The sequence below is a fragment of the Bdellovibrionales bacterium genome, from assembly GCA_016714165.1.
GTDB lineage: Bacteria > Bdellovibrionota > Bdellovibrionia > Bdellovibrionales > UBA1609 > JADJVA01.
Genome location: JADJNU010000002.1, coordinates 1,095,479 through 1,153,149 on the forward strand (window position 1 = coordinate 1,095,479; position 57,671 = coordinate 1,153,149).

60 protein-coding genes and 1 pseudogene (2 of these 61 running past the window's edge) are annotated in these 57,671 nt (G+C 44.5%); 30 read left to right on the forward strand and 31 right to left on the reverse strand.

Features of this window, described 5'->3' with window-relative positions; translation table 11 throughout:
- The 8 genes from atpG to IPJ71_16600 form a co-directional block, all read right to left on the reverse strand.
- Positions 1-688: the 5' portion of an ATP synthase F1 subunit gamma gene (gene atpG / locus IPJ71_16565; protein ID MBK7845267.1), read on the reverse strand. 194 nt of this gene lie to the left of the window's left edge; only the first 688 of its 882 coding nucleotides appear in the window; it begins with the start codon at positions 686-688; its stop codon lies beyond the left edge, outside the window.
- A gap of 9 nt (positions 689-697) precedes the next feature.
- Positions 698-2,224: a F0F1 ATP synthase subunit alpha gene (locus IPJ71_16570; GenBank protein MBK7845268.1), complete on the reverse strand. Its 1,527-nt coding sequence runs from the start codon at positions 2,222-2,224 to the stop codon at positions 698-700.
- A 2-nt stretch (positions 2,225-2,226) separates the two neighbouring features.
- The gene (gene atpH / locus IPJ71_16575) at positions 2,227-2,775 is read right to left on the reverse strand and encodes an ATP synthase F1 subunit delta (protein MBK7845269.1); all 549 of its coding nucleotides are present in this window, start codon (positions 2,773-2,775) and stop codon (positions 2,227-2,229) included.
- Positions 2,772-3,344: an ATP synthase F0 subunit B gene (locus IPJ71_16580; GenBank protein MBK7845270.1), complete on the reverse strand. Its 573-nt coding sequence runs from the start codon at positions 3,342-3,344 to the stop codon at positions 2,772-2,774. The genes atpH and IPJ71_16580 overlap by 4 nt, the downstream gene beginning before the upstream one ends.
- Positions 3,341-3,787: an ATP synthase F0 subunit B gene (locus IPJ71_16585; protein MBK7845271.1), complete on the reverse strand. Its 447-nt coding sequence runs from the start codon at positions 3,785-3,787 to the stop codon at positions 3,341-3,343. Before IPJ71_16585 ends, IPJ71_16580 begins: the two co-directional genes overlap by 4 nt.
- 103 nt (positions 3,788-3,890) lie before the next feature.
- The gene (locus IPJ71_16590; GenBank protein MBK7845272.1) at positions 3,891-4,241 is read right to left on the reverse strand and encodes a polymer-forming cytoskeletal protein; all 351 of its coding nucleotides are present in this window, start codon (positions 4,239-4,241) and stop codon (positions 3,891-3,893) included.
- A 23-nt stretch (positions 4,242-4,264) separates the two neighbouring features.
- Positions 4,265-5,314: a ParB/RepB/Spo0J family partition protein gene (locus IPJ71_16595; protein MBK7845273.1), complete on the reverse strand. Its 1,050-nt coding sequence runs from the start codon at positions 5,312-5,314 to the stop codon at positions 4,265-4,267.
- Positions 5,307-6,200, reverse strand: a complete 894-nt coding sequence (locus IPJ71_16600) for a ParA family protein (protein ID MBK7845274.1) — start codon at positions 6,198-6,200, stop codon at positions 5,307-5,309. The genes IPJ71_16595 and IPJ71_16600 overlap by 8 nt, the downstream gene beginning before the upstream one ends.
- A gap of 103 nt (positions 6,201-6,303) precedes the next feature.
- Here IPJ71_16600 and IPJ71_16605 point away from each other — a divergent pair, with 103 nt between their 5' ends.
- The gene (locus IPJ71_16605; GenBank protein MBK7845275.1) at positions 6,304-6,807 is read left to right on the forward strand and encodes a hypothetical protein; all 504 of its coding nucleotides are present in this window, start codon (positions 6,304-6,306) and stop codon (positions 6,805-6,807) included.
- A gap of 43 nt (positions 6,808-6,850) precedes the next feature.
- On the opposite strand, the gene rsmG is transcribed toward IPJ71_16605, so the two are convergent.
- The 8 genes from rsmG to rpmH are packed head-to-tail and all read right to left on the reverse strand — an operon-like array spanning position 6,851 to position 13,753.
- Positions 6,851-7,513, reverse strand: a complete 663-nt coding sequence (rsmG, locus tag IPJ71_16610; protein ID MBK7845276.1) for a 16S rRNA (guanine(527)-N(7))-methyltransferase RsmG — start codon at positions 7,511-7,513, stop codon at positions 6,851-6,853.
- On the reverse strand, positions 7,504-9,399 hold the full coding sequence (gene mnmG / locus IPJ71_16615; GenBank protein MBK7845277.1) for a tRNA uridine-5-carboxymethylaminomethyl(34) synthesis enzyme MnmG: 1,896 nt from the start codon (positions 9,397-9,399) through the stop codon (positions 7,504-7,506). The genes rsmG and mnmG overlap by 10 nt, the downstream gene beginning before the upstream one ends.
- A gap of 9 nt (positions 9,400-9,408) precedes the next feature.
- Positions 9,409-10,827, reverse strand: a complete 1,419-nt coding sequence (gene mnmE, locus IPJ71_16620; protein ID MBK7845278.1) for a tRNA uridine-5-carboxymethylaminomethyl(34) synthesis GTPase MnmE — start codon at positions 10,825-10,827, stop codon at positions 9,409-9,411.
- A gap of 15 nt (positions 10,828-10,842) precedes the next feature.
- Positions 10,843-11,397, reverse strand: coding sequence for a hypothetical protein (locus IPJ71_16625; protein MBK7845279.1), 555 nt, complete (start codon positions 11,395-11,397; stop codon positions 10,843-10,845).
- An 18-nt stretch (positions 11,398-11,415) separates the two neighbouring features.
- Positions 11,416-13,017, reverse strand: coding sequence for a membrane protein insertase YidC (yidC, locus tag IPJ71_16630; GenBank protein ID MBK7845280.1), 1,602 nt, complete (start codon positions 13,015-13,017; stop codon positions 11,416-11,418).
- On the reverse strand, positions 13,014-13,304 hold the full coding sequence (gene yidD, locus IPJ71_16635) for a membrane protein insertion efficiency factor YidD (GenBank protein MBK7845281.1): 291 nt from the start codon (positions 13,302-13,304) through the stop codon (positions 13,014-13,016). The genes yidC and yidD overlap by 4 nt, the downstream gene beginning before the upstream one ends.
- Positions 13,237-13,617, reverse strand: a complete 381-nt coding sequence (gene rnpA / locus IPJ71_16640; GenBank protein ID MBK7845282.1) for a ribonuclease P protein component — start codon at positions 13,615-13,617, stop codon at positions 13,237-13,239. The genes yidD and rnpA overlap by 68 nt, the downstream gene beginning before the upstream one ends.
- Positions 13,604-13,753 (reverse strand): 50S ribosomal protein L34, encoded by a 150-nt coding sequence (gene rpmH / locus IPJ71_16645; GenBank protein MBK7845283.1) that lies wholly within the window; start codon positions 13,751-13,753, stop codon positions 13,604-13,606. The genes rnpA and rpmH overlap by 14 nt, the downstream gene beginning before the upstream one ends.
- A gap of 189 nt (positions 13,754-13,942) precedes the next feature.
- On the opposite strand from rpmH, the gene dnaA reads away from it, so the two are divergent.
- The 10 genes from dnaA to IPJ71_16695 all read left to right on the forward strand — a co-directional run bounded on the left by dnaA (position 13,943) and on the right by IPJ71_16695 (position 25,243).
- Positions 13,943-15,376: a chromosomal replication initiator protein DnaA gene (dnaA, locus tag IPJ71_16650; GenBank protein MBK7845284.1), complete on the forward strand. Its 1,434-nt coding sequence runs from the start codon at positions 13,943-13,945 to the stop codon at positions 15,374-15,376.
- A gap of 228 nt (positions 15,377-15,604) precedes the next feature.
- Positions 15,605-16,723 (forward strand): DNA polymerase III subunit beta, encoded by a 1,119-nt coding sequence (dnaN, locus tag IPJ71_16655; protein MBK7845285.1) that lies wholly within the window; start codon positions 15,605-15,607, stop codon positions 16,721-16,723.
- A gap of 17 nt (positions 16,724-16,740) precedes the next feature.
- Complete coding sequence (gene recF / locus IPJ71_16660; GenBank protein MBK7845286.1) at positions 16,741-17,886, forward strand: DNA replication and repair protein RecF; 1,146 nt, start codon at positions 16,741-16,743, stop codon at positions 17,884-17,886.
- Between the two features lie 10 nt (positions 17,887-17,896).
- Positions 17,897-20,347, forward strand: coding sequence for a DNA topoisomerase (ATP-hydrolyzing) subunit B (gyrB, locus tag IPJ71_16665; GenBank protein ID MBK7845287.1), 2,451 nt, complete (start codon positions 17,897-17,899; stop codon positions 20,345-20,347).
- 12 nt (positions 20,348-20,359) lie between these two features.
- Complete coding sequence (gyrA, locus tag IPJ71_16670; protein MBK7845288.1) at positions 20,360-22,810, forward strand: DNA gyrase subunit A; 2,451 nt, start codon at positions 20,360-20,362, stop codon at positions 22,808-22,810.
- Positions 22,791-23,624 carry a tetratricopeptide repeat protein gene (locus IPJ71_16675; GenBank protein MBK7845289.1) on the forward strand — a complete coding sequence of 278 codons (834 nt, stop codon included), beginning with the start codon at positions 22,791-22,793 and terminating at the stop codon, positions 23,622-23,624. Before gyrA ends, IPJ71_16675 begins: the two co-directional genes overlap by 20 nt.
- Positions 23,625-23,633: 9 nt before the next feature.
- Positions 23,634-23,852: an AtpZ/AtpI family protein gene (locus tag IPJ71_16680; protein ID MBK7845290.1), complete on the forward strand. Its 219-nt coding sequence runs from the start codon at positions 23,634-23,636 to the stop codon at positions 23,850-23,852.
- Positions 23,852-24,220, forward strand: coding sequence for a hypothetical protein (locus tag IPJ71_16685; protein MBK7845291.1), 369 nt, complete (start codon positions 23,852-23,854; stop codon positions 24,218-24,220). The genes IPJ71_16680 and IPJ71_16685 overlap by 1 nt, the downstream gene beginning before the upstream one ends.
- Complete coding sequence (gene atpB / locus IPJ71_16690) at positions 24,220-24,912, forward strand: F0F1 ATP synthase subunit A (GenBank protein MBK7845292.1); 693 nt, start codon at positions 24,220-24,222, stop codon at positions 24,910-24,912. The genes IPJ71_16685 and atpB overlap by 1 nt, the downstream gene beginning before the upstream one ends.
- Positions 24,913-24,931: 19 nt before the next feature.
- A complete protein-coding gene (locus tag IPJ71_16695) occupies positions 24,932-25,243 on the forward strand; it encodes an ATP synthase F0 subunit C (protein ID MBK7845293.1) in 312 nt (103 codons plus the stop codon).
- 139 nt (positions 25,244-25,382) lie between these two features.
- Here the strand turns inward: IPJ71_16695 and IPJ71_16700 are convergent, their stop codons facing one another.
- On the reverse strand, positions 25,383-25,805 hold the full coding sequence (locus IPJ71_16700) for a response regulator (protein MBK7845294.1): 423 nt from the start codon (positions 25,803-25,805) through the stop codon (positions 25,383-25,385).
- 378 nt (positions 25,806-26,183) lie between these two features.
- On the opposite strand from IPJ71_16700, the gene IPJ71_16705 reads away from it, so the two are divergent.
- Positions 26,184-28,160, forward strand: a complete 1,977-nt coding sequence (locus IPJ71_16705) for a hypothetical protein (protein ID MBK7845295.1) — start codon at positions 26,184-26,186, stop codon at positions 28,158-28,160.
- Between the two features lie 75 nt (positions 28,161-28,235).
- On the opposite strand, the gene IPJ71_16710 is transcribed toward IPJ71_16705, so the two are convergent.
- From IPJ71_16710 to IPJ71_16745, 8 genes are read right to left on the reverse strand one after another with little or no spacing between them, the layout of a single operon-like run.
- Entirely contained in the window at positions 28,236-29,606 is a 1,371-nt protein-coding gene (locus IPJ71_16710) for a phosphomannomutase/phosphoglucomutase (protein MBK7845296.1), read from the reverse strand.
- Positions 29,607-29,617: 11 nt separating this feature from the next.
- Positions 29,618-30,595 (reverse strand): 4-hydroxythreonine-4-phosphate dehydrogenase PdxA, encoded by a 978-nt coding sequence (locus IPJ71_16715; GenBank protein MBK7845297.1) that lies wholly within the window; start codon positions 30,593-30,595, stop codon positions 29,618-29,620.
- Between the two features lie 8 nt (positions 30,596-30,603).
- On the reverse strand, positions 30,604-31,566 hold the full coding sequence (locus IPJ71_16720) for a peptidylprolyl isomerase (GenBank protein MBK7845298.1): 963 nt from the start codon (positions 31,564-31,566) through the stop codon (positions 30,604-30,606).
- Between the two features lie 2 nt (positions 31,567-31,568).
- Positions 31,569-32,561, reverse strand: coding sequence for a peptidyl-prolyl cis-trans isomerase (locus IPJ71_16725; GenBank protein ID MBK7845299.1), 993 nt, complete (start codon positions 32,559-32,561; stop codon positions 31,569-31,571).
- Positions 32,558-33,376: a peptidylprolyl isomerase gene (locus tag IPJ71_16730; GenBank protein ID MBK7845300.1), complete on the reverse strand. Its 819-nt coding sequence runs from the start codon at positions 33,374-33,376 to the stop codon at positions 32,558-32,560. The genes IPJ71_16725 and IPJ71_16730 overlap by 4 nt, the downstream gene beginning before the upstream one ends.
- Before the next feature lie 51 nt (positions 33,377-33,427).
- Positions 33,428-34,075, reverse strand: a complete 648-nt coding sequence (locus IPJ71_16735) for a lysophospholipid acyltransferase family protein (protein MBK7845301.1) — start codon at positions 34,073-34,075, stop codon at positions 33,428-33,430.
- 7 nt (positions 34,076-34,082) lie between these two features.
- Positions 34,083-35,048 (reverse strand): electron transfer flavoprotein subunit alpha/FixB family protein, encoded by a 966-nt coding sequence (locus IPJ71_16740; protein ID MBK7845302.1) that lies wholly within the window; start codon positions 35,046-35,048, stop codon positions 34,083-34,085.
- Positions 35,049-35,053: 5 nt separating this feature from the next.
- Positions 35,054-35,830, reverse strand: coding sequence for an electron transfer flavoprotein subunit beta/FixA family protein (locus IPJ71_16745; GenBank protein ID MBK7845303.1), 777 nt, complete (start codon positions 35,828-35,830; stop codon positions 35,054-35,056).
- A 176-nt stretch (positions 35,831-36,006) separates the two neighbouring features.
- Between IPJ71_16745 and IPJ71_16750 the strand changes: the two genes are divergently transcribed.
- The 4 genes from IPJ71_16750 to IPJ71_16765 all read left to right on the forward strand — a co-directional run bounded on the left by IPJ71_16750 (position 36,007) and on the right by IPJ71_16765 (position 41,075).
- A complete protein-coding gene (locus IPJ71_16750) occupies positions 36,007-36,678 on the forward strand; it encodes a succinate dehydrogenase cytochrome b subunit (protein ID MBK7845304.1) in 672 nt (223 codons plus the stop codon).
- Positions 36,679-36,680: 2 nt separating this feature from the next.
- Complete coding sequence (locus tag IPJ71_16755; protein ID MBK7845305.1) at positions 36,681-38,609, forward strand: fumarate reductase/succinate dehydrogenase flavoprotein subunit; 1,929 nt, start codon at positions 36,681-36,683, stop codon at positions 38,607-38,609.
- 53 nt (positions 38,610-38,662) lie between these two features.
- The gene (locus tag IPJ71_16760; protein MBK7845306.1) at positions 38,663-39,409 is read left to right on the forward strand and encodes a succinate dehydrogenase/fumarate reductase iron-sulfur subunit; all 747 of its coding nucleotides are present in this window, start codon (positions 38,663-38,665) and stop codon (positions 39,407-39,409) included.
- Positions 39,410-39,806: 397 nt separating this feature from the next.
- A complete protein-coding gene (locus tag IPJ71_16765) occupies positions 39,807-41,075 on the forward strand; it encodes a S8 family serine peptidase (protein ID MBK7845307.1) in 1,269 nt (422 codons plus the stop codon).
- A 46-nt stretch (positions 41,076-41,121) separates the two neighbouring features.
- On the opposite strand, the gene IPJ71_16770 is transcribed toward IPJ71_16765, so the two are convergent.
- Together IPJ71_16770 and IPJ71_16775 are read right to left on the reverse strand one after the other, a co-directional pair.
- On the reverse strand, positions 41,122-42,006 hold the full coding sequence (locus tag IPJ71_16770) for an alpha/beta hydrolase (protein MBK7845308.1): 885 nt from the start codon (positions 42,004-42,006) through the stop codon (positions 41,122-41,124).
- Complete coding sequence (locus IPJ71_16775; GenBank protein MBK7845309.1) at positions 41,990-42,799, reverse strand: FHA domain-containing protein; 810 nt, start codon at positions 42,797-42,799, stop codon at positions 41,990-41,992. Before IPJ71_16775 ends, IPJ71_16770 begins: the two co-directional genes overlap by 17 nt.
- A 203-nt stretch (positions 42,800-43,002) precedes the next feature.
- On the opposite strand from IPJ71_16775, the gene rpsF reads away from it, so the two are divergent.
- The 3 genes from rpsF to IPJ71_16790 all read left to right on the forward strand — a co-directional run bounded on the left by rpsF (position 43,003) and on the right by IPJ71_16790 (position 44,818).
- A complete protein-coding gene (gene rpsF, locus IPJ71_16780) occupies positions 43,003-43,422 on the forward strand; it encodes a 30S ribosomal protein S6 (GenBank protein ID MBK7845310.1) in 420 nt (139 codons plus the stop codon).
- A 64-nt stretch (positions 43,423-43,486) separates the two neighbouring features.
- A complete protein-coding gene (locus tag IPJ71_16785; protein MBK7845311.1) occupies positions 43,487-44,359 on the forward strand; it encodes a DUF2232 domain-containing protein in 873 nt (290 codons plus the stop codon).
- A 15-nt stretch (positions 44,360-44,374) separates the two neighbouring features.
- Complete coding sequence (locus IPJ71_16790; GenBank protein MBK7845312.1) at positions 44,375-44,818, forward strand: 50S ribosomal protein L9; 444 nt, start codon at positions 44,375-44,377, stop codon at positions 44,816-44,818.
- A 37-nt stretch (positions 44,819-44,855) separates the two neighbouring features.
- Here the strand turns inward: IPJ71_16790 and IPJ71_16795 are convergent, their stop codons facing one another.
- From IPJ71_16795 to IPJ71_16810, 4 genes are all read right to left on the reverse strand, one after another.
- Positions 44,856-45,050, reverse strand: a complete 195-nt coding sequence (locus tag IPJ71_16795) for a hypothetical protein (protein ID MBK7845313.1) — start codon at positions 45,048-45,050, stop codon at positions 44,856-44,858.
- Positions 45,051-45,178: 128 nt separating this feature from the next.
- Complete coding sequence (gene dnaB, locus IPJ71_16800) at positions 45,179-46,645, reverse strand: replicative DNA helicase (protein ID MBK7845314.1); 1,467 nt, start codon at positions 46,643-46,645, stop codon at positions 45,179-45,181.
- Positions 46,646-46,818: 173 nt separating this feature from the next.
- A complete protein-coding gene (locus tag IPJ71_16805; GenBank protein ID MBK7845315.1) occupies positions 46,819-47,130 on the reverse strand; it encodes a site-specific DNA inversion stimulation factor in 312 nt (103 codons plus the stop codon).
- A 57-nt stretch (positions 47,131-47,187) separates the two neighbouring features.
- Complete coding sequence (locus IPJ71_16810) at positions 47,188-47,838, reverse strand: radical SAM protein (GenBank protein MBK7845316.1); 651 nt, start codon at positions 47,836-47,838, stop codon at positions 47,188-47,190.
- A 146-nt stretch (positions 47,839-47,984) separates the two neighbouring features.
- On the opposite strand from IPJ71_16810, the gene IPJ71_16815 reads away from it, so the two are divergent.
- The 11 genes and pseudogenes from IPJ71_16815 to IPJ71_16865 all read left to right on the forward strand — a co-directional run.
- A complete protein-coding gene (locus IPJ71_16815) occupies positions 47,985-50,417 on the forward strand; it encodes a DNA translocase FtsK (protein ID MBK7845317.1) in 2,433 nt (810 codons plus the stop codon).
- Between the two features lie 219 nt (positions 50,418-50,636).
- Positions 50,637-51,107 carry a hypothetical protein gene (locus IPJ71_16820; GenBank protein MBK7845318.1) on the forward strand — a complete coding sequence of 157 codons (471 nt, stop codon included), beginning with the start codon at positions 50,637-50,639 and terminating at the stop codon, positions 51,105-51,107.
- Positions 51,104-51,982, forward strand: coding sequence for a tetratricopeptide repeat protein (locus IPJ71_16825; GenBank protein MBK7845319.1), 879 nt, complete (start codon positions 51,104-51,106; stop codon positions 51,980-51,982). The genes IPJ71_16820 and IPJ71_16825 overlap by 4 nt, the downstream gene beginning before the upstream one ends.
- On the forward strand, positions 51,979-52,212 hold the full coding sequence (locus IPJ71_16830; GenBank protein MBK7845320.1) for a hypothetical protein: 234 nt from the start codon (positions 51,979-51,981) through the stop codon (positions 52,210-52,212). Before IPJ71_16825 ends, IPJ71_16830 begins: the two co-directional genes overlap by 4 nt.
- Positions 52,199-53,084, forward strand: a pseudogene (locus IPJ71_16835) (4-hydroxy-tetrahydrodipicolinate synthase). Before IPJ71_16830 ends, IPJ71_16835 begins: the two are co-directional and overlap by 14 nt.
- Positions 53,084-53,527, forward strand: a complete 444-nt coding sequence (locus IPJ71_16840) for a hypothetical protein (protein ID MBK7845321.1) — start codon at positions 53,084-53,086, stop codon at positions 53,525-53,527. The pseudogene IPJ71_16835 and the gene IPJ71_16840 overlap by 1 nt, the downstream one beginning before the upstream one ends.
- Entirely contained in the window at positions 53,524-53,781 is a 258-nt protein-coding gene (locus IPJ71_16845; GenBank protein ID MBK7845322.1) for a hypothetical protein, read from the forward strand. Before IPJ71_16840 ends, IPJ71_16845 begins: the two co-directional genes overlap by 4 nt.
- Positions 53,778-54,311: a 2-amino-4-hydroxy-6-hydroxymethyldihydropteridine diphosphokinase gene (locus IPJ71_16850; protein MBK7845323.1), complete on the forward strand. Its 534-nt coding sequence runs from the start codon at positions 53,778-53,780 to the stop codon at positions 54,309-54,311. Before IPJ71_16845 ends, IPJ71_16850 begins: the two co-directional genes overlap by 4 nt.
- A gap of 52 nt (positions 54,312-54,363) precedes the next feature.
- A complete protein-coding gene (fsa, locus tag IPJ71_16855; GenBank protein MBK7845324.1) occupies positions 54,364-55,005 on the forward strand; it encodes a fructose-6-phosphate aldolase in 642 nt (213 codons plus the stop codon).
- 4 nt (positions 55,006-55,009) lie between these two features.
- Positions 55,010-55,459, forward strand: coding sequence for a hypothetical protein (locus IPJ71_16860; protein MBK7845325.1), 450 nt, complete (start codon positions 55,010-55,012; stop codon positions 55,457-55,459).
- Between the two features lie 110 nt (positions 55,460-55,569).
- Positions 55,570-57,671, forward strand: part of the annotated coding region (locus IPJ71_16865; protein ID MBK7845326.1) for a hypothetical protein (this coding region is incomplete at its 3' end). The annotated region continues 37 nt past the right edge of the window; 2,102 of its 2,139 annotated nt are in view.

Consider the following 57,671-nt stretch of genomic DNA (forward strand, 5'->3'; position numbering starts at 1 on the left):
CAGAAAAATGCTTATGCAACAGATCCTCTATGATATCTTCGGGAGGCGGCTCAAATATAAGATCCTTAGAAAAGCGCGCCCCTTCTTGCTGATCAAAACTCCCCTTGCTGAGATCCACTGGAAGAAGTGTTTCAACCGTGAGATTTTGTGAAATTGCTGACTTAAATTCATTATAGACTAGCCGTATCTCATCATATCCACCTTCAGAGTAACTCTTCAACAAACGCTCCGAAACCTCAGCGGCAAGTCCGTAGGAAATATCGCGGGCCAAGTTGGTTATTGTCTCAATCCCATGAATTTCTCTTCGCCGGAAATATTCAGAACCTCTGCGACCAATAAACAAAAAATCCAAAACCTCGTATTTGCCCTTGTTTTCCTTGTAGAATCTCTCAGCGAACTTGCTCACACTGCCGTTGAAACCGCCACAGAGTCCGCGGTCACTGGTGATAACGACTAACAGCGTCTTTTGCGGGTGAACACTGGGACTCAAGAGAGAGTGATTCACTCTGTGCGTTAAAGCAATATCAGCAATAACTGAAAGAATTTTTCGGGAGTATGGACGCATATTGAGAATATTATTTTGAGCACGCCTCAGCTTTGCCGCAGACACCATTTTCATGGCTCGCGTGATCTGTTGAGTGTTTTTCACACTCGCGATCCTGTTTCTAATATCCTTCAAACTAGCCATGGACTACCTTTATTTCTTTGAGGAGGCTACAAATATGGAGCTGAATTCTTCGAGAGCATCCACGATGGCCGCCTTCACCTCATCTTTAATGGCCTTGTGTTCATCTAAAAGCTGAATAACTCGACCGTGCTTGTGAACCAGAAAATCCATCAGCTCCGATTCGTAGCGCTTCACATCAGATTCTGGAATTTTGTCAATATAGCCGTTTGTCGCCGCATAAATGATCACGACCTGCTGGGAAGCAGCATACGGGCTATACTGCCCTTGTTTTAAAATCTCCACAAGTCTTCGACCACGGGCCAACTGGGCTTGTGTCGCTTTATCTAAATCTGAAGCAAAAGCAGCAAAGGCCTCCAGCTCGCGAAATTGTGCAAGTTCAAGCTTCAATGTTCCTGCCACTTGTTTCATGGCCTTGATTTGGGCTGCTCCACCTACGCGAGAAACGGATTTACCCACTGAAATCGCCGGCCGCATTCCTCTATAGAACAAGTCTGATTCCAGGAAAATCTGGCCATCTGTGATTGAAATGACATTGGTAGGAATATAAGCTGAAATATCCCCAGCCTGCGTTTCAATAATAGGCAAAACCGTTAGTGAACCTGATCCCGCATCCTCGCTCAACTTAGCCGCACGTTCCAAAAGACGCGAATGCAAATAGAACACATCGCCCGGAAAGGCCTCCCTTCCCGGAGGTCGGCGAAGGAGCAACGACATTTGTCGATAGGCTTGGGCTTGTTTGGTCAAATCATCATAAATGATGAGCGCATGCCTTCCAGTATCTCGAAAATACTCCGCCATGGTGCAACCGGCATAGGGTGCTAAAAACTGTAAGGGAGCCTGCTCATTCGCAGTCGCCGCAATAACCGTCGTGTATTCCATTGCCCCGGCTTGTCGGAGCTTTTCAACGACAAGTGCCACTGTCGATTGTTTTTGTCCAATCGCAACATAAAAGCACTGAACGTCCTTGCCCTTCTGATTAATGATTGTGTCAATCGCAATGGCGGTTTTCCCCGTCTGACGATCCCCGATAATCAATTCCCTCTGCCCTCGTCCAATTGGGATCATCGAATCAATGGCCTTAATTCCAGTGGCCATTGGCTCATGCACAGGGTGTCGTTTAATTATGCCTGGTGCCTTCAATTCGACAATCCGATGATGAGAAGATTCAATCGGACCACAACCATCAACAGGCTCACCCAGGGCATTTACCACTCGCCCCAGAAGCCCTTCTCCAACTGGCACCTGTACAACCTTGCCGGTTCGCTTGACAGTATCACCTTCGCGAATCTCCTTGTCTTCACCAAAGATCACAATTCCGACAGAGTCCTTCTCCAGGTTGAGAATCATTCCTGAAATATCACCCGGAAACGTAACCAATTCTCCGGCCATGGCATTATCAAGTCCATATACCCTGGCAACTCCATCTCCAACAGAGAGCACGGTGCCGGATTCTGAAACTTCCACGTTCTTTTTATAGTTTTTTATTTGTTCCTTTAGGACTCGACTAATTTCGTCCGCTCTTATTGAGATTTCCATTTTCAGTGAGCTCTCCTCTTAAGTTCTTCTTTCAATCTTTTTAAATGAGTCGTGAGCGTATCATCAAAAATAAAACTGCCTACTCGCGCAACAAGACCACCTAATAGCTTTGGGTCTTCTTTGTAGGAAAGAATCACCTTTCTCCCAAGATACGAAGCCACTGCATTTTCAATAGCGCTTCGATCTTCTTGCATTAAGGCAGACGCAGAATACACAACCCCACGGGTCACTTCGTTTGCCTTGTCAGTCAATTCCTGAAAAGACTCCGCTATCTCTGGTAGTAAGGCCATTCGACCCTTCTTTGCCAACAAAAAAACAAAAGACTCCACAGGCTCGTAGAGCCCTTTCTCTTTGAGAGAATTTTCCAGAACTTTTCTTTTCTCGTCAGATTTAATGATCGCAGACTTGAAAAATAATTCGATGTCCCTATCGGCGTTACAAAGATGACTCACAAGGCGAATCTGTTCAAGAACCTGAGAAACCTTTTTATGATCAACAGCTATTTCGAAAAGGGCCCGGGCATATCGAGTGGATACTTCAGAGACAGTCATCGCCCCACCACCTTTATTTTAGCGGTAAATTCACTTTGGAGCTGTTTATGTTTGCCAGCATTGACATCTTTGGAAAGAATCGACTCAGCTCCATCAAAGGCCTGAGAAATGATTTCATTACGCAGTTCCGTTTTAGCGCGATCCAACTCGAACTGACTAAACCGGACAGCATCCCTTTCAAGTCTCGCTGCTATTGCCTGTGCATCGTGGATAATATTTCTTTTTAAATCAGAGGCTTCAGCCTTGGCCCTCTGAATGCTATCCGACGTCGTCTGATCCAACTTCGTTAGTCTCTCAACAATTTTTTGCTTATGGTCTTCGGCCTGATTTTTGGCCAATTCAGATCTTGTGACAAGGTCTGCATACATGGCCTTTCGACCGTGAAAGTGGGCCGCAATTTTTTTCCGTCCAAAAATCACAACAAGAACAATCACGGCTGTAAAATTCAAGAATTGTGGATAAAGAGCCGCCCAAGGAATTTCATGCTCACCACCACCATGACCCTCCGAAGAAGCCCAGGCTGCCGAAAATGATAACAATAAATTGAGGAGGGTGATCACTCTGTTCATTTCTCCACCTCAAGGCCTATTAATTTATCCACCACTCCACGCGATATGTCCGGGGTTCCTGACTTCATAAACTCACGAGCTCTCGCAAGCTCTCGCACAATAGAGACTCGATTTCTCTCCATTGTCGATTTGGCTCGCTCTCGCGCCTGACTAACCGTTCGATCGTACTCCTTCATTGCCTCAGATCTTTCACTATCAAAGATACCTTTTGTCTCATAATTCAGAAGCCTTGCCTTCTGTTCAAATTCGACTTCAAGCTCCTTTGTTTCAGCAAGAATTCGCTCGGCAACCTCCGCATTCCCCAGTGTTCTTTTTACCCGCTCCTCATAGGCACGATGATAGGGTTTAAAAACAACATTGACCAAAAATATATATGAGACCAAAAATATAATAAACTGGATCCCCAGTGTGGCATCCACGCCAAGAGCCGAAAGAACATCCATAGCACTGAATTCCCCGTAAAAAAGAATCAATAAACTGCAACAGCGCGATAGCATTTATCAATTCATTGAATGACGGGTCAAGGCAAAAGGAAGTGATAATCGCTTATGTTTTGGGCATATAGGAAGCGCCCTCGAAAACAACCCCCTCATCTATTCTCAAACTCGGCGTTGTGACTGTTCCCTTGAATACAGCAGGGGGATGCATGACGACTCGGCTGCGCGCAAAAATATTGCCCTTTACAATTCCACTGATTATTACCACGTCCGCTTCTATCTGAGCTTCAACTTTTGCCCCTGGATTAATTACCAGAGTGTCGTTAGTAAAAATTTCGCCTTGAAAGGTACCACCGATCCGGACAGTCCCTTCAAAGGAGAGTCGCCCCTCAAAGGATGCGCCATGATCAAGCAAAGCAGTCACCTGACCAATGTGTACGTTGTCTGAGGCCTGTGCCATTGCCGAAAATGATGGAAATCTGTCTACTTCAGCCATGCTGACCTAATCTTTTCTGCAAGATTGTTAAGATCATCATCAGAATAAAAACTGATAGAAATTTTACCTCGTCCAGACGAGTAATCAATGTCGACCTTGGTTCCAAGTAGTTTTTGCATGTCGTCAGCTAAACCACGCGCGGTCCTTTTTGCGATGTTTTCTCCAGACTCAGTTGCTCTCTCAGCCTGATCCAGCTCTTTAAATGCCTTCAGAACCAATTTTTCGGTCGCCCGAACCGAAAGCCTATCATTTTTAACCCTATCGGCAAGACGACGCTGTGAGGCAAAGTCCTCGACAGATAGCAATACCTTAGCCTGGCCAAGAGAAAGTTCTCCTTTTGATACCATGGCGCGTACCTCGGGTGCCAAATTAAGAAGACGCATTGTGTTGGCTATCGTCACTCTTTCTTTGCCAACTTTCTCCGAGAGCTTTTGCTGTGTTAAGTTGTACTTTTTTATCAGGTGGGCGTAAGCCTCGGCTTCTTCCATGGGATTCAAATCTGAGCGCTGAATGTTCTCAATGAGTGCCAGCTCCAGAGCTTCCTGATCATCAATTTCCTTTAAAATCACAGGCACATCATGGAGACCAGCCAGTTGAGCTGCCCGCCACCGACGCTCTCCAGCAACAATTTCGTAACCTCCGTCTTTCATCTTCCTTGCGACGATAGGCTGCAGAATTCCCTTTTCTCTGATTGAATCTGATAATTCCTTCAAGGCTTCCGACGAGAACAACTGGCGTGGTTGATTCTTATTTGGAAATACGTTTTCTATAGCAACTTTCCAAACCCTGGCGGTGTCCGGCACGTTGGCCTGCATGACTGGTAGCATTTGCAGGCCTTCCAAAGTCTGGGCAGCGAACTCCGCATCGACTTTTGATGGATCAGACCGCTGAGCCATCCTGAACGCATCAATGGGATTTGTGGTGACATGATCAGTCAATGGCTCTGAAACTGGCTCTCCAAGCAAACTCCCAAGCCCTCGACCTAAGGCCTGCTTCCTTGCTGGTCTTTTTATCTGATAATTCGATGACTCAGACATTTGCTTCATTCTCCGCGTAATTGGGTGAATCAGTCAGTCCTAATTCAGAAGAAGTAGATCGGTTCTCATCTCTCATAGATGCTTGCACCAAAGATATTTCCGGCTCATTGCCAAATTTACCAAAAACTTTTGCGTCCAGTTCATGAGCCAAATCTAAATATTTCTGAGCTCCAATCGATTTAGGGTCATAATCAAGGATTGATTTCCCATGACTTGGAGCCTCACTCAAACGGACATTTCGCGGTATCACAGCCTTAAATACTTTGTCTCCGAAATGTGTCTGAATTTCCTTTACAACTTGATGACTTAAGTTATTTCGGGTATCAAACATAGTTAATAAAATACCCTCTATTTTCAACTGGGGATTTAGATTCTTTTTTATCAGCCCCGCCGTATTGAGCAACTGGCTCAGCCCCTCCAAGGCATAATATTCACATTGAAGGGGGACGAGGAAAGTGTCTGCTGCGGACAGGGAATTGACTGTCAGAAGTCCCAAAGAGGGGGGACAATCAATGATGATATAATCGAATTGTGGGGAGACCGTGGCTATTGCCTGTTTTAAGCGATATTCCCGCTGAGAAACATCCACCAACTCAATCTCTGCCCCAACCAAATCCGGATTAGCTGACGCAACGCATAATCGAGGATTTTCAGTGGTTTGAATTACTTCTCGTAATTCCTTTTCTCCAATCAGTGCGTGGTAGATGCTGCTCTCTTGATTCTCATATCGCTTAACTCCCAATCCGCTTGAGGCATTTCCTTGCGGATCCATATCAATGAGAAGTACCCTCCGCCCCAAAGATGCCAGCGATGAGGCAATATTCACCGAAGATGTGGTCTTGCCAACGCCCCCTTTTTGATTCGCTATGCAAATCGTTCTTGCCATAATATTATCCCCATTCTTTGCGGTCTCAATTCGAGCCTGAAGGCTAATAAAAACCTAGAATTCGTCCGATTGTTCCACGTGGAACACCAGGAGTCTATAAGAAATGAAGTCTGACACCAACTGCATTCAAACTATCTGCCTTTCATTCATGCCTCTCATATTGATTGGCTGCAAATCGCGCAACCCGAACCCAGAACTCTTGGATCCCATATACAAGGATCTCACCTCTATCTATAAGGAATCTGAAAAATCGGTAAAGGAACTCGAGAAGAATCAACTCGAAAACATGAAAGAATTGGAAATGGCTGGCGCAAATGGAATGGATTTGAAAGTAGCGAGAAAAAAGATACGTGATACGAGCCAAAAGATTAGCCAGGCTACTCAGATGCGTGACTACTCACGTATCCGCATGGAAATGCGCAGAGTTAACGGCAGAAGAGCCTATTTTAATGCCTATAGTAAGGATGAGCAATGGCCTGAGCCCAGCGAGTATCAGAATTATTTGACACATAAGAGGCTGAAGGGGGCTCCCCTGAATTGGTCCTCTCGGGTTCCAAAAAATAATGACCGGTATATCGCCTCAAAACCAGAAAAAATCAAAAAATGAACATCAATCAGTGTTCCACGTGGAACAAATTGACTAAATTCTCTTAAGCCATTTTTTTGGTGGCTACCAAAGACAGTTTTGCATTGCCTAACGGCAGTGAATAGTCAGCCACATGCATAGGTATCCAATAACGACACATCTGGGAGGGGATATCCGTGACTTCCCTGACCCATGCCTCGCCCTTGAAATGAAAATATTTGGCATTCACACGGCAAGATTTTCTCGCCAAGAGGAGTGATTTCTGAATAGATGCGAATCCCCTGGACACGACGGCTTCAACTGAATCCGCTGGCAGGTCCTCAACTCTCGAAAGATGAATAATTGCATTCCTTAGACCAAGCTTCGCAACTACATGCTTCAAAAATTCAACTTTTCGGGCATCTGATTCAACCAAATGAACACGATGACTAGGGGCTAGCGCTGCCAATACAATCCCAGGTAATCCATTCCCAGAACCAAAATCATAAATCTCGCTCCCACTGAAGTCCTTTAATACTAGCCTTGACCCCAGTATAGCATCTGAAAAATGAATCAGGTCAGCATCCAATTCAGTACGAGATGAAATAAGATTTATTGCTCTGTTAAAGGTCAGCAGCTCGGCATGAAAACCACTTAACTGCAGCTGAGTCCTTTCGGAAAGATCTGGAAACCACTCTCTCACGCGCCAATTTCCAGTTCTAGTATGTGATGAGACTTCTATAGCCATTTTTCTCTTTCCCGCCTACGTTCCGCAGCTTTCAAATATACAAGCAGGGCTTGGATTGCCGAGGGATTGACCCCGCTGATTCTACCCGCCTGCCCAAGGGTCCTTGGCTTCACTCTGCTCAGCTTCTCAATTTCCTCCAACGACAACCCACAGACTTGATTATACCGCATGTCGTCAGGAAGTGAAAGTCTTTCCATTTTCTGAGCCTGATCAATCATCTCCTTTTGTCTCAATAAGTATCCGGAGTACTTGATATCGATTTCAACAGCCTCCCACACATTACTATCTGCATCAATCTGAACTCCAAACCGCTCCATATCTAAACAACTAATCTCATTTCTCCGAACTAAATCACTTAAACTAAGAGGCTTTACCAGAACTGGGCTTCCCAAATCTCTCAAAATATTCTGTGTTTCCCAATTGGGAACAACCTGGGTAGAGTCCAACACAGACTTCAGCTTACCGCGCTGAGTCAATAATGATTCCTGATGCTCGCGGTGTCCCTCACGAATAATACCAAAAGCCACACCCTTGTGATGCAATCTTTCAATGACGTTGTCCTCTCTAAGATGCAGCCGAAATTCAGCGCGTGCCGTCATCATCCGGTAAGGTTCACGAGTCCCCTTGGTCACCAAATCATCTATCATGACCCCAATATAGGATTCGCTCCGTTCAAAAATCAGGTTTTCGCATGACTTAGTCTGAAGAGCGGCATTGGCCCCGGCTACAAGTCCCTGGCCAGCAGCCTCTTCATAACCACTTGTTCCATTTATCTGCCCAGCTAAAAATAGCCCATGAATAAGCTTGGTCTCCAACGTGTGCCTAATTTGGGTTGGCTCTATGCAGTCATATTCAACTGCGTAACCTGGCATCAGCATCTCGACATTTTCAAGTCCCACGATTGACCTTAAAAACCGTTCTTGAATGGGGGCGGGTAGGGAGGTGGAGATTCCCTGTAGATATATTGAATTTGTGGACAATCCTTCGGGCTCCAAAAACGTTTGATGACGATTCCTATCCGGAAATCTCACAATTTTATCTTCAATACTAGGGCAATACCGAGGCCCAATTCCCTCAATAATTCCACAATACATCGGTGATTTATCCAGATTGTCCCTGATGATATCGTGAGTTCTTTCATTGGTATAACCGATATGACATTCAATCTGAGGCAATTTTAATTCACTTTTGCTCCGTAAACTAAATGGCACAAACTTATCATCGCCCCTCTGTGCGTTCAGCTTGCTCCAATCTATGCTCTCGCTTTTAAGCCTCGCCGGAGTCCCTGTTTTCAAACGAATCACATCAAACCCAACACCTGCCAACTGATCCGAAATTCCTACGGTAGCTCTATCACCAACCCGCCCTCCCTCTTTCCGTTCCAAGCCAATATACATCACGGCTCTCATAAAGGTGCCCGTTGTCAAAACAACCGACTGAGAGTAAATGGTGGCCCCATCAGCCAACACTATTCCACGACAATATCCATTGTCTAAGATGAGCTCTTTCGCTTCCCCCTCAATCAACTTCAACTCAGGCAGTCTATTCAGTTCATCTTTCATATAATCACAATACAGGTCCTTATCACACTGAGCACGAGACCCGCGCACTGCTGGACCCTTGCGCGAATTGAGCCTTTTAAACTGAATGCAATTCTCGTCTGCAGCAAGACCCATCAGCCCGCCAAGAATGTCTATTTCCTTTACAATATGCCCCTTGCCCAAACCGCCAATAGAAGGATTGCAGCTCATGTAACCAATACGGGAGACATTTGTCGTAACCATTGCGACCCTGCAGCCAAGACGGACGGCAACAGATGCCGCCTCTATACCGGCATGCCCGGCGCCAACAACTATCACATCATAATCGCGCTTTCGAAAGGTCATATCGTTCTCTCACTTGCCCAAGCAAAATTCACTAAACACCCGATCAAGTATTTCATCGTCAAATTGTTTTCCCAGCAACTCATGAAGCCCAAAAAGTGCTTCTCTCAACTCAAAAGCAATAAAATCGGGACTCTCGTTCCTCATCAGCAAATCCAATCCTCTCTCCAAGCTCAAAGCTATTTTCTTGAATAGCTCGTAATGACGAGCCTGTGCCAGCACAACAGAATTTTCACACGACTCAAAAACCGTACACTGGTGAAGGGCGGCCCAAATTTCATCTAAGCCATCATCACTAAAGGAGGAACCAATCACCAATTTCGGTTCAGCACTCCATTCCAGCTGCGCAAGATCTTTTGCTCTCTTCCACCAAAGATGCAAGCGACCTCTCGCTTCGCTTTTCGGAACCAAATCGGACTTGCTTCCGATCACCCACATCCGGCTCGCACCCAAATCGCCAATCAGCTCCACTTCTTTAAAGTCTGGCTCACTGCTCAAATCCACCACCAGCCAAACAAGGTCGGCAGTTTTGAGAAGCTTCTTCGTTCGTTCAATTCCCAACAGTTCAACTTGGTCTGCTGTCTCTCTCAAGCCGGCAGTGTCCACAAGATTCACTCGAATACCATCAAGAAGAAAACTCCCCTCAACTTGGTCTCTAGTGGTTCCTGGAACACTAGTAACTATTGATTTGTCCTCGCCGATCAAAGAATTCAATAAACTCGACTTTCCTACATTTGTTTTGCCAACCAGAGCAATTTGCATGCCCTCCTGCAAAAGACGGCCACAACCGTAGCTTGCCACGGCCTTTTTGGCTCCTTCGAGAATTAATTTCAATCTATCCACAAGAACAACATTCGAAGCTGACTCGATATCCTCATACGCGAAATCAATATTGGCTTCAAGATTTGCTAAAACCCAATGGAGCGAGTTTTCCAATTCCATCGCGTACTCTGAAAGGCTCCCTCGCAACTGACGAAGAGCAAGATTTGCGGCCCTTTTCGAGTTGGCCTCAATGAGACTTAACACTCCCTCGGCCTGAACCAGGTCAATCCTTCCTCCGCAAAAAGCTCGATAGGTGAATTCACCTCGCTCTGCTAACCTACTACCAGCTTCAATTATAGCCTGAAGTATGCTCCCCGTGACAACAGGTCCGCCATGACACGAAATTTCGACAGTCTCTTCGCCTGTAAATGATTTACCCAAAGAAAAATAGGTCGCCAGGACTTCATCGAGCTTCTCGCCAGAAGATTTATCTATTGCCAATCCATAATAGACACGATGAGATTCAGGCCGCTCAGGCAGAAAAGGACAAACGCTTCTGGAAACGCTGAGAGATAAAGGTCCACTCACTCGAATAACCGCAATACCGCCCGTTCCCGGGGGCGTGCAAATCGCACAAATCGTATCGCTGTCTCGCGCCAAGTTAACCATTAATAAAGTGACTGATTATAGCACCGATTCATTTAAAGAACCGACATCACGATCATTCTCCTTCGTGGGATAAATCTTAATTTTCTTAAAATGACCGTCCCCAACCGATCTGCTCTTTACTCTCCCATCTTCGGCAAGATACTGATGCACAAGCTTTCTATCTTTCGGAGGCAGAGCCCTGATATAAACAGACTTGCCCTTAGATACAGCGATATTCTTAAGCTTATCAGCCAAATCCATCAATGCCTGACTAGATTCCTCACGAAAACCATCACTATCTACCAGAACATGAATGTTCTGCTCAGGAATCTGATGTTGCAAAACTCTCTTTACAAACAATTGAATTGCATCCATCAATTGGCCCTCTCTATCTCGAAGGAGATCAACATCTCCGCCCGTGAGCTCAACCTGAATTTCTGTCTCTGAATGACTGGTTACAACAAAAGAAAGATCAAATCCACCACGCTGGATCAATCCGTCCAAAACATCGTTTACAATTTCTACCCCCGCGCTCTTATTTGATTCCTTTTTCTTTCCCCCACCAAATAATCTACTAAAAAATCCAGTCATGATTCACTCCTCTGATTCCTATGATATTGCTAAACTCGGTTTATCTCTCATAAAATATAACTGCTGTAACACTCCAAACAGCGAACTAATAAAAATATACAAAGTTAGTCCACTCGGTAAAGACACCATAAAAAAGGTAAATATAATCGGCATAAACATGAGAACCTTTGCTTGAGCTGGGTCCATTGTACTTGGAGTCATCTTTTGTTGGAGAAACATGGTTATGCCCATCAAGATTGGCAGTATATAAAATGGATCTTTCAAGCTCAAATCGTGAATCCAAAGCGCGAATGGTGCCTGATAAAGCTCAATGCTCTGACCTAAAACCTGATACAGGGCTATAAAAACAGGGAACTGCAAAAACATCGGAAGACAGCCTCCAAGAGGGTTCACCTTATTGGTTTTCATCAAAAGCATCATTTCCTGATTCAAGCGCGCCTGATCCTCCTTATATTTCTCCCTCAAAGATTTAATTTGCGGCTGAATGGCTTGCATATTCTTCATTGACTTGAATGAAACCATCGCAAAAGGCAACACGATCAAACGAACAATGATCGTCAACAAAATAATAGCCAAACCCCAGTTTCCTAAGAGAGAATGAAACCACTTCATCATCTTGAGAATATATTTTGCGATCCAACTAAACATTCCAAAATCGACCAGAGACGCAAGTTCTGTGCTGATCTCATCTAGTTTGTCATACATCTTCGGACCAGCAAATGCCTTGTATTGGATTTTTGAGGCTGTCGTCCTATTGATAAGAGTGTACTGAAGGTGACCAAAAACCGACTCATTAGCAGCGTCCCCATGAGTCTTAAATTCGGGAAAAATCTCTGATTGATCAACGATGGCCTGTCCAAAATACTGGGTCCCAAGTGCTGCCACATGGACTTGAGCTTTTGTTCCATCGACTTTGTCCAAACTGTCCGCGGATATTTTCAATCGATCTTTACCAGATTTAGAATAAGTAAAAAACTCCTGGTGATCGAAACCCGGAAGCACAAACTTACTTCCGGAGCTCTTATGAATCAAATCACCCATCGAAACAGAAATACCGACGAAACTAGGCTTTACATCGGTGACATAAATTTCAGTATCCAAAACATATTGCGATGACTTCACGCGAACAATCTTAACGATGCTCGTCCCGTCAACCCATCCCTCTCCCTTAAATTCGGTCGCACTCGTTTGAGTAATACCAAACTTAGCTGGAGCATTGCTCCCTATTGCAGAGGTAGAAAAAATTGGTTCGAGAGAATCCAGTCCAATGCCAACAAGATCTCCCTTTCGATCTTTGTATTTCTTCAATCTCAAATTTCTGATACCCATACCATGCGAGCTAAAATCGAAAGACCAGTCTTCATCCTCAAAGTGAGTAAGCTTTTCTATGTCTGGCGGCTTCGTTTCTTGAGTAGCCAAATCATTGCCTTCTTGCACGGCTTTGGCTGGATCAAGCATAACCTCATTAGGTTCTGCTGACTGAACATCAGCCTCCTTGTGAATGGAAACTGGATACTTCCTTTTCATGTAGCTTTGCCAAGCAATCCAACAGACACCAACTAAAATTATCGCTAGAATAGTCTTGCTATCAAAAAACGAACCATCAGAATTTCGACTCATTTTATCCTCTCACCTGTCGGAACAGGGTCAAATCCGCAGCCACCAAACGGATGACACCTCAGAATCCGCCGAAAAATCAACCTCACTGATTGCCCCAAACCAAGACATGTCAGCGCTTCAAGAGCATAATTCGAACACGATGGATAAAACCGGCAATTTCCACCCAACCAAACGCTCAAGTGAACTTGATAAAAACCCACCGCCACCATAAATAAAGACCTAACCACTCGCAGGCCTTTCTTTTTCAATTCTCCTGATAGCTCTCGCCAAAAATCCAAAAAACTCATCACGTCTGACATTCTTGAAAAATTCCTTATCCTTTCTACGGAAAATGACACAGATATCGCGGTGGCAGCTTTCGGAGAAGGATTGCTCTCGAAAAAACTCTCTGCACCACCTTCGCAACCGGTTTCTGATCACCGCAATCCCGACGTACTTAGGAATTGTCCAACCATAGCGATTAAAATCGTGGTTATTTGATCTGTACACAACAACAAACCAATCACACGATCTGATCTGCCTACCGCTTCTCGAAATTTCTAGAAAATCAGATCGTTGGCGTAACGTCCTGAGCCGTCCCGAAGGATTACTTACCGCCAATAGACACCGTTAGCGCTCTGCGTCCCTTCGCTCGCCGGCGCGAAAGGACATCTTGTCCATCCTTTGTTGCCATACGGCTACGAAATCCATGAGTCTTTTTTCTGCGCTTACGACTTGGCTGATATGTTCTTTTCATATTTATTCATCTCCCGAATTACGACTATTTTTATACGTCTTATTCAACACTTAGAACAGGGGTGGCATAAAACCACACGGCGGCATTCCCGTCAAGATATTGAACGAACTCCACTAGCGTGCTAGATGGTTCAGTACTTATCCACAGTATCAGGAAAAATATCAACATTTCTCTTATCAAGAGGCATTAGTGGGCAGCGAAAAGGAAATCTGGAGTCAGATCAAATCGAGCCTGATTTCTAAAAACCGCGATAACAAGCCTTTTCAGGCTTGGTTTGAGGAAACTGACCTTCTTGATATCCGTGAAAATGCCGACGGCGTTTCTACTTTCCGCCTTGGGGTTCGTTCCGAGCTCCATCGTGATTGGATATCAGCCTTCTGCTTTGATCGAATTTGTTCTGAAATATCGGCAGTTTATAAACAACCCTACGAAATCGAAATGGTTGTGACCGGAGCACCGATCACATCCCAGCAGCCCACTCCTCAAGACGAAAACCCCGCAACCACAAGCCCCCAAAAAGTTCAGAGTCCCCCTTTACACGAAGCTCCATTCGAGGTCAGGCAGCAAATTCGTCCATCTTCTCCGACCTCAAGAGATAATCTCAATCAGGAGTTTACCTTTTCGACCTTTGTGGTGGGTCGCAACAACGAATTTGCTCATGCTGCTTCCTTTAGTATTTCTGAAAACCCAGGCCAACAGAATTATAATCCATTGTTTATCTGCGGCCCAACGGGGATGGGAAAAACGCACTTACTTAATTCCGTTGGAAACCACATTCGAAATAAATTTCCAAATCTTCGCATATGTTACGTCTCCGCTGAACGCTTTTTGAACGAATGCATTTCGAGCATTCGGCGGCAAGAGATGCCGAATTTTAGAAAACGCTACCGCGAATCCTGTGATGTCCTTTTAATTGACGATATTCAAATTCTCGGACGCGGCGAAGCCGTCCAGGAAGAGTTTTTTCACACACTCAACAATTTTTTTGAAAAGGGGCAACAAGTAATTGTCGCATCGGATAGAATGCCTCGTGATATCAAAGGATTAGAGGATCGTATCCGGACTCGTTTGGAGTGGGGTCTGATTGCAGATATCACTATGCCGGAATTAGAGACCCGCGTTGCTATATTGCGTTATAAGGCCGAAAAGAGAGGGATACGGCTACCCAATGAAGTCACTAACTACATTGCCCGAATATCTAAAAGGTCTATCAGAGAGCTCGAAGGTAATTTAAATCGGATAAAGATGTTCTCAGATCTTCAAGGGCTTGAAATTAGCCTTGAACTTGCAAAAAGGGTATTGGCTGTCAATGATGATACGGCAACTCTTTCAATTGACGATATCCAAAAGCTCGTCTGCGAACACTTTAAAATTCGGCCTAGCGATTTAAAATCTAAAACAAGAACAAAACCTCTCGTTGTCGCTCGGCAGTCCGCCATGTGGCTGGTTAAGAAGCACCTTGACAAGTCCCTTGTAGAGATAGGGCGATCCTTTGGAGGCAAGGACCACACAACTGTGATCAATGCGGTTCGGAGAATCAGTTCTCAACTCCTAAAGGATCCAGATTTAAAGAGAGATATCGAGGACTTAGAGATGCGTATCCACAATGTCACAGGGCTGTGAATTGCGACTGTGTGTAAGTCTGTGGAAAAATCTGTGATTATGTTGGGGGTTTAAAACTATCAACAAAAATTGGGCTTTTTTACCCAGATAGTGTTAGGTACTTATCCACGGGGAAACATAAATGTTCTCAGGGTTTTAGGTCGTAAAATGAGTTATTAACAGCCCTACTATTACTACTGTTATTAATTTATTATAATTAGATAATAGTTAATGAGAGGATTGAGGCATATGAAGTTGCAAATAGAACAATCCGTTTTTTTGACTCTTCTTTCTAGAACGCAAAACATTGTTGAGAAGCGCAACACCATGCCTATCTTGATAAATGTTTTATTGGACGCCGAGGGAAGCAGTTTGAGGATTTATGCAACTGACCTAGAGGTCAGCTTGACGGACCAAGTATCCGCCTTGATAGAGACTCCAGGAAAGGTAGCAGTCAACGCAAAGAGCCTTTTTGATATTTTAAAGGAAATCCCAAGCGGCACTATTGAAATTGAAAAGAGAGATAATAATTGGCTACATATTCGGCAGAACCAAATTGAATCCAACATTGTTGGGATAAGCCCCGATGAATACCCAGTATTCCCAAGTTTTTCCACAGAGTCGTTCATTAAGTTGGATTCGGCAGTTCTTTCTGAAATGATTGAAAAGACGATCTATAGTGTTTCTAACGACGAGACCCGATATCATCTGAACGGGGTCTATTTTCATCCCTATAAAGAAGGTGGCAAGCGAGGGTTTAGAATGGTTGCCACAGATGGTCATAGACTCAGTTTAATTGAGCGAAAATCCGGAGAAGAAGGGGATCGTCTTGGAGAGATAGGAATCATCATTCCGAGAAAAGGCCTCAATGAAATTCGTAAGCTTCTTGATCAGGTAGATAGGCCTATAGAAATGGCAATAGACGGAGCTCAACTGATAGTAAGGAGTGGCACGACCGTTTTGATGATTAGGCTCGTTGAAGGAAAGTATCCGAATTATCAACAGCTTATTCCACGGGATCTCACTCAACAGATGTCGGTCAACAGAACGGCGCTTCTCTCTTCACTTAAAAGGGTGTCGTTGTTCTCAAATCAGAAATCAAAAGGTGTTACATTGAGTTTGAGCAAAAATCGCATGGAGATTTCCTCAAACAGTCCTGAATTGGGGGACGCCAAAGAGACAATTGACGTCGATTACACAGGTAGGGATCTCCGTATCGCCTTCAACGCAAAGTACATTCTCGATGTATTAAATAGCATGCATGAGGAAACGGTTCAGATGCAGTTTAACGATCAGCTATCGCCTGGCTTGGTTCGCCCTATTAACGACGATAGTTACACATGTGTCGTCATGCCAATGCGGATTTAGATAATGATGATAGTGAGATGATCATTAATCGGTTGCGGGCCACGAATTTTCGTAATTATTCTGAACTCGACGTTTCGTTAAATCCAGGCGTGAATATACTTCTTGGCGAAAATGGCCAAGGGAAAACGAATTTTCTCGAAGCAATTTTTGTAACTGCGAAGGGATCCTCTTTTAGGCCGGGGATATCCACAAGCTGGATACGCACAGGCAATAATATTGGGGCTTCTGTTGTCGCCTATATGAAAAAACAAAACAATTTCAGCCATGAGCTTAAACTTTATTTGGAGGCTAACAGGAAAGTATTTTTCGTTGACAACAAGAAAACATCCCGATCAAAGATATTGAGGGATTTCCCTTGTGTTCTTTTTAGTCCAGAAAGTCTTTCTGTCGTAAAAGGCGGACCTGAAGCGAGACGAGAACTGATCGATGATTTTCTGATCTCGCGCACGCCGAGCGCCCTCGATTTCATGGAGGCATTTGGGAGAGTGTTGCGTTCAAGAAATAGGTTGCTCAGGGACGCAAAGAGGGGGCTCCTAACAAATAAATTGGAAATCAATCAAGTTCTGGATTCTCTTGAACCAAAATTTATCGAGACGGCCATTCAATTTACTGAGGCTCGTTTAACTGCGATTCGCGCAATTCAGCCGGACCTCAACGAAATGCTAAAACGATTGTTTCCACTTCCAGGCAATGAGGATATATCGGTGGACTATCTGATCAGTGGTGAATCTGCTCAGAACTGGAACACAGAGCAAATCAAACAGGCCATCGAATGCAGATTGAAATCTTTACGCTATGCCGAGCTCGAATCAGGGGTGTCCCTGGTGGGACCCCAAAAACACGACATCCGGTTTCTGTTTTCGGGTCAAGATGCAAGGTATTTTTGTTCACAAGGTCAACAAAGAGCCATAATTTTATCTTTCAAGATGGCTCAAATCATGTATCATTACAGGGTTCACCGCGAATACCCAATTTTATTACTGGATGATGTTTTATCTGAGTTAGATCAGGAGAGAAGGACCAATCTTATTGAAGCTCTGAAAAGTATAGAATCTCAAATTATCGTGACGACCACAGATCTATCTTTTTCTAGAGATTTTGGCGGTAGTGATTTGATGGTTTATCGGGTTGCAAAGGGAACGATATTAGAATCTCGTTTTTGAGTTGAAGGGAATGACAGTGTCGGAACAGGGACAGATAGTTGGTGAGAAGGCAAAAGCCGGCGTCTACGATGTCAGCTCTATTCAGATTTTAGAAGGACTTGAGGCCGTTCGCAAACGACCGGGGATGTACATTGGCGATACAACGGCTCGAGGTTATCATCATTTGGTTTATGAGGTTATTGATAATTCCGTTGATGAGGCCTTAGCTGGTTTCTGCAAATCAATAAAAGTTATCGTTCATGTGGATGATTCTGTAACGATTGAAGATGATGGAAGAGGAATCCCAATTGATACCCACAAAGACGGGAGATCTGCTCTTGAAGTCGTGATGACGGTCCTTCATGCGGGTGGCAAATTCAATTCTGACAGCTATAAAGTCTCAGGTGGGTTGCACGGAGTAGGAGCCTCAGTTGTTAATGCGCTTTCAAGCCGGTGTACGGTTGAAGTCAAGCGTGAAGGACATATCTGGAGGCAATCATTTCAAAAGGGTATTCCAAATGGGCCTCTTGAAAAGGTGGGAGATTCTGACAGGACCGGGACTAAAACCACGTTTAAACCTGATCGAGAAATCTTTAAGGATGAGACGATCGTTTTTGATTTGAGCATTCTGTCTAAAAGGTTTCGCGAGCTTGCATTTTTAAACGCGGGACTCCTGATACACCTTCTAGATGAAAGAACAGGTAAGGCTTACGATTTTCAGTACCATGACGGACTTGTTCAATTTATCCGGTATATGAATGAAACCAAAAAGCCCTTGCACCCCGAAGTTGTACACTTTAAGGGAGAAAAAGACGGAGTAGAAGCCGAAATAGCCATGCAATGGAATGATTCATATTCTGAATCTGTGTATAGCTATTGTAACAACATCAATACGATTGAAGGAGGAACTCATCTTTTTGGATTTAGGGGTGCGCTAACACGGACTGCAAATGCCTATGCCACTCAAAAGAATCTTCTTAAAGACCTCAAAGAAAATCTGGAAGGGGAGGATATTCGCGAGGGACTGACGGCCGTCGTGAGCGTGAAGGTGAAGGAACCACAGTTCGAAGGCCAAACAAAGACAAAACTGGGAAATAGCGAAGTCAAAGGGATCGTCGAATCACTCGTTAACGATAAATTGGCGGATTGGTTTGATCGTAATCCAGCTACGGCAAAAAATATCATAGGCAAGTGCGTAGAGTCGGCACGAGCTCGCTTGGCTGCAAGGAAAGCCAGAGACCTTGCCAGACGGAAAACGGCCTTAGATGGCGGTTCTTTGCCAGGAAAAATGGCGGATTGTCAAGAAAGGGACCCTGCCTTATGCGAGCTGTATTTGGTAGAGGGAGATTCTGCGGGGGGGTCTGCTAAACAGGCCAGAGATCGAAGGACTCAGGCTGTTTTGCCTCTGCGTGGAAAGATCTTGAATGTTGAAAAAGCCCGTTTTGATAAAATGCTTTCAAATGAAGAAATCAAAATGATGATTTCAGCTCTTGGTGCTGGTATTGGGCGTGATCACTCCAATATTGATAAATTGCGATATCACAAAATCATTATTATGACGGATGCGGATGTCGATGGGTCACACATTCGAACTTTGTTACTGACCTTCTTTTATCGTCAGCTTCCGCAACTCGTTGAGCGTGGTCATGTTTATATAGCCCAACCCCCTCTTTATCGCGTCAAGAAGGGTCAGAGTGAAACCTACCTCAAAGACGATAGAGCTCTGACGGAGCATTTATTGAAATCTTCTTTGTCTGGTATTAATATTAAGAATTTGGCCACAGGAACTACAGAGGATAAACTTAAGGCTTTTATTCTTAAGATTCATAAGTGGGATGTTTTGGTTAAAACATTGGCTTCCAAATATGATCGCGAAGTTCTAATTCATTTTTTGAAACAGAGCAAAGATCTCACTGATATCTTAAAATCAGAGGAAGACCTGAAAAACATTTTTGCAGATTTTCAAAGAATATCTAAAGAGGATAAAAGCCTTGGAATCACAGAAAGTTCTCTCGTTGTAACTAAGGACGAATTCTACAGTGGAAATCGAGCTCTTATAGAAACTGTTAAATTTGGACATAGGTTTGCTTCCTCTTTTTCTCTGGAAACTTCCGAATCACCGGAGTGGACGGAACTAAAAGACCTTTGGGGCGATCTCATTTCAACAGTTAAACTGCCGATAGAATTGAAAGTTAATAGCCATGACCATCTTTTTGGCGATTATACTGCATTTTACGATTTTGTTATGGAAGAGAGTAAAAAAGGTAGCTATGTTCAGCGCTATAAGGGATTGGGAGAAATGAATCCTGAACAACTGTGGGAAACAACCCTTAATCCTGAGTTTCGTTTGCTTTTGAGGGTAACAATTGATGATGCCATGGCGGCTGATGAAACTTTCAGTATTTTGATGGGTGATCAGGTTGAACCAAGACGTAAGTTCATTGAAGACAATGCTTTGCTCGCGCGTGAATTGGACGTGTAGAAAAGGTCCATTATGATGGAAAAAACAGATTTCAAGAACGTGACTGATGTTGATATTAACCGCGAAATGCGGGAGGCCTACCTTCAATACTCAATGAGTGTGATTGTCGGGAGGGCGTTGCCGGACGTTCGAGATGGCCTCAAGCCTGTTCATCGCCGGATCTTGTTTTCTATGCATGAGTTGGGCAATACCCATGACAAGGCATACAAGAAATCTGCCCGTGTTGTGGGGGATGTAATTGGTAAGTACCACCCTCATGGTGATATGGCTGTATATGATACGATCGTGAGGATGGCCCAGTCATTTTCCTTACGTGAGCCTCTTGTCGATGGACAGGGTAACTTCGGTTCGATCGATGGAGATGCTGCTGCGGCTCCGCGATACACAGAGATTCGAATGACGGCTCTGACCGAAGAATTATTGGAAGACATCGAGAAGGAGACGGTAGCTTTCGGTCCCAACTATGACGATTCTTTGGTTGTGCCTTTGGTGCTGCCAGCTAAATTTCCAAATCTTTTGATCAACGGCAGCTCGGGTATTGCGGTGGGAATGGCAACGAACATTCCCCCTCACAATCTTTCTGAAGTAGTGGATGGCTGTATTGCTCTTATTAAAGAACCAACAATTAAGACGGATGACTTAATTAAAATTATTCCGGGTCCCGACTTTCCAACGTCCGGAGTTATTGCGGGAACGCAGGGGATTCTTTCCGCTTATAAAAAGGGCCGAGGTGTCATCACTCTCAAAGCTGTTGCAGATATTGAAGTAAAAAAGGATCGAGAGGAAATCATAGTTACAGAGATTCCTTATCAAGTGAACAAGGCAAGGCTTATAGAGAGCATTGCGGATTTGGTTAAGGATAAGAGAGTTGAAGGCATTTCAGACATTCGCGATGAATCTTCTCGTGAAGGGATGAGGATCGTTATTCAGCTGAAGAGAAATGAGAACGCCCAAGTTATTCTCAATCGTCTTTACAAATTCACTCAATTGCAAGTCAGTTATGGCATTATTATGTTGGCCCTTGATTCTAGGTTGCAGCCTAAGGTTTATAGCCTCAAGGGAATGTTAGAAGACTTTGTTGAGCATCGTAAGGATGTGGTGACCAGGCGATGTATATTTGAATTAAAAAAGGTTGAGGCAAGGGCGCATATTCTCGAAGGCTTAGGCAAGGCTCTTGATGAGATTGAGGCGGTCATTCAAACGATTCGATCTTCGAAAGAAGCCGGAGTGGCTCGTCAAAACTTAATTGCCAAATTTGGCTTTTCAGATAAGCAGGCTCAAGCCATCTTGGAAATGCGCCTTCAGCGCCTGACGGGCCTTGAAAGGCAGAAAATTCTTGATGAATTGGATGAAATCGTTAAGCGCATTGCTTGGCTTCGGCAGGTTTTGGGCAACGTATCGGAGATATTTGCGATCATCATTCAAGAGCTTGAAGACATTAAAAAGCGATTTGGTTCTCCGCGAAGGACAAGGATTGAGGCTTCGGAAGGAGAAATCGAAGATGAAGATCTGATTGCTGAAGAGGAAATGATCGTAACAATTACTCATACGGGCTATATCAAGCGTATTGCTATTGATGAATATCGCGTGCAGAGGCGTGGCGGAAAAGGATTAAAAGGAGCTGAAAATCGCGAAGAGGACTTTGTTTGGAGAATTTTTACAGCATCTACTCTGACAACCTTACTTGTTTTTAGCGATCGCGGAAAGCTTTATTGGTTGAAAGTGCATCGTTTGCCCCTCGGGTCTCGCACCTCAAAGGGAAAGGCGATTAACAATGTTGTGAACCTTTCGCCAGGCGAACAAGTCAGAGCGATTCTACCAGTAGCCGAATTTGCTGAGAATAGCTTTGTTGTGATGTTAACTGAAAACGGAATTATTAAGAAAACATCTCTTTCGGCTTTCTCGCGACCGCGACCTAGTGGGATTATCGCTCTCACGACAGATTTGGATGATATTGTGATAGAGACCAAAATTAGCACTGGCAGCAATGATATTTTTATTGTCACCAAGGAAGGCATGTCGATCCGTTTTGACGAATCGGATGTTCGCGCAATGGGACGCTCTGCTCGAGGCGTAAAAGGAATCACTTTAGGCAAAGAGGACAAAGTAATAGGTGCCGAAGTCATTGAAAAGGCTGCCCAGGAGACGATCCTGATTGTGACGAAGGGTGGCTATGGGAAGCGGACGCCATTGTCAGAATACAGAACGCAGAGCCGTGGTGGAGTTGGGGTGATTACTCAGAAAATAACAGAAAAGGTGGGTCCCGTTGTAGCAGCGAGATCAATTACTGACCAGGATGAAATTATTATTTCTACGAATGAGGGTCAGGCCATTCGTATGAAGGCCACAGATATCTCAGTTCTTGGTCGCAACACACAGGGAGTGAGGCTCATCGACCTTAAGGATCAAGAGTATGTGACTGGTTTCGCCATAGTGACCGAAGATGATAGAGAAACAGAATAATCTTTTCCGCCAGAAATTTATTTTTGCACTTTTGGGGTCATTGGTCGCTTTTTCTGGATGTCGATACAGCATTCAGACCGTAGAATATAAGCGGGCCGAGCAGGCCATTGAAGAGCAAAAATTCGCGGAGGCCCTTGTTCATTATGAGAAGGTTGTTGTAGCCAAACCAAAAACCGCGATGGCTCTCGAAGCTGCTCGTCGTGGGGCCAGAATTGCTCACTTAGAAACAAATGAATTTCAAAAGGCAATCGCGTTTTATCGACATTTAGTTCTTTATTCGCTAGATGAAATTGAAAGAACGGAAGCCCAGAAAAAAATCGCATCTGTTTATTTTGAAAAGCTGTCAGACTATTCGAACTCAATTAAGGAATATAGTCGTTTGGTTCAACTGCCTCATTCTCAAGCTGAAGATCTTGAGTACCGATTTTCAATTGCGAAATCTTATTTTTATCTCAGTAACTTTTATCAGGCAGCAATTGAGATGAAGGAGATTCTGGATAGAGTTAAAGATAAGAATTCTCGATTTGAGTATCTTGCCTTTCAGGGCAACATCTTTTTAACTACTAAAAAATTGGATGAAGCGATTGAGATTTTCAGATTCATCATGGAGCAATATCCGGAAGAATCGATGAAGGAAAATGTTCCAATTAGTTTAGCGGTAACATATGAAGAAAAAGGAGATTTCAAGGAAGCAATACAGGTCCTCGAAAAGATTAGGAAGGTACATCCTTCCCCCGAGTTTCTGGAACTTAGAATAAAACGCCTGAGAGAAAGAGTTCTCAATCAACCCGGAGCACGGGGCCTTACAAAGTAGGACGTTATTATGCAAAAAAATAAGGGAATCATCTTTGCAGGTCTTGGATTTGAACTCGTTGGGGTGGTTCTTGCCTGTCTTTATATAGGTCAGCTAATAGATAAAATTTACGGATGGGGTGGCCTTGGAGTCGCTTTGATGATAGTGCTCGGCACAGCTGGATGGTTTTTCCATCTTATTATTTTGCTCAAGCGTTTTATGAAAAACGACTGCAATACCAAGGAATAATGTTGGTCCTCAAGACTCTTGCTCTACAAACCTTATCAACTCTTATTGCTATTTCAGGGGTAGTGATATTTGACGTGTCGCACAAAATCCCCTCGGTTATTCTTGGCTCAGGTGTCATGTTGTTTTGTTGGATCATGCTCATGTGGTCATGGTCAGAGATAATTCAAAAAAAATCAATTGCATTAGGCGTCAGTATCATTGTAATCAAGTACGCAATTTTAGGGCTAATTCTCTTCCTCGTTGTGACCAATAATAAATGTGACATAGCGGGCTTCTTGGTTGGTATTTCAACGACCGTAGTTACGGCAATTGGGTATGCAGCTAGTGAAAAGAGCCCTGGTGTATTCAAACGGAAATTGGGATATTAATGGTACATTTCAATTGGACACAATTAATTCCAGGAGTCGGCCACCATTTTATTCATGTGGCGACCGTACTTCTTGCAAGCGTGCTTATGTTTTTAATAGCTGTAGCGGCCCGTATTGCATTAGGCTCAGGGGAGAAGGCGATTGCACCGGCAGGCAGTTTCTCTTTGAAGGGTTTTTTTGAAATCATTCATGAGTTTGTTGTAGGTCTATCTGAAACGGTCATTGGTCATGACGGCAAGAAGTTTGCCCCAATGTTTGCGACAATTTTCTTTTTTATCTTGATTAACAATCTGCTTGGTCTGGTTCCTGGGATGACTCCTGCAACAGACAATTTAAATACCACGATTGCGATCGGATTATTTTCATTCTGTGCCTATAATTATTATGGATTTAAGGAACATGGGATTGCTTATCTGAAGCAATTTCTGGGTCCTGTGATATTTATGGCTCCCCTCATGTTGCTCATTGAGTTGATATCCCACTTTGTTCGCCCCCTTAGCTTGGGCTTGCGTCTTTACGGAAATATGGTCGGTGATCATACAGTCTTATCTATTTTTCTCAGTCTTGCTGGATACTATTTTGTGCCAGTGATTTTTTATTTTTTAGGCATCTTTGTCTGTTTCATGCAGGCTTTTGTTTTTATGATGTTAACGATGATTTATGTGTCCATGGCGATTTCCCATGACCACTAACTACAAGGGAGTAAGGTAAATGAAAAAGGCGATCTTTTTGGCAGCTCTATTTGGTGCAGTTTCAGCGTTTGCTCAAGAGGCAGCAGTAGCGGCAGCTTCAGCGAGCAACACGGGATGGTATGCGCTTGGCGCCAGCTTAGCGATTGGACTGGCGGCCTTCGGTGGAGCCTTCGCACAAGGTAGGATTGGCGCGTCTGCAATGGATGGTATTGCCCGCAATCCCCAGGCTCAGTCAAATATGTTTGTTTCAATGATCATTGGCTTGGTTCTCATTGAGTCTCTTGTCATCTATTCATTGGTTATTGCATTTATGTTGGTTGGAAAAATTTAGATAAGAAATAAAAGTTGGGAGCGTTCGAGAATTGTAATGCCCTCCATTCTTACTTTATTTAAAAAAGCTGCGTACCCGCAGCTTTTTTTTAAGGAGGCAAATGAATCTTCAACCTCGTTGAGCATTGCATCTGGAAACTTCAGTTAGATTGAGCTGCCTTCAGGTAGCCTTGGACGGATTCAACAAGATCATATATTCCCGAAGGCTTATGAATAATTCCGGCAGCTTTGCATTTTGGAACATGATCACTTCCAGTAAGAAAAATAACGGGAATGGTCTTTGCCAATTCGGGCCTGCAGTTCTCAAGAATGTCGAAGAAATCTTGGCCCGTCATATCTCCCAAATAATAATCAATTAGAATGATGTCGGGTTTTTTCATTTGGGAAAGGGTGGACAGTGCCTCTGTGCCACTTTGTGCTGTTGAAACACAAAAGCCCCCCATTTCAAGAATAGATTGTTCGAGGAACAACAAGTCTGGGCTATCATCAACCAGAAGTACTTTTTGCTTTAACGAAGAAGGATGCTTGGTCTCAGACAAAACGCATTTTTCAAACAAAATCAAATTTTCACCCTCCATCGGTCTGGGAAAAACTGGGAGGCGGGCACATTATAGACGACCAAACCATCATAAGTCGAGTAAAAAAACATGATATGTCGTTACGATGTCCTTAGTGCGATTTTGCACCGCTGAATTTATACATGCTAAGTATCTGATATCTAAGGAAATTATTAGCATCTCCAGGAATGATAAAAGCTACCATTATGACAGATAGCTTTGGAAAGGTTAATAATCATCGCCAGTCAGACTTTGGTCAAATTCAATTTTCTAGACTTCTCGGGCATTTATGGGTCGTGACGTATTTCTTTAGGGCTATTTTGCCGATATATAGGATGGTGTCACAGCAATGTCCATATCCGTCGAGATAGTATAAGAGGATAAATGTCAGACGAAAAGAACACTGCGCCAAAACCCTCAAACATCGATCAGAATGAAGATCTAGATTCTTCATCAGGGAAGGCACCAACTACAGATTATCAGAACGAAATTCTGGCGGAGTATGGCATATCAAGTTTGTCTGAAATTGATAGCATTAAGCTCTCAATTCTAATCATAGCCAAAAGTAAAAGCCAAATGGAGCCGGCCGGGCTGTTTCTTTCACGTCGGGGTTGGCCAACGGTGGTGACGTCTTCGATGTCGGAGGCGATCAATACGATGGTGAGTAGGAAACCAAAGTTTGTATTGATCTCTGCCAATCATCCGAACCCGAAGATTGCAAAACTTCCTGCGGTTCTAGGCCAGGCCTTTAACACAAGAAGCATCGGATTCGTTGAGAAGGGGGATGGAATTAGCCAAGGGCTTCTCAATAGCATGAAGACTACATTAAAGTTCTTCGGCCAGCTCAGCGGTCCTAGTATACATCGGCAGATAAAAAAAGTAATTCTTGATGAGGTTGAGTCGGCCAAGGACCGCGGTAATGCTTCCCGTGAAAATGAATCTATTGGGGGACAAGATCAGATTAGAGTTATGGGAGAGACAAAGGGTGGAGACGATACCTTTATCCAATCTGGTGGCCAATCAAGAACGGTTGGGCCCGGTCTGTTAAAAGGGAGTGCCCCATCAGATGTAGCGAGTTTGCTCAAAATGTTTGGAGAGAACTCCTCTGACGAAGTAGAGGATGACAACGTCGATCAAGAAGGGGACCCCGGGCATCTCAACTCGGATCCTGCGGATTCTGCTGAATCCCTCGTCTATCAAGAATCAGGAAGGGGTGGGGCTAGATCTAAGACGATTAAAGCGCAGTCTGGATCAGCCAGAGCATCCGCTTTGTCGCCCGAGAAGGAACGAGGAAGGCCTTCTGATACGTCAGAAAAGACTGATTCAAAACAAACGAATTCTGGTTCGGATATAGATAGGGCGTTGGACCTCGAATCGTCGCCGAAAACAGGATCTGGAGCAGCTCATTCGAATAATCCAAACGGACAAGATATTCCAACCGATTCTCAGGTTAGCTCGGCAAGCGCTGGGTCCTTTTTAAACTCAACTTCTGGAACTTCCGATTCTCCAAATTCATCACGTCAGGGTGATACTCAAGGCTCTAAGGGTTCCCCTTCCAGCAGACCTTCACCTTCCGTTTCAACTCATTCTGAGGTTTATGTTGGAAAGGGGCATGGACCATCGAATGCTTCAGAAGGACTTCCGGAAACGGGAGCCCATGATTTAAAATCTCAGGAATCTCTTGGCTTGGCAAAGGCCATCAAAAAATCTCTTGAAGAAGTTTGCAGAGAGAACAACTCTCAGACAAATTACCTCGTAAAAGTTGAGAATCTGGGTGTGATTCCCTATATTTCAGCGAATAAGAAGGGCTTTGTAGCTGTAACTTGGGCTGAACCCATGCCAGAAAAAAATCGGGTATTTCTTGAGGCTTTCAAGTATTCGCTCCTGAATTTTTTGGCGGTGGAGGGCGTTGAAGCCTCTTTGGATCATGAATTCCTGATGGCTATTCCAAGCATTGATTTCATGGCATGGGCAAGGAATACGGGGGACATGCTTGTCGTGAGGGAGCATGAGGGCGTTGAAGTTGGAGTATCGTTTTTTGAGGGTATTCCTGATAGTTCTGCAAAGCCCCCGATTGAGAATCAAATGGTTAAAATTGATATCGTGAATATCCTTCCAGAAAAATCTGTGTGCTTTAAGGCCTACCTAAAAATGGAGTTAAATAACAAATATATTGTATATTTGGCCGAAGGTCGGAAGATTTCTGAAAAACAGAAAAAGAGACTCATAGAAAATTCAGTTAAATTTCTTCACATCAGAGATGAAGATTTCGAAAAATTCAGAAAGTACCAAAACGAAGTTGAAATTTCGAGCCTATTAAAGGATTTCACCACTGACCTCAACAAAAAGAAATCAGCATAAGTTCAAATAAAATCAAGGAGCAGAGCCGCCAACTGAGTCCCAGCGGTCGATGAATAAAACCCTTGCCAATAAATTCTATAGCAAGGGGTTAACAATATCTTCAAACTCTTTCTGGATGGTCTCCAAATGCGGCTGTGAACTTGCTTCAAACCGAAGGACAAGAACGGGTTGGGTGTTTGATGCCCTTGCCAATGCCCAACCAAATGGATAGCTGACCCGAATTCCGTCGATGAGGTTGACTGAGACATCTTTTCTGGGGACGGCAAAACTTTGTTTCAATTTTTCTACGATCAAATGCTTCTTTTCCTCTGTTGTATCAATGCGAATTTCGGGAGTATTAAAGGCCAGGGGAAAATCTGCCAAGAGCTCATCAATATTTTTTCCGGTTTCACCGAGTATTTCCAGAATGCGTAGTCCGGCGTAGAGAGCGTCGTCAAACCCATAATTTCGATCCGCAAAAAAGATGTGGCCGCTCAATTCTCCACCGAACGGGGCTCCTTCCACTTTGATTTTTTCCTTAATGAGTGAATGGCCAGTTTTCCACATAATGGGGTGGCCACCATGTTTAGAAATATCGGTAAAGAGACGGTCTGAGCATTTCACATCACCAATTATTTTTAAACCCGGCTTTTTTGACAAAATAGACCTACTAATCAGAACCATCAGTTCATCGCCGTAATACATGCGTCCATTATGTCCGACAACTCCAATCCGGTCGGCATCGCCATCGAACCCTATTCCTAGAACGGCCTGGCTTTTCTTAACAGCCTGAACAAGATCTAAAAGATTTTCTTCGACGGTTGGATCAGGATGGTGATTAGGAAAGGTACCGTCTGGCGTTTCAAACAATATTTGAGGGCGCAATCCCACGGCTTCGTACAAACGTCGTAAAACAGTGCCAGCGGCCCCATTTCCGCAGTCGACAACAAAAGGAATGTTTTTTAACTGGCCAAATTCCTTCTTATATCTCTCGATATATTCGGGAATAATGTCATATTGTCTCTCAGATCCATCACCTGTAACAAAATCAGCCTTCTTAATGATTTCTTCAAGCTTCTTAATTTTGTCACCAAAGATCGTAGACTTTCCAATTGAAATCTTGAAGCCATTGTACTCGGGAGGATTATGACTGCCAGTAACCATAATCGCACCATTTACTCCAGGCACGTTAAAGGTCGAAAAATAAGTGATGGGACTCGTCACAGACCCCAATAATAAAACTTCTGCGCCACTCTCTGCCATCCCTCTGGAAAGTTCGCGGACCAATTCTGGACTGCTCAGCCGAGCATCTTGGCCAATACAGATCTTGGCTCGTTTAACGCCACATTCCTTGATTAGATAACTGACGTAGGCTCGGCCGAGGGCACGCGCAAACTGGCTATCGTAGTCTTTTCCTACAACTCCACGTATATCATACTCACGAAAAATCACAGAATTCATTAGCATGGTAGGACTCCTTAAATAATGAGAGATGGTCTATCAGCCGCTTGCTTGGCTAACATGATGGCCCACTGGATGGCCTCTCTCATAGAGTTGGGGTTTGCCTTATTTTTTCCAAATATATTCTTTGCCGTTCCATGGTCCACGCTCGTTCTAACAAACGGAAGTCCCATAGTGATATGTACGCCGGATTTTTGCCCGTGGACCATTTTAAATGGGATCAGTCCCTGATCGTGATAGGGACACACGAAAACACTGTACTTGCGCCAGTTTTCCTCAAAAAAGGCAGCATCTGGAACGAGAGGGCCTTCAATAGGAATTTTATGGCGGCGAGCATCCTTGATGGCCGATTGAAAAAAGAAATCTTCTTCGTTACCAATAATTCCACCTTCGCCGGCATGAGGGTTGAGGCCAACAAGTCCTAAAGGCCTTTCCCTTTTAGAACCGCTGATGAGTTTGCGAAGGCGATTGGCGGCAGAGATTGCCTGACTGAGTAGCTCATTGTTCAATTGGTCAGGAACTTCCTTGAGGGGAATATGGCCGGTGACAAGCAGAACATTGAATCGCTTTCCAACAAATGCCATAAAAAGGTGTTTGGCATCGGAAACCTTTCTCAGAATTTCGGTGTGTCCAATGAGATCATATCCAGCATTCACAATCTCCACTTTTGAAAGTGGAGCAGTGGCTATAGCGTCAACATGACCAAACAAACTTCCTTTCGCAGAGAGCTCGACCCAGGCAGGAGGGCGGAGGTTGGAACAAATATCCACAATATCTTTGTGACTTCCCGGTGCCACGCGAAGGGCCTCTGGCCATGTGGCCACTCGAATTCTTGAAAATTGAGAATCAATGAGTCTTAGATGTTTGGTTGGACAACGAGGAGAGCGCCAAAAAATAAAGTGAATACCTTTTTGAGGTTTCAGTTTTGTGAGGGCCTTGGCAGTGATTTCAGTTCCAATACCGTCGCTGTCCCCAGTCGTTATAACAATCTTGATGGGTCGATTCACGAAGGGTTAACCCGAATGAAGGCATCTTTGCGTTTTGCATCTAGCCATTGCCTAAGTCCACTTTTAAAGGCTTGCGTAAATAAAATTCCCCGAATCTCGTCCTTCTTTGCCTCGAATTTCGGGTTGGTGACCACAGTTTTTTTCGTCACTTGAACAATATGATATCCAACCTTTGTTTTAATGATTCCAGTAATATCGTTAACTGCAAGTCCCTTCACTGCGGCTTCAATTTCAGGCAACATCTCGCCCGCCTTGAAAGTACCTAGGAAGCCTCCCTGGGTAAAATTTGGATCTTCGCTGAATTGACCGGCAAGTTTATCAAATGAGACAGTGCCAGACTTCAGTTTATCAATGATCATCTGGGCATTGTCTCTGGCTACTTTCTCTCCCTTTTTTGTAAGAAATAGAATGTGTGATAAGGTGTATCCATATACATTGGCATTTTTATCGCCCATATGATTCACATAATATGAAATAATGTCATCTTCAGAAATCTTAATTTTTGAGCTGACTTCCTTTTCAATGAGCGACTGACGTTCCAGCGTTGTTTGAATAAATTCCTGATAGTCAGAAAAGTTAACTCCCTTCTCTGTGAGAGCGACCTTTAAATTCTCTCGTGATATTCCATTTCGGCGTGAAATAGAACGGATCTCCTGCTCAACCTTCTCAATTGGAACTTCAAGACCCTGACTCTTAACTTCCGAATCTAGAAGTCGTTCATCTATGAGGTGGTTGATCAGAGCCTTGCGATCAGAAAGTAGCGCCGCCTTGTCGCTAATTCTCAGTACAGCGTCGTCTATGAGACCCCCGGTATTTAATTTATTCCTGTAAGAATCAAGATCCGTTTGGATAATTATCTCATCATTTACGACAGCCAAAATCCTTTCAATTACCCGGGCGTTCGCTAAATACAAATTGGCCCCGAAAATAAAAGCTGTGACTGCAATCACTCTTCCCATTTTTATTCATCCTTCGTTTCAACTGATAGGGCTCTTATCAACTCTTGATCCTTAAAAACGCGGGAGGATCTCAACCTCTCTTCTAGCCAGGCCGAGTAAACTTGCTGTTCAGCCTTTTCGGCAAGGCGCCGTTTTATTCTATCCTCGGTCGCCTTTAAGCTTTCTAATGCTGCTCGTCTTTTATCAACAACCTCAAAAATATGGTAGCCATAAGGGCTTTTTACGACCTCACTTTTTTGACCCACGCGCATTGAGAACGCCGCGTCAAAAATATCAAGGGTTCCCTTTGCAATCCACCCGATGTCTCCACCGTTTTCGGCCTCCGGGGCAATTGAAAAACTTATCGCGAGGTCTTTGATGGAACGACCCCGGCGAACCTCATCATAGATACGTTTGGCATTGCTTTCAGAGTCAAGCACAATTTGGCGCAAATGAACTCGTTCCTGGCTCTGGAATTCGTCTTTATGAGTGTCGTAAAAACTCTTTATTTCGGCCTCTGTGGGAGGAGACATACCCTTCTTGATTTCACTCAGTACTTTTTTTTGTAGGAGGCTGAACTTAATTTTTTCTTGCCAATAATCGAAGGTGGTACCTTCATTGCTGAGAGATCTTCGAAAGGCGAGATCATCTGGGTACTGACCGCGGATAAATTTAACTTCGGATTCAAGTTCTTCAGTATTGACATATATTTTGTTTTTTGTTGCCCAATCTCTGGTTAATGTCTCGATTATGAAATCATTTACGACTTGATCTTTAGCATGCTGCAAGACTCGTACTTCCTTGACTCTAATTGCATCGAAATCCCTTAATCGCAAAGCCAGACGTTCTGCGAACTCCTTGGTGGAAAGAGATTGTTCATTGACTCTAACTATAGGTCTGTCCGTGATTTCAGATTTTCTATTGAAACATCCACTAAGGAAGATCGCAATCGCAAAAAAACCTGCTGCTTTCATCGTTGGATGGAGGATCCTAATTACCCGAACACATTGAATCATTTCAAGTTTTTAACTAGTTTCGGATTTGATTCGATTTTATATTTCTTTTTGATATTTGCAAAGTACTCGTCAAAAATGGCCTTTCTCTTCTCATCAAATGTGGCGGCTCGAAGGTGCTGCTTGTTGGCATTTTGAAAACGCCCACGTTCGTTGAGTTTTAAAATATGAAAACCGTACCGTGTTTCCACCAAACCTTTTATTTCTCCCGGGGTCATCTTCACAACTGTATCATAAATTGGAGGAAGTAGAGTGACCTTAGATTGAAAGCCAATATCACCGCCATTTTCCTTACTTATCGAGTCGTCAGAATAGAGTTTAACAAGTTCTTCAAATGGGCGCTTGCTTGCTTTCACTTCACGGAGAATCTCTTTTCCGTGTTTCCGGGCCTCTTCCTTTTCCTTTTCTGTGGCGGTGGGCTTAAATTCAATGAGAATATGGCTAATTCTGAAATCAGGATTTTTCTTGTACTGAGCTTTCATTTCATCTTCGGTAACTTTGATGGCTTTGACCTTATCACCGATGGCCTTTTCAATGAGAACTTTGTAAAGTTCCTGGTTGATTCGCTCCAACACAATTGGATCGTTGCGAAGCCCCTTCGATTCGGCCTCCTGTACTCCGATTTCGTAACGAATGAGGTCCTCTAAAAACAACTCTGGCGGAGGCGGATTAATAGTCTGTTTTTTAATCTCATCATACTTGGCGTTGAAGTCTTGAGTGGTGATGGTTTTCTTGCCGACTTTGGCCACGACATCAGCGCTTGCCTTGAATCCCAAACAAAATAAAACAAGGGACAAAACAAACCGCTTTCGAAGCATAGACCAACCTCTTTCAACTTAGTTTCCCAGGTAAAAACGCTAGCACTCGTCCTATGGCACCGCAATGAATTTAAGAGCTTGCTGTTTTGCATTATCAAGGGATAGAGAAAGCCGCTCTGCCAATTCAGAGGACCGAGGGTCTGCTCGTTTGCTCACTGGCCCAAGGGGCTCACCAAATATGATGGTGATTCGCGAAAATGGACAGGGCAAAATCGCTTTATTCCAAGATTTTTTGAAAACAAAAACACTTGTGCAGAAGACTCCAACTGGAAAAATGGGTGCATCAAGAAGTCTTGAAATCTCAAAAACACCGCTCTTGACCTGGTGCAATGGGCCTTTGGGGCCATCAACGGCCATTGAAATGGGTCTTCCTGTTTTTCCCAACCGCAAGAGTCCCTTCAGGGCGACAATACCGCCTCGGGTGGAAGATCCCCTGGAGGTGACACCACCAAGACGGCGAATAACATAATCAATTATTTGTCCATCGGAACTTGTCGAGGTCATCGTTGCCAAATGGAGGCGGCTAACCAGATGCAACACGGCCAATTCGTCTCCGTGCCAATGGGCAAGCAGAGTTGGCAACCCAGCCTCTCTTCGGCCTACAAAGAGAGGATCTTCTATAACACGAACCCTCCATGTCACTGACAGAAGGCGGTAAAGGATCGAGGCCAGGCGGGAAAGGAGAACTGTTCTAAACACCAAGGAGCTAACTCAGTGTCCGTTTGAATTCTGCAGTCAGTAAGGGAACGACTTCAAAAAGATCGCCCACAATTCCAAAAGTTGCCTTTTGAAAAATGGGAGCTTCGGGATCCTTGTTGATCGCAACTATCACTTTGCTGCTCATGATACCCGCCATGTGTTGGATAGCTCCTGAAATACCCACAGCGATATAGAGGGAAGGATTTACTGTTTTTCCAGTTTGACCCACTTGCATCCCGTGAGGTACCCAGCCGGCATCGACCACCGCCCGAGAAGCGCCAACGGAGGCACCTAAGGTATCTGCGAGTGCCTCCAATAAAGAGAAATTTCCGGGCTCCTTCAGACCTCTTCCTCCAGAGACAATGATGTTGGCTTCAGTAAGGTCGAGTTTTTCTGAAGTTCCCATTACAACCTTTTTAACAAGAGTTTTCAAGTCAGACGAGGGCACTTTTATGGTTACGATCTCTCCTGTTTTCGTGACATCAGCTGCAAAAATAGGAAGCTGATTTTGCTTCATCAATACGAGTTTTGTCGTGCAGTTTTTGAAATTAACAGACGCCGAACATTTTCCAGAATAGAGAGGTCTTCGAACATGAAGGCCCCCATCTTTCAGATTCAATTCGGTGCAGTCAGACGTATAAGCAGAATCGGTACGAGCAGCAACCCGAGGGAAAAGATCTCGGGCCAACACAGAGGAAGAAGCGAGGACTAGTTCTGGTTTGTGCTCCGAAATAATTAGACTCAACAGGTTTGCATATATTTCCGAATTATAAAGTGCCAGATCTTTGCTGTCGCAAACGAGAGCCTTCTGAGCCCCATAGTGAAAGGTCTGAAATGCCACCGTCGGAGCTTCCGGTCCAAGTACCACAGAGACAACGTGGCGACCAGATTGGCTTGCGGCACCGAGTAGCTCGAGCGCACCCTTTTTTAGCTGCCCATGTTGGAATTCACAAAAGACGAATACTGACACGATTTACCTCACAGTACTTTCGATTCATTTTTTAGCAGTTGGACAAGTTCGGCAACCTGCGTGTTCATGTCTCCCTGCAGGATTTTGGTCGTAGCTTTCTCGGCAGGCAAAAGAAAAGAGCTAAATGAAACCCTTTGGGCCTCTACTTCAAGCTCAAGTTCACTCAAACTGATTTCCTTGACAGGTTTCTTCTTGGCTTTAATAATTCCCGGAAGATTGGCGTAGCGAGGAGTATTGAGACCTTTGTTTGCCCCGATCAGACACGGTCCCTTAAGTTGAATGACTTCGCGCGTGCCGCCCTCAGTTTCGCGCTCCACAGTGGCGCTAGTTCCCTCGTGTACCAATTTTGAAACGACAGTGGCATGAGGTATCGAAAGGGCCTCAGCGATGGCCTGACTGACGAAGGAGTTATTGCTGTCAATGGCAAGCTTTCCAGTAAAAATTAAGTCGAATGGCCCTTCGGCTGCAATGACCTTGGCCAAGGCCTTGGCTGTCAAATATCCATCGATAAACTCAGGAGCATCAATGAGAATCCCATCGTCTGCACCCATTGCCAGAGCTGTGCGAATAGCATCCACGACACGCTTTTTGGGGCCTAGGCTCAGCACCGTCACGGAAGACCCCGGCAGGCTCTCCTTTAACTTGAGTGCCTCTTCCAAACCAAACTCGTCGTATGGATTCAATACCCACTTTATTCCCGTCTCATCGATTCCTGAGGAGTCACTCTTCAGGCGAATTTTTGACTCGGTATCCGGAACCTGCTTCACGCAGACAAAGATTTTCATCATTTCCTCTCGAAAAAAATAAGAATTTATATTTTATTGGCTTTCAAAAGGCAAACGAGAGCTATGTGACTCTCTGCTTCTTTTTCGCCTGTTGTTGCTCGTGAGCGATAGACAGCTCGCCTTTGGAGAGTTAGTTTATGGAGCGCGAATATGAACTCCTTCGAGGATCTTTTAGAATGCTTAAGAAATTTTGTTTTATCAGTTCGAATATTGGGAAGAAATATCTCGTTGCAATAACTGGGATTTGTCTGAGTTTGTTTGTTTTGGCTCACATGCTCGGTAACTTACTCATTTTGGTCAGTCCTAGGGTTTACAATCTCTATGGGCATGCCATCGTGACAAGCCCCCTTCTTTATCCCGCAGAAATTGGACTCGTGTTGTGCTTCTTTTTTCACGTTGGTTTGGCGATCAAGCTGACTTTTTCAAACAGGACGACTCGATCCAGCCGTTACGCGATGTCCGCCACGGGTCCAAAGGCCACGGGCCTAATATCTAGAACCATGTGGGTTCAGGGACTATTGATTCTGGCGTTCATGATTCTGCATTTAATTACGTTCAAATATGGAATTGTCTATGAAGTCGAATATGGTGGTGTGGTTGCTCGTGATCTACACCGCTTGGTCGTAGAAGTTTTTCGCCAGCCTGGGTACGTGGCTTGGTATGTTGTGTGTTTATTAGCTCTTGGCCTTCATTTGAGTCACGGTGTTTCCTCCTCCCTACAAACTCTTGGAATACATCATCCGAGATACCAGTCTTTATTGAAGAAAATGGGGATTGTTTATGGGGTTGTGGTTATGTCTGGCTTTCTCTCTCAACCTCTTTACGTATTTTTTATCTATAGGGGTTAATCATGGCCACAAATAAATTGGATAGCAAATCACCCTCGGGCCCGATTGAATCATCCTGGGAAAGACACAAATTTGGTTTGAAATTGGTGAACCCAGCGAACAAAAGAAAATTTAATATAGTTGTTGTAGGGACTGGTCTGGCCGGTGCTTCTGCGGCGGCGAGCTTGGCCGAGCTTGGGTACAATGTGAAGGCCTTTTGTATCCAGGACTCTCCTCGTCGGGCTCATTCAATTGCTGCTCAGGGCGGCATTAATGCTGCAAAAAATTATCGTAATGATGGAGACTCCATTTACCGTCTGTTCTATGACACGGTCAAGGGAGGGGATTTTCGCGCTCGAGAAAGCAATGTTTATCGATTGGCCCAGGTCTCAACTCAAATTATTGATCATTGCGTGGCCTTGGGCGTTCCTTTTGCGAGGGAATACGGAGGACTGCTCGATAATCGATCATTTGGAGGGGCCCAGGTATCGCGCACTTTCTATGCTCGAGGCCAAACGGGTCAACAGCTATTGATTGGGGCTTACTCTTCCATGATGAGACAGGTGAAGGAAGGTGGAGTTACCCTTTATCCGCGACGAGAAATGTTGGATTTAGTTTTGGTTGATGGCGTAGCCAGAGGGATCACCGTGAGAAATCTGACCACAGGTCAGATAGAATCCCATGTTGCAGATGCTGTGGTGCTTGCCACTGGTGGTTATGGTAACGTTTTCTACTTATCAACAAACGCAAAAAATTCAAATGTTACAGCGGCCTGGCGTTGCCATAAAAAGGGGGCTTATTTTGCTAACCCTTGTTTTACTCAAATTCATCCGACATGTATCCCGGTTTCGGGAACCTATCAGTCAAAGCTGACTCTGATGTCCGAGTCTCTTCGTAACGACGGCAGAGTCTGGGTTCCTGCGCAGAAAGGCGATAAGCGACAACCTCAAGGAATACCTCTCGCCGAACGTGATTATTATTTAGAGAGAATTTATCCTAGCTTCGGAAATCTTGTGCCTCGCGATGTTGCTTCTCGGCAGGCCAAATTTCGCGTTGATGAGGGGCGTGGAGTGGGGACCTCCGGGATTGCTGTATACCTAGATTTTAAAGATGCCGTCGATCGTTTGGGAGAAGCTGCAGTTGCCGAAAAGTACGGCAATCTCTTTCAAATGTATGAGAAAATAACTGGAGAAAATCCGTACTCCGTGCCCATGAGAATCTATCCAGCCGTTCATTATACAATGGGGGGGCTTTGGGTTGATTACAATTTGCAAAGTACAATTCCGGGACTTCATGTTTTGGGAGAAGCTAATTTTTCGGATCATGGCGCCAACAGACTTGGTGCCTCCGCGCTGATGCAGGGGCTTGCGGATGGTTTCTTTGTGATTCCCTATACGATTGGAAATTTTTTGGCATCGACCAAACTACCCAAAATCGATGAAAATCATGAAGCTTTTAAAGCAAGCCGAGAGGAAGTGACGCAAAGGTATGATCGCCTTTTGAGAATAAAGGGGTCCAGCACTGTTGATGATTTCCACCGTCAGTTGGGACATTTGATGTGGGAGCATGTAGGCATGTCGAGAAAGGCGGCTGGGCTGAAGCAGGTTGGCCTGGAAATCCGACGTCTTCGAGACCGTTTTTGGCAAGATGTGAAGGTGACCGGTGAACCCACCTTTAAGAATTCTGAACTTGAAAAGGCGGGCCGCGTGGCAGACTTCTTAGAACTGGGCGAGTTGATGGCCTTAGATGCCTTAGAGAGAAATGAATCTTGTGGAGGACATTTTCGAGAGGAGTACCAAACTCCCGAAAATGAAGCGATGCGCGACGATGGAAATTTTTGTCATGTATCCGCTTGGGATTACTCCCAAGATGGAGGGAAGATGCATTGGAGTTTACATAAAGAGGCTCTTTTGTTTGAGCATGTGAAATTATCAACTCGTAGTTATAAGTAATTTAGAATATTAAGACTACAGGAGAGAAATGTGGGCGGTACTTCACAAAAAATATAAATTTAAAGCTGAAGGTGTGGAGGCAAAATGGTCCTGAAGATAAGGGCTATTTTATGGAATATGAATTGAAGGATATTTCAACAGACGCTTCGTTCTTGGAGATGCTCGACGTGATGAATGAGCAGTTAGTAAAAATCGGGGAGGCAGCTGTTGAATTTGATCATGATTGCAGGGAGGGAATCTGTGGAGCCTGCTCTCTGGTTATCAATGGTAACCCTCACGGACCGGATGGGAGCACCACCACTTGTCAGCTGCATATGCGTCGATTTCAGGATGGTGATACTGTTGTTATCGAACCATTTAGGGCAAAGGCCTTTCCTGTCGTAAAGGACTTAATGGTTGATAGATCTGCATTTGATCGAATTATATCCGCAGGCGGGTATATATCAACTTCGACGGGAAGTGCGCAGGATGCCAACGCCATACCGATCGGTAAGGATAGGGCGGATCGCTCTTTTTCGGCTGCGACCTGTATCGGGTGCGGAGCTTGTGTTGCGGTTTGCATCAATGCTTCTGCAAGTCTCTTTGTCTCGGCAAAATTGGCTCATCTTTCTCTTCTTCCACAGGGCGAAGTTGAAAAGCACGGAAGAGTTCTAGATATGGTGAGGCAGATGGATAAAGAGGGATTTGGCGGATGCACGAATACAGGAGCCTGTGCCGCAGCCTGCCCAAAAGATATCTCTCTTGAGAACATTGCTCAAATGAATCGCCAATTTTTGATTGGTTCAGCTCTAGAACGATAGTTCAGGCAGATGATTTGGCAGGATCTGGAAATCGCATATCGGGATGCCTCCTTTTTTGGCTTTTGCCAGACACTCAGTCAACATTAACCCACAGAATTTTCCACAGTTATTATTTTATTTTCGTCATACTTAAGTCTAATTTGGGATGTTGGATACAGAACCTTATTCGTTGTTGGCACCAAGTGTTCTGAGTCAAAAGTTGGGTGGCCCCATTCGCTATTTGTCTTCACAATCGGGCTCCGTACTGGTGCGAAGACCTGCGATCGAAATAGCTTCATCGGCCCTTCAGAAATTATCTGAAAGCCCTTTTGTCGAATATGCAGAGCCAAACTATATATATAAAATAAACCGGCTTCCCAATGACCCTGAGCTGTCAAAATTATGGGGGTTGATCAATGTGGGACAACTCGATTCTGCGGGTACGGAGGGGATATCCGGTGTCGATATTGGCGTTGAAAGTGCCTGGAATTTGACGGTTGGTTCCTCCGCCGTTGTCGTTGCTGTGATCGATACGGGAGTGGATGAAACTCTGCCTGATTTGAGTCCCAACATGTGGGTGAACGTTCAGGAACAAAATGGTATTCCGGGCGTGGACGATGACAACAATGGATTCGTGGATGATGTGCATGGATATGATTTTGCGAACAAAGATGGTCAGCCCAGAGATGATCATGGCCATGGCTCCCATTGTTCTGGAACGATTGGGGCCAAAGGAGATGATAATCTGGGAATAGTGGGCGTAGCGTGGAATGTGAAGATCATGGCCGTGAAATTTCTTGGGGCAGATGGGTCTGGAAATTTAGCAGATGCTGTAGAGGCCATCGATTATGCGACCACCATGGGCGCAAATATCATGAATAATTCATGGGGTGGTGGAGGGTACAGCAAAGCTCTTGAGGAAGCCATTCAGCGTTCTGAAAAAGCGGGTGTACTTTTTGTCGCAGCAGCTGGTAATTCATCTTTGAATACCGATATCAAACCTTCCTACCCTGCGAGTTACAGCGTGGGAAATATTATTTCGGTCGCTGCTGTGGACAACAAAGGAGAACTGGCAGAGTTTTCCAATTGGGGCAAAGCCTCAGTTCATGTGGCCGCGCCTGGAGTGAATATCTTTAGCACAACGCCATCTGGTTATGAGTCTTGGTCCGGAACCTCTATGGCGGCACCCCACGTCTCAGGAGTTGCGGCCCTCCTTTTGGCCTCAGACATGGGCTTGAATAGCATTGAACTAAAAAATAGATTAATTTCATTTGCCAAACCAAGCCGCAGGCTGAGGAATAAAGTCATATCTGGGATGGTAAATGCTTATCATGCTATTACCCAAACGCCCCATCAGCCAGATGTGGAGGACCCATTTTACTGGATGCAGGAATCGTATTCCCTTTCTTCACCTCATCCTTACGCGGATAATTACTCTGAGACCTGGAAAATCAGTCGCCCAGGAGCAAATAAGATAGCTGTTCTATTTTCAAAATTTGAAACTGAATTAAACTATGATGTGGTGACATTTAGCGATCAGAACGGAACAATTGTCGGTTCATGGTCAGGAGATAATGAAGATACTTTCTCCCCAGTGATCAACGGAGACACAATGATCATAACGATAAAGAGTGATAATAGCGTTGGTAGGTATGGATTCGATATTAAAGCAATAGCCTTTAAATAATGAATCGATTCTTTTTTGTCTCATTGAAATATTGATCATTTAGCAATTATTTTGAAAAGTGACCGTTTTCCTTCAAGAATTTATCAATCCTGAGATTTACAAATTCCGGCATGTCCAACTGTGTGCAATGAGAGCCGTAGGGAACTACTAAAAGTTGGCTATTGCAAATTCGACGGTTCATTTCTTCTTGAAATTTCAAGGGCGTTACGGTGTCTTTGCTTCCGGCAATGATTAAAACTGGGCAGTCGATTCTCTCCAGAATTGGAAGGCCGTCAAACTTCATCATTTGTTCAAATATCGTGATGAATGAGTCAAGGTCCATTGAAGCGATACCACGAACATAGATTTCGATATCCTTCAGGCTCGTCAAGCTTAAGTTGAATCCGCCTGCAAGAGTCAAAGCTTGAATGGCCACGGGATTGTTGATAGCTCGTTTCCAGATATAGGATATGGTTTCTGGTAAGGTCTTATAACCAGCTTTGAAGAAGGTGAATACGGAACTGGCCAAATCATTGCCAAACATCCCTTTGATTGGATCGGTCACAAAGCCGTTTATAAAAATCATATTGGCAATGGATTCCGGGAACATGTCATAGGCCCGAGTAATTACCTGCGCTCCAAAGCTGTGACCCCAGAGGCTCGCCTGGTCTATTTCCAGGTGATCGAGGAGGCCTCGAATGTCTCTGGCCATCCCATCTACGTTAAGATCCTTACGGTCGGCGGGAGTCTCGGACAAATGGTGAGCTCGGTAATCAAAAGTAATTGTTTGGTAGCTTCTGGAGAAATATTTAATTTGGTGTTGCCAGTGGTTGATGAGGCAACCGATCCCGTAGGCAAGAATCAAAGGTTTGCCGCTGCCGCGAACCTCAAAATAGATTCGAGTTCCGTCAAAGCTTTTGAAATATCCTGTGCTCTTACTGAATTTTTTCATCGAAACCCATCTTAATCTGACAGTCGAATATAGAGATCATATCTCCTGATTTCAAGTGTGCATTGGCAATGGGTTTGTTATTTAGCAAAACGATATTGGGGTGATGGGTTTTAAATGTAGGACCTTGAGGCGTGGGCCATATTTCAAAGCAAAGACCTGGAGCGCCTGTTTCGAGAATAGGCATATCAAAGGACTCAGCTCCAGCAGTTCGAGGTCCGTATCCGAGGTACCAGGTTGTATCGAATTGGAGTCCCCGCACAAAAGTCAGTATGAGGGGTGGACTAAACGGGACGAGAAGTTTTGGGCGGTTTTTGATCTTATTCTTCTTAGATTTAAGAAATTCAGCTGCGATTTCATTCCACTTTAGCTGCTTTTTCTCTTCTGAAGCCTGGGGCTGAGCTTTGACTTTTGAGATAACCTCAATTTCTCCTTCCGCTCTTTCGCTGCCAGACTTCTCATTTTGGCTGGAGAGAGGTTCTTGAGAGTTCTTTGGAAGGGCACCAGGCGTGTAGATTTGCACCTCAATCAGGGAACTTCCGAGCTGGATGCGCAAACCTGGATTGAGCTTGATAGACCCGACCTTTTGCCCATCTATCTTGATGCCGTTCGTGGACCCAAGGTCAATGAGAGTCAAAGCTCCTTGATTGTCCTTCTCTACCCGAGCGTGCTTACTTGAGACCTTTTGATCGGAAAGGGCGACGTCTCCCTCCAAACGGCCAACAGTGGCTCCTGGATGGATGTGGAAAAGCCGCCCCTTGGCGGGACCCTTTAAAACAAAAAAAGCGAGTTCCATGACCCAATATAATCCAAGTAATTAGAAATATTAATAAATTTCGATAATTTCAGGCCCGAAGTTGAGGTGAGGGAGCTCTTGTCGTTGGGCATCAAGCATGTTAGAGATGGTCACCGTAGTTTTTACTTATCATCCTTGCTCTCGTAATTAGACGAGGGCCATTAACCGAAAGGATATCTTACGTGACGGTAGCTCAGGAAAATATTTTGAAGAAGTATGAAGGTGTCGTGATTCTTCACCCGGATTGCACTGAATTGGAACAAAAAGCCATTTTGAAGAAGAATGCGGGAACAATCGCGAGTTTTCGGGGAAAAATTAATCACCTCGATACTTGGGGAAAGCGTCGTTTGGCCAATCAAATAAAGAAAAATACAATGGGCATCTATTTTCATACGACATTTGAGGCGGATGGAGATGTTATTGCCGAACTTGAGCGAACGATGAAAATCAATGAAAGAGTGTTGCGATTTATGCATCTGCGATTGGATGATCGCGAGAATCTAACAAAATATTTAGAGCGTTACAGGGATGCCTTACAAGAGACGGCCAATCGCGAAAAAGAGCGAGAGGTAAAAATTCAGCAGCGTAAGGCCGCTGGGACTCAACGGAGAGAGCGTTTTTAAGTAAACGAGCAGAGAATTCACCTAATCTATTTTATGAGGAGACAATGTGGCTCTATTTAGGAGGATGATCTTTAGGTCCTCTTTTTTGGCTTTGTGGGCGGTAGTCATGACGACTGTGACGGTTGTTTTGGGAGCGCCTCCGCTCAGGGTGTTGCGCTTAGTGATGGGCCGTTTTCTGTTTTGGATTTTAACCGTTGGCCTGAGTCTCGTTATGTTTGGGTTGGGTTGGAAGCCAATTGCCATCGTTTTTCTCCTTTTAACACTTCTGGTGGGTTTTTATAGCGAGTTGCTAGAGAGCAGGTGGAGTCCGCTCTCAAGTGCGGCTGTGGCCGTTTCGCTCACAAGTATTATTGGGAGTTTGTGTTTTGTTTTTTGGACATTGAGGATGGGAAAGGGCTGGTATCTTTTATTGCTTGGATCCGTTAAATCAAAATTTGAGGGAGTCGCTCTCTTTAGGGGGGATTTCAATTTAGGAGTTGAGGACGTCCTGTTGCAGGCCCCCTCGGGGGTTGTCGTTCTTTTGTTGCTTGCTTCCGCTCTGCTTTTGGTGACTGAACCACGCATCAGGGAATGGGCTGGAAAAGCGGAAGAATCGGGACTTACATATCTAAAGCATTTTCGTCTTCCAGATGCCTTTGTTTGGATTACTATTGTTTCCCTTCTAGGGAGTTTTTTGAAATCCGACTTCAAATGGACTCAGGTTCTTGCTATCAACTTCTTAAATGTTTGCGTCCTTCTCTATTTTTTTCAGGGACTGGCTGTGTTTACGTCGCTCTTCGATAAAATGAAGTTGTCGGCATTTTGGAGAGTGGTATGGACAATTCTGTTGATTTTGCAACTCTTCATTATAGTTAGTGTGGTGGGATTAATTGATTATTGGATGGATTTTCGTAATAGATTTGAAAGGCGAACAAAGCAAATTAATAAGACTCTTTGAGAGATGGAGATTAGTATGAAAGTCATCTTACAAAAAGATGTGAAGGATTTAGGGAAAATAGGCGATCTGGTTTCTGTAAAAAATGGTTTCGCGAGGAACTTTCTTTTTCCTCGTAGACTTGCCATAGAAGCCACAGAGAAGCGCGAGAAGGAATGGGCCCATCTCAGCAAGATTGCGGAAATTAAGAAGAAAAAGGCAAAAACTGAGAGACAAGAAATAGTTAATAAACTTCAGGGGATAACTGTCACTTTTAAGCGCGCGGCAGGAGAAACGGAAAAGCTATTTGGAAGTGTCACGACTTTAGAAATTTCAACAGAGCTTGAAAAGAGCGGAATTGAAGTGGACAAGAAGGATATCCACGTCGAAGAGCAAATTCGAGTGTTGGGACAGCACAAGGCAGTCGTGAAGCTTGGCGATGGCCTGGAAGCTGAGATTTCTATTAACGTCGAGCGCGAATAGGTTTAATTGAAAACCGATATATAGTATGAACGGTGTTTTATCGAGAAGTGTTTTTGGCTTCTGTTAGTATATCCTGAAGATAGTCAGCCAAAACTTCTCGGAGATCGTCGAGCGTTAATTGTTCAATCGGATCATGTTCTTTCTGTACTAGTTTTTTCAATTCAGAAAGTATGAGGTTGGTGGGAAGTCCAGTCGCTTCGGCTATAGCTTTTAGAAGCTCAGAACCTTTCACATGAACGCCCTCCCTCAAAAGATCATTAGAACAACCTGGTAGTCAATCGAGCAAGGAAGGAAAGGCAATCTTGAGGAGTTCTAGACGCTAATCCAGCAGCGGATCTAATAAGCTAATTCGTTATTCTGTTAAACACTTCCACCAGGGGCGTAGTTTCTAGGCTTTCCACTTTCTGCTGAATTTGGAGAACGGGGATTAAATGAGCCGCGAGAGCCTCCCTCTCTGCCCCGATTTGGTTCGTCGGGAATTGGGGGCATAGGTCCCCTTGCTCTCTCCTCGAAACTGCGAAACTCTCCAAACTCAGGTTTCCACAGGAGTTTTACGGTGTCGGTGGGGCCGTTACGCTGCTTTGCAATAATGACTTCTGCAACACCCCGAATGTCGGAATTGTCCTTTTCATAATAGTCCTCTCGATAAAGCATCATAATGACATCGGCATCCTGTTCAATGGATCCTGACTCGCGGAGATCCGAAAGCAGAGGTCGTCTATTTTGTCGTGCCTCGACCCCACGATTCAATTGAGCTAATGCAATGACTGGGATCTTCAGTTCCTTTGCGATAGCTTTGAGAGTTTTGGAAATTTCAGAAACTTCGCGCTCGCGATTGTCTACCTTTGACTTAAGACTCATGAGTTGGAGGTAATCAATGATAATCATGTCGATTCCCTGGCGGGCTTTAAGACGCCTGCATTTTGAGAGAATCTCAAAAGGACTTATTCCTGACGAATCATCGATAAACAAACTGGATTCACTTATTTGGGCTGCGGCATTGATCAGTTTTGGCCATCCATCGTCTGCGATATGAGCGACCCGCAGATCACTCATCGATATGCGGGCAACAGTAGAAAGAAGACGCATCATGACTGACTCAGAGCTCATCTCCACCGAAAAAAAAGCGACCTTCTTTTTGTTGTGAATCGCGGCGTAAGTGGCCAAATTCAAGCAAAAAGCAGTTTTTCCCATCGAGGGTCGAGCGGCGATAATACACAACTCTCCCGGTTGAAATCCGCTGGTTAAATCGTCTAACTCAGGCCAGCCAGAGGACACGCCTGTTACACTCAAATTTTTTCCGTAAAGGCCTTCTAATCTTTCTAAGCTGCCCTTCACAATTTCATTGGCCTGCACAAGACCCGTGTTATGCTTCTCTTGGGCAAGAGCAAAAACCTCGGATTCCAAATTATTGATAAAAGCGGGTAGATCCTCGAAGTCCTGATCAAAAGCTTTCTGAACAAACTGTTGGTTAAGCTGAATAACCTTTCTCAAAAGAGCCTTATCATGAACAATTTTGGCCCAATTCCCTATGTTGACAGACGTGGGAGTCTGTTCAATTAACTCAGCCAGGTAGGGAATTCCACCGACAGACTCCAGGTCTCCCCTGTCATTTAGCCAATTCCCAACGGTAACCAAATCCGTCGGCAAGTTTTTTCGGTTCATTTCTTTGAGGCAGGCATAGATCCGCCGGTGACTAGGTTTGTAGAAGTCCATTTCAGACACAATTTCAGAGACCTCATCCCAAACGGGTGGGTCTAGGAGCAAGCCTCCTAGGATGGCCTGTTCTGCCTCCATATTTTGTGGTGGAATTCTCTTATCAATCACTTAAGCAAATCCCCTTTTTCCAAAAGAGATCTAGTGTTCAAAAATAGAATGGAAAATAAAAACAAAATAACCTCGACCCTACCGAAGATTCGACTATTTTCTTTCTGTTTTAACATCAAGGCGCGGGCCAATTCAGGTTGCAATCTTTAACAGAACCCGCTGATACTCGTACATTAAGTTTCTGAATGTTTCATACTTCTAATTCTAATCTTATAAGTATCAATCTTTTTCTTGAGAGTGTTGCGGTTTATGCCAAGCATTTTTGCAGTACGGACTTGATTGCCAGAATTAGCACGTAGCGCTTCCTCCAGAAGAGGTTTTTCAACCTGTTCCAGGTAAATTCTGTAGAAATCATTCAGCTCGATTTGAGCATCGCGTTGCTGAGCGAAAAATACCTCAAGCTTGCTCTTCACTAATCTCTCAAGACTTACAGACTGAAGATTGGCCACGAACAAATGATTTGAACTATTGAGGTTCGGTGCCATGCGAATCCCCACCCCCCGGTTAACACGAAACAATAAAAAAAGCAGAACAAGCTCTAGTTAGACACCTCGCTCTGTGTCCTTCCAAATATACTTATGCAATTGCAATTGCAACCGCGCACTTGATTTCCCAAAAAGAATTTTATTTGCAAGCCATTTTTCTGAGACTTTTCCATATGATGGGCTGTATAAAACGCGGGATCCCATCTCCAGTCCAGTTCTGCGTACAAATCTTTCGGCCCATTCAAAGTCCTCCTCCGAACAGATAACAAATTTGAATTCGGAATTGACGTCTTCCAGCAACTGAAGATTTTCTGGGCAGAAGGCCTGAGGTTCGCCGCTGTCGGGTGTTTTGACATCAATGATTCTCTTAACGCGTTTATCAACATTCAAGCAGCTTAGGTCCCCGCTTGTTTCAAGGGACACAATATAATCCAAATCACAAAGCTGTTTCATGAGCTTCAAGGAACTTTTTTGCAAAAGAGGTTCGCCTCCAGTTACGCAGACGTGGCGGGATTGAAAGGACTTCACCTGTGCAATGATCACGTCCAATCCCATGAGCTTGCCCTCGTTGTAGGCATATTTAGTATCACAGTAAGAGCATCGCAAATGGCAGCCAGATGTGCGAATGAAAACGGTTGGCCACCCGACGAGCGAAGATTCACCTTGAATACTGAAAAATATCTCATTGATCTTTATTAAATCGTCCATCTGTTCAACTTCTCTCCATAGAGCTGGACGAAAGGACAGTCAGAGCGGAGCGATAAACCAGCTTGAGGGTATCCGTTTTCAGTCTCCTCAATCGAAAAGTCAAATCCAGACTGGCAAGCTAGAAAAATATACCATAAGCTATTGGAATGAATCATTTATTTAAGAAATTTAGGGGTGATATTCTGGGACTCGTGTGGTTGGCGGCCGGCGTGTTTGTGGCCCTTGCATTGATGAGCTATCACCCCATGGATCCCTCATTTAACTCAACTGGGAGCGTTCATAAGGTAGCTAATTATTGCGGCTACTTTGGATCTTTCATGTCTGATATTTTTTATCAATGTTTGGGAGCCTCCGCTTGGCTTATCGTGATCTCCTTTTTTCGAATTTCATGGATTTGCTTCTTAAACCGAGAGACCAAATTTAATGGCAGCCGCTGGGTTTGGTCGATCCTTCTGTTTGCTACAAGTTGCTCTTTGATAGGGCTCTATTTTCCTAATACAAGAATGTTTGCGCAACAGATTCCCGCGGCTGGCTTGGTGGGAATGATGGTTTCAAAAGGCCTGGTCAGGATGTTCAACTTTGCCGGAGTGGCAGTCATTTTATGGACAGCAACCGCCGTTTTATTGATTTTCTATTCCGAACAAACATTGAAGGATTTGCTTTTTCTTCCATCGGCCTTTCTCAAGCTTATTGCCACGAAATCAAGGAAGAAACTAAGGGGCTTACTGAGTTTGAAATTCCTGCCCTCGCTTCGTGATTCTCATACTGGAGAGCCAGTAGGTGCCAACATATTTTTAAAGGGAGAAAAAGAAGCCCCTGAAGGAAGGGTAAGATCGCTCTTTGCAATAAGAAATGAGAGCGGAAAATTTGCAGCGCCTTTGCCTCAGAAATCACCCGTGAAATTATTTGTAACCGAAGCCTCAAAAAAAGTTGATAACTCCCTTTTTTCCGCAAAACTGGGTGAAAACCAGACGGAAGAACCTGCACTGTCTGGCTTTTTGGTCAACAGAACAACAAATGTGGCAAAGAGACACAATGGTGGTGTTTCCAAAAGAACCATTGAACGAGTTGAGAATTGGTCTCTTCCGAAGTTGTCGATACTGGCAGATCCACCTCCCGGAAGAAATCAATTGGATGAAAAAGAAGTCAAAATCAAAGCAAAAATATTGATTGATAAGCTTGGGCAATTTTCAATACGCGGAAACGTCGTTGGAATCAAACCGGGTCCCGCCATTACAATGTTTGAATTTAAGCCCGCTGCCGACGTCAAAATCAGCAAAATAACTGATTTGGCGGACGATTTATCCTTGGCGTTAAGCAGTGAATCGGTCCGCATCATTGCTCCAATACCAGGTCGGGACGTTGTTGGAATTGAAACATCGAATCCTCATCGTGAAACAGTGTTTCTCAAGGATATTTTGATGCAAGAGGAGTTTTGGGATGAAGAAATGAAATTGCCGATCGCTCTGGGTCGCCAGGCCGACGGTGAACCAAAGGTAGTGGATCTTAGAAAAATGCCTCACATGCTTGTGGCCGGCTCGACGGGCTCTGGGAAGTCAGTGTTTGTGGTAGGGTTCTTGGCGGGTCTCTTGTTTCGTCATTCACCTAAAACACTGCGACTCATTTTAGTTGATCCAAAGCAAGTGGATCTGGCTGCTTTTAGCCACTGCCCTCACCTCATCATGCCTCCCATCCGAGAGCCTCAAAAAGCCGTGGGAGCTCTTAAGTGGGCTATTCGAGAAATGGAAAAAAGATATCGGTCAATGTCAAAGTTTGGCGCTCGAGGTCTTGAGGCGTTTAATGAGATTGTGAGCAAATTGAGTGTGCCAGAGTTAGCGCAACATGAGAAATTTCATTCGGAATTAAGCGGGGCAGCCAGGCTCGATGATTACTATTATGAAGTTCAGCCCTATCTCGTCATTGTCGTGGAGGAATTTGGAGACTTAATGGCCGTTGATAAATCCAATGTCGAGAATTCGGTTGTGCGATTGGCTCAAATGGCTCGGGCTTGCGGTATTCATCTTATTCTGGCCATGCAGAGTCCTCGTCGTGATGTTGTAACCGGATTGATAAAAACAAATATTCCGGGCAGGGTGAGCTTCAAAGTTGCAAGTAAGATGGATTCTCGAATTATTCTCGATGAAAGCGGTGCGGAAAGGCTTCTTACAAGAGGAGACATGCTCTATTTAGCGCCTGGAGTAGCAAAACCCGAGCGTCATCATGGTGCCTACGTCAGTGAGGCTGAATTGAGTCAGCTCACAGAACATTGGGCCACTCAGAGTGAGCCCGTATTTGATCCGTTAGCGATGAAAATTCTTGAGGGCAATGGTGGTGGATACGATTTATCTGACGAGTTCGATGGCAATCAAAGTGCGGACTCCGACTTTGATGAACGCTATGATGAAATTTTGGCGTATGTTGCAGGATTAAAAGAAATCAGTGCCTCTCTCATCCAACGAAGATTTAGAATTGGCTATCCACGTGCGGCGCGCCTGATTGAAATGTTCGAGGCCGAGGGAGTTATAGGGCCTTCGAGTGGCAGCAAGCCGCGTCAAGTTCTAGTTGGCCCCACAGCTTGATGGCACGAACCTCGCCTTTGGTCTAGGCCACAGATACTCGTGCGTGCTTATGGATGCTTGCTCTCGCAGGCAATCCTATGATTCGATAGCTTTACAAACTCAAGGAGGATTTAAATGAGAAGTCTATTAGTCAGCGCAATGTTAATGATCGGGATTCACGCCAACGCAAACCTCATCGAGACGCCTATTTTTTCATACGGTGAACTTCAGCAAAATTTGATGAGTGATGCCGAAACGATGGGATTGCCTTGGAAGAAGGGAGAACGGGCCAGCTATAATATCGACATGGGTTTTATCAAGGGAACAGCCGTCATGACAGTTCGGGAAGAGACGACGGTTGGATTTTGGCTTGATCAAGATATGGATCTCGGATTTATGGGAAAGCAAAAAGTTGAAATCTATATCGATAAGCAAACGGGAAAGATCTTGGAATTAAGAGTTAATGGAAAGAAAGAGCAACCGCCCGAGCCAGGTGAAACCGAAGTTGAGGAAACAAAACAGGACAGAGTGACCGTTCCAGCTGGAACTTTTGATTGCATCTACGCTCGCATTAAGGATATAAGCAAAAACGAAACTTCTGAGGCGTGGATCAACCCATCTATCGTTCCAATCATGGGTCTGATCAAGCAAGTAGCACCCGGCGCGATGGGTGAGGTAAAATTGGAGCTGACTAGTTTTGATAAAAAATGATGACTAGAGTTTTTATTTTTTTTTTGACGGCGAGGCTCATTTGGCTCGCCGTTTTCATTTCAATTAACATGACCGCGATCGCTCTTAACGTCGGAGAAAATCTCTCAGTAAAGCAAATAATTGATCAAAGTCGCGCAATGTCCCTTCGTGGAGAACGTTTTCAAGCCCAGAACCAGCTTATTCTTGCGCTCAATAATCCAAGGACTTCGATGAGAGAGAGGACAACTGTCAAAGTTGCTTTAAATGAGCTTTCAAGGCAGTTCTTCAGCGACAAGGCCCTGGCAATTTTTGAATTGGGAGAATCCAATCTCTATGCCAAAAGGAGTAGAGAAGCTTTGGAAAGATATCGAGAAGCACAGGACCTGGAGCCGGAAAATACAGCTATTTTTTCAGCGAGGGTAAGAGCTCTTTTGGCACAAGGAGATTGTGCAGAAGCCGAGAAATTTGCAGCACAGTCAATCGCTCTGCAGCCTTATGATGAGATGCTGAAACTCGTTCAGTTGAGATCACAGATTTGCACGGGGCAGAGCACGCTGTTCCAAAAAAGATGGGATTCGGAACTTGGTGAATTGGATAAAAATTATGGGCAAGCTGTCGCGTGGTTTAGGATTTTGGCCGCACACCATAGATCAAAGCCTTCGATTAAAGCCTTGCGCCAGATATCTGTGGAACATTCCGACTTTCCCGAGCCACATTACTATCTGTTTCTACAAGCAACAGATCCTGATGAGAAGAGGGCGCGAGGGCAAGAGTATGTGAGTTTATGTAAAAAGTGTGACCATTTGGTGCGACGACGATATATCTATGAGCCTCAAATCTGTGAGCATGTTCAGACGGTAGAGGATATTCTTGCCAAGGGAGACCCGAATAGATGAGGCCATTTCAAGGTCTGCCCTGTTTGATTTTTGGAATTGCAATATTGTCTATCTGCAGTGTCGGATGCGGGGTCAAAGGTGATCCCCTTCCTCCAGAGAGTCCTGTGGAGTTGGGAAGAGGAAAACCGTCCTATATTCGGGCAACTGAGGGAATGAATTATCCCGGCTTGTCCCCTATTAATAGGGAAAAAAATCAGTCTGAAGAGGAGGAAGAAGATGAAACCCGATAGTTTTTTTGGGGTTGTGACGGCTCTGGTAACACCTTTTAAGAAAGGAGCAGTGGATTTTTCTTCCTTAAGAAAGATTGTTCAACACCAAATCAAAAATGGAATAGCCAAGTTTATAGTGAATGGCACGACTGCAGAAAGTCCAACTCTAGATCATCATGAAGTGAAAGAAATATATCGATTTGTGAGAAATGAGGTCGGTGAAAAATCCGTCATTATCGTGGGGACTGGTTCCAATTGCACTCGTAAAACGATTGAGTTTTCAAAGGAGGCCGAATCGTGGGGTGCGGATGGCTTGCTCGTCGTGACGCCCTACTATAACAAGCCACCGCAAGAGGGTCTTGTTTCACATTTTTCAGCTGTCGCTCATGCCATTCAGATTCCTCTCATTCTATATAATGTGCCAAGCAGGACAATTACGGCGATAAGTTTGGAAACAATAGGTTCCTTATCTAAGATTGAGAATATTGTTGGAGTGAAGGAGGCGAGTGGAGATATTGAATTGGGTCGTCAGATTTTAAGAAAGTGCGCAAAGGGCTTTTTTTGTTACTTCGGGTGATGATTTTTCCTGTGTGGAATTAGCGGTAGAAGGCGGAAGGGGAGTCATCTCAGTTGTTTCTCATCTTATTCCCGCAGAACTCATCGCAATGATGAGCGCTGCAGTTGAAGGCGATTTCAGAGCTAAGGAGAGTTTTTTGAAATATTCAGGATTGTTGAAGGCACTTTACTCAGAAAGCAATCCGATTGGAGTCAAGATGGCACTTTTTAAAATGGGAATCATTGATTCTCCAGAAATGAGATTGCCCCTGGTAGCCATGAGTTCGCATTCAGCCGCAAATCTTTTTGAAGAGATGAAAAAGACGGGGTTGGTTTGATGTCTAAGAAAAAGGTTTTAGTTACTGGTTCGCGAGGGAGAATGGGACAGGAGATTCTCTCCTTATTGAAGGAAAATAGTTTATTGGAGCTAGGTTCTGAATTGGATAGGCAGGCAGGTAAAGCAAGTTTTCCTCCTCATCTGGATATTGACGTTGTGATCGATTTTTCATCTTTGGAATTATTTAGAGAGGGCCTGTTGTGGTCAGTTCAGAATGGGGTGCCTTTCGTCAGTGGCACAACTGGGCTTTGCGATCAAGATTATCGAGAACTCGATCGGGCTGCTCGTTCAATTCCGGTTCTGTGGTCCGCAAATATGAGTCTTGGTGTAAATGTTCTTCTTGAATTATTGGGAAAGATGCGAACATTGAGTGCCTATGATTTTCAAGTAGAGGAGTTTCATCATAATAAAAGCTTGATAAGCCGAGCGGAACGGCCGTCCTGATTCAGGACAAGCTGGAGAATACCTTGGGCAGAAAGTTGCCCGAGCCTTTATCCGGAAGAGGCGGGGGAATATTTGGTATTCACAAAGTTTGGGTTATGGCTGAGGAGGAACTCCTGGTATTTGAACATACCGCCCTGAATCGCAGGATTTTTGCGCGAGGAGCTATAGGTTGTGCCTCCTGGTTACTGAATCAGAAGGCTGGTTTGTATGGTGTTAGCGATATGTTGGAATTGCGGGAAGCGGCAGGGAAATGATTGAGGAAATTCATACGGCCTTGATAGGGATTAGAGTGTTTTCCTCTGAGGGTTCCCTTTTGATGCAGAAAATTGTCGTGGAGTTAAGGACTGAGGCCGAGGTTTTGTCGTCTTCTTCAATCTACAGAGTTTCAGGCGAAATCAATCACCCTGAACATATCCATGAACTGAAGCGAGTTGAAAAATTTGATGGATTGGCCGCTGTTCTAATGGCCTCTACGACGCAGGATCCTATGGCTGTGCTGAACTTTTTGCGGAAAATTGAAATCAAATACCGAAGTGAGGTTTTGCGGCGAAGTGTGAGTCTAAACTTGCTGGCTTTTGATGATGAGGCTGTTATGACTCCTGAGCTCACTTTGCCTCATCCCGAACTTCATCGGCGCCCAGAATTCATTTTGCTATCAGCTGAGGTTTGGGGAGACTACTTTCATCCCGTTTTGAAGGAAAACCTCTACACTTTAACGCGAAAGTTTCATGACGAGCAATGGGGCAGGTTTTACGCGCAAGGGAAAACCCTTCTTGATTTTTGAATTAAGGGGCCTTAAATGTTAGCCCAATGAATCGCTTCTGAAGGAGAAGGGAATGAAATTTTTTATTGATACTGCAATGATCGATGAAATTCGAGAGGCGAATAAGCGTGGTCTCGTTGATGGAGTCACGACAAATCCCACTTTGGTCGCAAAGACCGGAAAACCACACAGTGTGGTTATCAAGGAGATATGTCAGGAGGTCGACGGTTTGGTGTCGGCGGAGGTTCTTTCTCTCGAGGCAAATGAGATGTACAGAGAAGGAGTCGAGTTGGCCAAGATTCATGACAATGTCGTTGTGAAAGTGCCAATGTGCGATGAAGGATTGATTGCAGTTAGACGCTTCGCGGCGGAAGGAATTAAAACAAATGTTACTTTGGTCTTTTCGCCCTTGCAAGCTCTGCTTGTGGCTAAAGCGGGGGCAACTTTGGTTTCTCCGTTCGTGGGTAGACTTGATGATGTCAGCCAGGATGGAATGGATCTGATTGGCCAGATGAGGCAAATCTTTCAGAACTACAGTTTTGATACCCAGATATTAGTGGCTAGCATACGTCATCCAATTCATATTTTTGAATCAGCGATGATCGGTGCTGATATTGTGACAGTGCCCTTCAAGGTTATCCAACAACTGACGAAACATCCGCTTACGGACAAGGGAATTGAGCAGTTTTTGAAGGATGCGAAAGGTATAGCGTAAACGATTGAACATACTGCGGCTGTCCCTATTTTTTGTCTTTTGTGTCCTCCTGAGTTGCACTCACGGAGGACTTCGCATCGAGGAGTTGGATCAACCTCTGGCAGATATTGAAAAGGCGGTGCTGGATTCTTTGCCAGTTGGCAAGAGAGAGGTGAGTCTCAACGGCCGCGAGTTTTTTTCGGATTATTTTGTGGTTGTTGAAAAGAAGGCCAGAGCAGCTGGACGCACAAATGTGAGGTATTATGCCCACGTTTACGTCCTTGGGGATCGGCGTCCTTACTCGGTTGAGGGAGTCATCAGAAAACAGGTACGTGAAGCTTCGACGCTTGGTCCAGAGTATGAAGAAGCGGGAGTCGACGACTATTTGACAATCGTCTTGGTAAAAAAACTCAAAGCTGCGCTCTCTAAAGGTCGAGTGGATCGCAATGTAATTGACGATTTTCGAGTATTTTAAGATAATTAGCTCGGAGAACCTTAACCTTCGTGGTGGCGTCAGCTCGGGATTGTGTAAAGGTGAAAAAAAGAGGATTTCGAAAGAAACAGTCCGTTTGGCCAATTTTCCTGATGGTGGCCTTAGGCATTCTTCTATGGTCCCAAAAGCTTGCCTATATTGATTTTCGTTCAATGCCGGGTTCCTCATTGGTGATTGCGCAAGCAAAGATTTCGCCGGCCTGGGCCGCATTTGAAGATAGTCGAAGTTCCTGGGAAAATATCGCAGACAAGTTGTCAGTACCAAAAGAGAAAGGAATATTGATCTCTTCCGGAACGAGAACACTGACCTACGAGCAGTTATCAGTTAGGATCAATAGGCAGACCCAGAGCTCCAAAGAGAAGAAGCCGGCGAACCTGCCAAAAATTCCTCAAATTACTGTTCTTAATGGCATTGTGATCAGCCAGAGGGATGTCTTGGTTGATTCAGATTCTCCGCCAAGAGTTCAAGTTTCTAACATAGATTTAGATTCATCGCCGATGCTGAAGATCGCAGCAGGGGACGGGCCTGGAGATTCATTTCTCAGCAAAATGGGTCAGGAATATCAGTCCCCATTCACAGCGAATGAAAGGTCGGAACTGCAGAAAAAAGCTCAGGAACTTGTTTCAGGCGAGCTGAAGCGCCGCGAGAAGGAGAATCAGCAGCCTCACCTCGTCCCGACGGAATCAGGCGGCGCAATAATAGTAGCCAAATCATCTGATTCAGACAACGGGAGTGCTTCAGGTTTTTGGATGTCTCCAGGCGACAGGCCTGGTGGGCAAGGTTTGGCCAAAAAACCATTCAAGCCTGATCCCGGCGAGCCTGTTTTGACTGCGGCGAGTCTGTTGACCCCTGCTGACCTCGCCGAGAGAAATCAGAACTTCGTTTTGTCTGGGCGGTTCAGTATTTCCGGTGGACTTGCATATGTGGCAGGCGCGATGCGATTTGAATTGGTGCATTACCTGTATGACGCACCAGTGGCCCATGGCATTATATGGGAGAACGAAGCAAAATTTGAAATTGCAGTTAAGGAGCTCAAGGGAGAATTGTCTCTTCGTCTTGTTGATCATGAGGGTCAAATTTTAGGTATTGGAACCCTTCCGCTTCATACCTTAAACTTACCTCCCAAAAATCAGATCAAGATCAGCGATATTAGCATTCCTGTCATACCCGCTCCGCTCGGTGCAAAAATTGAGATTGTCTCTGCTTATTCGATTGGAACGGAAGCGCAGATCCCTTTACCTAAAGCAAAGGTTGAGATTCAGGGGCTCAATAGGACATACAAAAGTGACCGGCGTGGAATGGTAGAGGACTCTGATTTTTTGCCCGGGTCTAATTTTTTGCTTCGTGCTCGCTTGAAGAATTTTTGGGGAAGTCTCATGGTAGGCACTAGCGGAGGGGCCCAGAGAATCCACTTGTTTCCACAAAAGATGGTCGATGCGTTGTTGGGCCTGCTAGCAAAGGACGAATTTGAGAGAAGAGATTTTCTGGAAAAGGGAATTGTGTGGGGTCGCGTGGTTCGAGATGGTCAGCCCGTAGCCGGCGCAGTCGTTGAGTTGGCTGGCGATGTGGAGGTCGCACCAGTCTATTTTAATTCCATCTATATCCCAGATTCAAATTTAATTGGAACCAGTAGCAATGGACTTTTTGCATTTGTGGGAATCGATTCTGGAATTCAGTCAGTGAGAGCTCGAATTGGTGGCGTGCCTCACCCAGCCAGGATAATTCTTACTGAAGGAAAATTTGTTTCAATTGTTGAATTAGAAACGGAAACTCCTGTTTCATCACTCATAAAGGTGACTTCTGCTCCGGAGCGAAAAAATCCAGCCGCGGCAGCCTTTATGGTGATGGGTACAGAGATTGAACAGAAAGTAGAAAGCGAAATTATCATGGCTTTGCCCAGGAGCAATGATCTCACCCTGGTCGAGGCAGATGGTGGAGCGGGAACCGAAATTGTGCGCCTTAACTTGGATGCAAGCAGGGCAGGAATTTCCGTTCCGATGATTCCGTCCCATTGGCTTGTTGATTTGGCGACAAAAAAGCGGATTAACCTAGAGGGAGGTAAAGGGGTTGTTGTCGGGTTTGTAAACAATAAAGACTTCGAAGTCTTTATTGACGACAGAGAACCCTACCTTGCTGAAAATACAGTGTACTTTGATCGAGATGGACAAGTACTGAGAGAAGGTCGGGGTAAGGC

Coding starts and splice junctions, on each gene's coding strand:
- IPJ71_16570 (MBK7845268.1), bottom strand. CDS start 2,224: ATGGAAATCTCAATAAGAGCGGACGAAATTAGTCGAGTCCTAAAGGAA.
- atpH (MBK7845269.1), bottom strand. CDS start 2,775: ATGACTGTCTCTGAAGTATCCACTCGATATGCCCGGGCCCTTTTCGAA.
- IPJ71_16580 (MBK7845270.1), bottom strand. CDS start 3,344: ATGAACAGAGTGATCACCCTCCTCAATTTATTGTTATCATTTTCGGCA.
- IPJ71_16585 (MBK7845271.1), bottom strand. CDS start 3,787: ATGGATGTTCTTTCGGCTCTTGGCGTGGATGCCACACTGGGGATCCAG.
- IPJ71_16590 (MBK7845272.1), bottom strand. CDS start 4,241: ATGGCACAGGCCTCAGACAACGTACACATTGGTCAGGTGACTGCTTTG.
- IPJ71_16595 (MBK7845273.1), bottom strand. CDS start 5,314: ATGTCTGAGTCATCGAATTATCAGATAAAAAGACCAGCAAGGAAGCAG.
- IPJ71_16600 (MBK7845274.1), bottom strand. CDS start 6,200: ATGGCAAGAACGATTTGCATAGCGAATCAAAAAGGGGGCGTTGGCAAG.
- IPJ71_16605 (MBK7845275.1), top strand. CDS start 6,304: ATGAAGTCTGACACCAACTGCATTCAAACTATCTGCCTTTCATTCATG.
- rsmG (MBK7845276.1), bottom strand. CDS start 7,513: ATGGCTATAGAAGTCTCATCACATACTAGAACTGGAAATTGGCGCGTG.
- mnmG (MBK7845277.1), bottom strand. CDS start 9,399: ATGACCTTTCGAAAGCGCGATTATGATGTGATAGTTGTTGGCGCCGGG.
- mnmE (MBK7845278.1), bottom strand. CDS start 10,827: ATGGTTAACTTGGCGCGAGACAGCGATACGATTTGTGCGATTTGCACG.
- IPJ71_16625 (MBK7845279.1), bottom strand. CDS start 11,397: ATGACTGGATTTTTTAGTAGATTATTTGGTGGGGGAAAGAAAAAGGAA.
- yidC (MBK7845280.1), bottom strand. CDS start 13,017: ATGAGTCGAAATTCTGATGGTTCGTTTTTTGATAGCAAGACTATTCTA.
- yidD (MBK7845281.1), bottom strand. CDS start 13,304: ATGAGTTTTTTGGATTTTTGGCGAGAGCTATCAGGAGAATTGAAAAAG.
- rpmH (MBK7845283.1), bottom strand. CDS start 13,753: ATGAAAAGAACATATCAGCCAAGTCGTAAGCGCAGAAAAAAGACTCAT.
- dnaN (MBK7845285.1), top strand. CDS start 15,605: ATGAAGTTGCAAATAGAACAATCCGTTTTTTTGACTCTTCTTTCTAGA.
- recF (MBK7845286.1), top strand. CDS start 16,741: ATGATCATTAATCGGTTGCGGGCCACGAATTTTCGTAATTATTCTGAA.
- gyrB (MBK7845287.1), top strand. CDS start 17,897: ATGACAGTGTCGGAACAGGGACAGATAGTTGGTGAGAAGGCAAAAGCC.
- gyrA (MBK7845288.1), top strand. CDS start 20,360: ATGATGGAAAAAACAGATTTCAAGAACGTGACTGATGTTGATATTAAC.
- IPJ71_16675 (MBK7845289.1), top strand. CDS start 22,791: ATGATAGAGAAACAGAATAATCTTTTCCGCCAGAAATTTATTTTTGCA.
- IPJ71_16680 (MBK7845290.1), top strand. CDS start 23,634: ATGCAAAAAAATAAGGGAATCATCTTTGCAGGTCTTGGATTTGAACTC.
- IPJ71_16685 (MBK7845291.1), top strand. CDS start 23,852: ATGTTGGTCCTCAAGACTCTTGCTCTACAAACCTTATCAACTCTTATT.
- atpB (MBK7845292.1), top strand. CDS start 24,220: ATGGTACATTTCAATTGGACACAATTAATTCCAGGAGTCGGCCACCAT.
- IPJ71_16695 (MBK7845293.1), top strand. CDS start 24,932: ATGAAAAAGGCGATCTTTTTGGCAGCTCTATTTGGTGCAGTTTCAGCG.
- IPJ71_16705 (MBK7845295.1), top strand. CDS start 26,184: ATGTCAGACGAAAAGAACACTGCGCCAAAACCCTCAAACATCGATCAG.
- IPJ71_16710 (MBK7845296.1), bottom strand. CDS start 29,606: ATGCTAATGAATTCTGTGATTTTTCGTGAGTATGATATACGTGGAGTT.
- IPJ71_16720 (MBK7845298.1), bottom strand. CDS start 31,566: ATGGGAAGAGTGATTGCAGTCACAGCTTTTATTTTCGGGGCCAATTTG.
- IPJ71_16725 (MBK7845299.1), bottom strand. CDS start 32,561: ATGATTCAATGTGTTCGGGTAATTAGGATCCTCCATCCAACGATGAAA.
- IPJ71_16730 (MBK7845300.1), bottom strand. CDS start 33,376: ATGCTTCGAAAGCGGTTTGTTTTGTCCCTTGTTTTATTTTGTTTGGGA.
- IPJ71_16745 (MBK7845303.1), bottom strand. CDS start 35,830: ATGAAAATCTTTGTCTGCGTGAAGCAGGTTCCGGATACCGAGTCAAAA.
- IPJ71_16750 (MBK7845304.1), top strand. CDS start 36,007: ATGCTTAAGAAATTTTGTTTTATCAGTTCGAATATTGGGAAGAAATAT.
- IPJ71_16755 (MBK7845305.1), top strand. CDS start 36,681: ATGGCCACAAATAAATTGGATAGCAAATCACCCTCGGGCCCGATTGAA.
- IPJ71_16770 (MBK7845308.1), bottom strand. CDS start 42,006: ATGAAAAAATTCAGTAAGAGCACAGGATATTTCAAAAGCTTTGACGGA.
- IPJ71_16775 (MBK7845309.1), bottom strand. CDS start 42,799: ATGGAACTCGCTTTTTTTGTTTTAAAGGGTCCCGCCAAGGGGCGGCTT.
- IPJ71_16785 (MBK7845311.1), top strand. CDS start 43,487: ATGATCTTTAGGTCCTCTTTTTTGGCTTTGTGGGCGGTAGTCATGACG.
- IPJ71_16790 (MBK7845312.1), top strand. CDS start 44,375: ATGAAAGTCATCTTACAAAAAGATGTGAAGGATTTAGGGAAAATAGGC.
- IPJ71_16805 (MBK7845315.1), bottom strand. CDS start 47,130: ATGGCACCGAACCTCAATAGTTCAAATCATTTGTTCGTGGCCAATCTT.
- IPJ71_16810 (MBK7845316.1), bottom strand. CDS start 47,838: ATGGACGATTTAATAAAGATCAATGAGATATTTTTCAGTATTCAAGGT.
- IPJ71_16815 (MBK7845317.1), top strand. CDS start 47,985: ATGAATCATTTATTTAAGAAATTTAGGGGTGATATTCTGGGACTCGTG.
- IPJ71_16820 (MBK7845318.1), top strand. CDS start 50,637: ATGAGTGATGCCGAAACGATGGGATTGCCTTGGAAGAAGGGAGAACGG.
- IPJ71_16825 (MBK7845319.1), top strand. CDS start 51,104: ATGATGACTAGAGTTTTTATTTTTTTTTTGACGGCGAGGCTCATTTGG.
- IPJ71_16830 (MBK7845320.1), top strand. CDS start 51,979: ATGAGGCCATTTCAAGGTCTGCCCTGTTTGATTTTTGGAATTGCAATA.
- IPJ71_16840 (MBK7845321.1), top strand. CDS start 53,084: ATGTCTAAGAAAAAGGTTTTAGTTACTGGTTCGCGAGGGAGAATGGGA.
- IPJ71_16850 (MBK7845323.1), top strand. CDS start 53,778: ATGATTGAGGAAATTCATACGGCCTTGATAGGGATTAGAGTGTTTTCC.
- fsa (MBK7845324.1), top strand. CDS start 54,364: ATGAAATTTTTTATTGATACTGCAATGATCGATGAAATTCGAGAGGCG.